Here is a 57671-nt window from a genome sequence, read left to right on the forward strand (position 1 = left end):
TGTGATGGCCTCAGCCTGTGTGTTTAATAATTACTTTGATCGGGAGCTCGATTTGAAGATGGAGCGAACACGTGAGCGCTCACTTCCTACGGGGCGGTTGAAGCCTGTCGTTGTATTGTGGTATGCGGTTATTTTAGGCATAGTCGGTCAAGCGGTGTTATTTATATTTTCGGGATTTCTGGCGGGTATCTTCGGTTTAATAGGTGTTTTTGTTTATGTTGTCATTTATACATTATGGCTTAAACGATCATCGACATGGAGTACATCTGTTGGTGCGATTTCAGGTGCGATGCCACCTGTTATTGGATATGTTGCGGTTACAGGAGAAGTAGATATGGGCGCATGGCTCTTATTTGCAATGTTATTTCTATGGCAACCTCCGCATTTCTGGGCATTGGGTATACGACGCGTAGAAGAATATCGTGCTGCAGGATATCCACTATTACCTGTAGTTAAGGGGATTAGAAGAACTAAGTTTCAAATGATTCCTTATCTTATTGTGTTACTACCTGTGCCTATCTTAATGTACGTATATGGATATGCAGGTATTTATTACATGATTATTTCCTTGGCGTTATCCATCTTATGGCTGTATCTTTCGTTAAAAGGATTTAAAGCGAAGGATGATGAGATTTGGGCTAAGAAGGTATTCTTATTCTCAATTAATTATTTAACTGTGAGTTTGATTGCATTGATTCTTAACACAACATTTTAAGATGAGGATAGGGGAAATGATGGAGACATTTAAGCGTTATAAATGGACGTGGGCCGTAGTAGGTATCATTGTCATTATTGCAACATATTTATTGGTTTCTTCATTAGATTTAGGTAAGAAGGAATGGCCAGTTATATCAACGGTTGACGATTTTTCATTTGAAAATGTAGATAATACGACAGTTACGCTTGAGGATACGAAAGGGAAGGTTCGGTTATTCTACTTCTTTTTTACGAGTTGTCCCGATGTCTGTCCAGTGACGACGTTCATGCTCACTCAAGTACAGAACAAGTTGAAGGAAGAAGGCGTATTTAACAAAGATATTGAGTTCGTCTCGATATCCTTTGATCCTGAAGTTGACTCTGTTGAGAAGATTAAGGAATTCGGTGATAAATTTAAAGTGGATTATAATGGCTGGTACTTCTTGCGGGGAGAGAAGCAGACCGTTTGGGATTTAGCGGAGAAGTCGTTCAAGATAATGATTCTAGGCGATAAAGAAGGTAACTATTCTCATGCTAACTTCATTGCTCTCGTAGACCGTGACAATCAAGTGCGTAATTTATATAATGCGAATGACCCCGATGATGTTTCTGTAGACATGTTAGTTGAGGACCTTAAGGATCTTGCCAAATAATAATGGGAGCTATTCCCTATACACAACTTCTTTCCTACCTAAATTATGACGGTAGGGAAGAAGTTTTTTTGAAATATAAGAAATTATAATGGATGGTCTGTCAATAAATAATATATTCATGAAGGGCGGCCTTTTCTAATTGAGATATCAAATATTCATCAGGTGTGCCCTCCACTCCAGCATATCCACGATGCGTATAAATATGTTCGGCATCGGGGAATGCATCGCGTAGTACACCACGAATTTTTTTACCCGAACTATCATTATCCATAAATAAAAAGACTTCATCATCTTTCACTTGATTACGGAGAGCTTCAAGCCTAGTAGTGTTTAATGTACCGTAGGTGCACAAAATATCGATTTCTGGTAAAAGTAGGCGTTGGAGCTTACGACGGTCATTCTTACCTTCGACAATAATATAGATAGACACTGGATTTGCACCTCATCATAAGAGGAGAGATCCCTCAGAATTCCCCGGGAAATGTTGAAATTTAACCTGTATGGGTCATTCTAGTGTATCTCCTTTTGTATGTTATATGCAAAAAAACGCTGGAGGATATGGAGGGCATAAGCCTCTCTTATTGAATGGTTGATATTAGTTTTGGTTGAACAGTAGGATAATGAGTTTGATTGTGATGGCTTGATTAACTGTCGCCACTTTTTCCCGTGTAGTTCATTGCCGCATTGTATCTTATGTGGAGGAAGGATAAAGGCTTGTGTGAAAGCCTAGTTCTGATTTGCCAAGAGATAGAAGGCTAAACCGAAGATTGAGTGCTTGTTGGATAAGATTCTGGCTACAGCATCCGCTAATTGTCCCCCAATATCACCGCTATACGTCTACTCTGGGATAGGGATGGGTTAGATGTATAATGTGTACTTAATTGGCAGTAAAGGTAGGGGGAGAGAGGAATAGCTGTAAAAACTGCAGTTAAAAGTGGCGATAACGATGAAAAGTGGGTTTTCCAGCAATCTAGAGGCAGTATTTACAACTAAAGTTAGTGTTAGAGGGATTTAGCCGAATTTAGATGTGCTTTATGCAACTGTTGGTGATGATTTGATTATTACACACCGTCTTTAAAGTCGTAAGTCGTGCTCTCCCTCTAAATATGATTCAAGGAACAGGATTTCACTTGTCCCATAATCTACATTAACTTGTTTACGAAAGAAGGACGCCTAACGGCGTCCTCTTTTGGCAACTGCCTATATAGCATCAGGACTGCTGTGTGGGTTACGCGTATATAAAGATGGATTTGTCTGACGAGATATAGGGATCATCATTAATCCAATCATCAATATAAGAAAGGCTATGAAATAGGGTGAGAAATGGTCGCGGAATTGCCCTGAAGTAACAGGTCCAAGGAATGATCCCAAGGACATGGCGATGGATTGAAATGCGAATACTCGCCCTAATCGACTTCCACCGCTAAGTTTGATAAATAAGGAGGCCATGGCTGGGAAGATAATCCCCTTGGATGAACCTAATACAAACAGGATTACAACTAAAGGGATTTCTGGCAATGCCGCTAAACTGAAAAAGCAACAAGTCATTAGTATAACTCCTAGGACAACTCGCTTAAAAGGAGAATATCGATTTAGGAAGAGCAGGCAAAGTGTTGAGAGTGCTCCTAGGCTAACAACCGAGAAGAGAATGCCGGTAGACATAATGCCAGACATATCCGTATTTCGTAAAGGGATTTCAAAAAAAAGAATACCTTGCGCGCAAGACACGACGAATGGAAGGGCGTAGTAACGTAAGGAAATCGATACTGTCTCCGGTCGTGTGAAAGGTCCGAATGGAATGGAGTTTTTAGATCTAATAGCTTCCTTCGATGCTCCAAACGACTTGGGTACACTGAAAATGGCCATGATGCCAGTTGCGATGAGTAGCCAACCAAGACTTTGGAATGTCATAGTATAACCAGCATTGGCAACAATGAAGGCGCCCGCAGCTGGGGAGACAACGGAAGCTAAGGTATGGATCACGCCATGCCCTGACATATACTTCCCTTGAGTGACAGGATCTTTAGATAAGGAAGCCAACAGAGCTAGGCAAGCTGGAGAAAGAAAGGCTAATACAAAACCACTTAGAGAACGTAGAACGAATAGTTGCCAGGGGAACTGGATATGAGCTTGTAGTAGGAGAATGGCTCCAGCGGATAAGAGACTGAAGATGATGTAAGGGCGGCTCCCGTGGCGGTCAATTACCTTTCCTGCAATAATATTTCCTGGAAGGTGTGTAAGTGCATAAATACCCACGACCCATCCAATGAAGACTGGAGTTGCTCCAAGAGATATTGCAAATGGAGTGAGTATTGGATACTGAGCATGCAGATCGAAAAAGGCTAAGAAAAGAAATAAATAGAGCCAAAAGGCCGTTTTCACATCATGACTCCTTTCTACATCAGAAATAATTGCTATCTATACTACTTGTACGTTGAAATAGGCTGAAACAGAACAGCTTATCCCCTTTTTTTTGTCCAAGTAGGGTTAGGCTGACAGAATATCTGGGAATAATGTATAATTAGGAAATGATCGGCTACTGATGGGGTGGTCGGAAGTGAGTTAAGTAGATGGGAGTGTTATGAAATAATGGACGTACAAGTATGGATTGATTTCTTGCAGCAAAATTGGCTGGTAATTGTTATTGCTCTCGTGGTGCTCTTTATTGTTCTCAATCTCGTTAAGACGATGGTTAAATGGGTGCTCGCGATTGTAATCGTAGCAGGGCTTCTTATTTATAGTGGCATCTCTATTGAGCAGATCGGTGAGGTCGTTACAACGGTAAAAGATGAAACCGTGGATACGCTCAAGAGTGAAGCTATGAACATGATGTTAAAGGAAGCGAAGGATGCGAAGTATACGAAGAGCAAGGATGGAGCGTATACGATTACAACACCTAATATGAGTTTGAAAGGTGAAACTGGATCTGAAACGGTGGAAGTGACCTTCAAAGGAGTATCCTTAGGAGAATGGAAAGTGAATGACACGATCATAACATTCATTGAGACTGCACAAAGTAATGGATCAACTACAACGAAGTAAATAGGAGATTAAAGGCGTGTTCTACACATGGTTTCAAAGTTTGCAGGATTTCAATATTGTTACACTGATCTTAGTGTGCATTGTAGCCCTATCGTTATTCCAAGGTTGGCGTAGAGGAGCTTCTAATTCAGCGGGTAGATTATTGATTCTTCTTCGTGATGTTGCTCTTACGCTACTTGGACTTGCGATTTCGGTTCCTTTTACGCTGTGGATGTCGCCTTGGGTACAAGGGTGGCTGGAAGTTTATAGTTCGAAGCTACCTAATCGGGATTTGAGTGGATGGGAACAGACGTATTATACGATTATTACTTCGATGGCAGATTTCCCACTGATGCGGTTCGCGGTGCTCTTTATTGTGATTTATTCTATTATTAGATTGTTGTTCAGTATACTTATCTTGTTGCTATTCGGTAGAGGGATCTCTTTATTCTCCGCAAGTAAAAGGAGATCTTCTGGCTTGATTGGTCGACTGATTGGTATGGGGATTGGCGGTTTGATGGGCGTAACGCGTTGCATTATCGTTGTCGCATTTCTATTTATATACGTTGCTTTATATCCAACAAGTGCCTTTAGCCGTCATATTGAGGCATCCCCCGTGTATCAGGATGGAGCTCGGATGATCATTGAGCCATTATCAGGAGATTTGGTTACAGAGAAGCTTCCGGTCTTTACCAAGGCGGTGGAACAAGAGTTGGGTGGTATTCTCCAACGTAAATATGACATCATTGATCGATCCATTCCGACTGATATAGAACAAGCTGCTGCGCAGATCGTTGCGAAAGCCAACAGTGAAGAAGAGAAGGCGCGGTTATTATATGATTGGGTAGGATCACGTGTATCCTATGATTATAGTAAAGTAGATGACTATGAACAAAAGGGAATATGGCATGAGCAGACACCACGTAATACCTTTGATACGAAGCTTGGGGTATGTATAGACTACGCGAGGCTATATGCTGTGATGGCAAGGTCCCAAGATCTCGAAGTCAAAGTAGTTACTGGACTCGGGTATAATGGACAAGGTGGCTATGGGCCTCATGCATGGAATGAAGTATATTTAAGCAACGAGAATATATGGATTCCACTTGACCCCACCTGGGCTCAAAGTGGAAATTGGTTCAACCCTCCGAAATTTGCGGAGACGCATGTGAAGGATAAGGTTCTGTAGCGATTCACTCAATTTTATGGTAATTATAATATCTTGAAGTACAAGGCGAATTTCCTATGAAAGGAAGTTCGTCTTTTTTTACATAGTATAAAAATAAGCATGAATGATTTGTAACTTTTCAACTTATCATACGTTCATAGGGTTGAGGGGAGATAATATGAAGCCCAACACGCTAGATAGAAAATATATGATATTAGCAGACACTTCAGCATTAGGTCCAGAAGCAGAGGTTCTGCGTAAGGAAACGATGGAAGAAGTTAGAGAATGGATTTCAGCCTTACCTGATCAACAGAAACAGGCACTCCTGTTATATGATATGAATCACCTTAGTTATCAGGAAGCTGCGAATATAATGGGCATTACTTTATCGCACTTTAAAATATTGTTGTTTCGGGCTAGACAAGGGTTGAGGCGTAAACGTGAAGGGAGCAATGAGCATGAGTGATGAATTTAAGAAAAAGATGAAGGAATATACAGAGGGTACGCTTTCAGAGGAGGAACGCATCGAGGTAGAGAAGGAACTGGAGAAGATGGAGCTCTACCAATCTTATATGGAAGACATGATGCAGGAGGGCGGCAAGGCTGAACTTGAAAATCCGCAATGGGATACAGAATCTCCTCGTTTAAATGAAGTGCGGATTTTACGAAAAGGAAAATGGAAAGGACGATTTGGCTCTGCCTTTATTGTGATAAGTATGTTCTTAGTCTTTACGGTTATAACTACAATCGGTACAATTTTGTTCTATACATGGGGTGAACCGGATCGTGGTGAACAATATAGGGATGTAGTTAGTTCCACGATAGCGCTAACCCAACCAAATAGCATGGTGAATTTAAGCAGTAATGGCGGTGCCTATTTTGGAATGAACCTTACGGGTGAGATTAAGAAGCAGGTGGGTGGAGCACGGCTTACCGTGGGGGAATTCTCAGGTTCACTTTTCTTCAATTTTTTACGCACATATGATTTTACGTGGAGTGAGCAAGGGCAATATAATAATGCGCTTTATCAGCTTCCTGATTCCGCAGGTTTCAATAGTGACGCTGATTGGAATCGCTTGACAATGCTACCTGAGGGAACGGTGGCCGAGGCGTATGTATCCTATCATAAATACTTCACAACGGATGAGTTATTAGCACAGTTCAAGGACAAGAATCTGGAGGCTGTCTGGTTTGCTGTGGATATCGGGGATAGCAATAAAACATATGATGACAACGGAGTCATCACCGAGCCACTTGGGTTTCCTAGTAATCCTATTTGGCATTCGGATGATATGACGGTTACGAATCGAACGGAGAGTAAGAAAGGGTGGGGGATGACGGTAACGATGGAGTCATCGAGTGCACCATCTGTCGACACTCACGGGGATGGTGACTTACGTGATGATAATTTCATAAAAACATTAAAGTTACTTCAACAATATCCATCAATCACGAAGAGATTGGCACCCTTTTACGATATAGAAGGATCTGTATCATATATTGAAGAACATGGCGTGAGATTATACGGTGCTGTCGTCACTGGACCTACGAAAGAATTGTTGAAGCTAAAGGATGATCCGCTCGTATCTAACATACGTATAGGTAACGTTACGCTATGGGATTGGAACGAACGATAAGTTTGAGAGTATAATCTTAACAAGTAGTTAAATTGAACACCATTTAATTCGGAGGTGACTAAAGTGAAGAACAAGAAGGTCATACTACTTATGGGGTTAGCGATACTTACTATAATGTCTTTGACAGGCTGTGTTCCTGGGGATGGGAAGGTAACGGTTGATGATCCCGCAGGATTCTTCTGGGGGGTGTGGCATGGATGGATTGCACCGTTCTCATTAATTATCGGATTCTTCAAGGATGATATTCGCATATACGAAATATACAATAGCGGCTGGTGGTACGATCTTGGATTCTACATTGCTATCATTAGTGGATTCGGTGGAGTATCATTATCTCGGCGTAAAAGAAGAAATAAGCGTTATTAGTAATTAAATGGATAAATATGCAAGGAGAGACCAACTATGACACTCAAAGAGAAAAGAGAACATCGGCAATATCCCGAACAGACGAAGCTAGATGCATCTCGAGCTACCTATGAACGGGATTATTCAAGGCTCATACATTCGCCCACGTTTCGGCGGCTTCAAGGGAAGTCCCAGGTGTTCGGAGCAGGAACAGGTGATTATTATCGGACACGTCTGACCCATTCACTTGAAGTGGCACAGATTGCCCGTGAAGCTTCGAAAAGTCTAGTACGCTCTTATCCGGAAGTGACGCTCGAAAGGGCAGATAATCCAGGACTTGTGATCGATCCTGAAGTGGTCGAATGCGCATCGATCGCTCATGACTTTGGGCATCCGCCATTTGGTCATAAGGGGGAGGAAGTACTGGATGGTATTCTTGAGCGTTTCATTGATGATAAGCTTAAGCTTGTAACGAAGGAAAGATACAACTCACCAGAACATCTTATGAAAGTCCGTAGTGGTCTCAGGACCAAGTATGAACATTTCGAGGGGAATGCGCATAATTTCAGGTTAATTATGTTCCTAGAGAAAAGGGAGAACATGGACGGGCTGAATTTATCGGATGCTGTATTACTAGGCATTAACAAATATCCATATCCAGGATCGATACTCAAGAAGGGGCTTTATAAGCATGAATGGGAGTATATTTCACAGATACGAAAAAGTTGGGGAATTCCAGATCATAAGATGACGCTGGAGGCTCAATTAATGGATTTATGCGACGACATTGCCTATTCAGCACATGATCTAGAGGACGGAATTAAGGCAGGAAAGATCGTAGTCCATGAGTACTTCTTATTTGACCCTTCCATAATTCGATTAATCGTAGAGAAGATTACGACACTTGAGGATGCCATCTGGGCTGGATGGAATAAGGAAGGAATTCAGCCGAAAGTGGAAGAGGTGCTAGCCTCCTTTTTACAAGTGTGGAAAGAGAAAATGGTCATCTGCGAGAATGATTATTCTCGTACAAGACGTGAAGTGAAAGCTTATTGGGTGAGTCTATTCGTGAGTAATCTCGGTGTGATCACGGATGGGGATTGGAAGAAGGTTACCTTCGTGAAAGACAACTCGGAGAATGAGGATATGCTGCGTACAGTTAGCGTGCTTAAGAGCTTTGCATGGGTAACGATGATTAAGGATTTACGGGTACAACGTCTGCAAAAAAGAAGCGAATGGATCATTAAACGTCTATGGGATGCCTTTTTAGATCCTGAAGTTTCCAAATCGATCATTCCATCTGATTGGCTAGAGCGCTACGAACGGGATCAGATGAAGGACCAACCAATTTGGACTTGGGAGCATATGGTGATTGATTATATCGCAGGGATGACGGATGCTTTTGCCGAGAAAATATACAATGAATTGTATGGACTTAAGGTCGGGTCGATCTATGATTTGGATTAATTCAACTAGGATACTAACATGTAATTCATATAGATAATATAGAAAATGAATATGAAAAAAGTGGACATTTCCCTGGAAAAGGACATTGTCCTTTTTGTCGTGTATATAAAAAGGTTATGGACATTTAAGGATAAATTAATTATAATAACATCCATATAGATGCTTTGTGGATGTTCAATGGATGTTCAATGGATGTCGAGACATAATATTCGGAAGGAGGGAAGTCATATTTCAGAATTGGAGAAGGTAACTATTAACTTAGGAGCAGTGGATTTAGGGCGAATTGATTTATTAGTGGAAGAAGGGTTTTACTCCAATCGTACCGATTTCATCCGCCAGTCAATACGGCAACAACTCATAGTTCACTCTGGAGAAATAAAGCAAGTGACAACGGATAAATATATCGCTTTAGGAGTTGTCGAATTTAATATGGATAGTTTAGAAGAAGTACTACAGGGAAATAGGAAAGTAGAAGTAAGGTTGATTGGTACGCTAATCATTGATGAGAATGTGCCCCTGAAGTTAGTACAAGAAACATTCAAGAGTGTTAAAGTATTCGGAATTATTAAAGCGCGACCAGAAATCAAGAGTTATTTGCAGACTTTGCGCAATCTTTCCTAAGAAAAGAGGGATTCGGTCATGAATCAAGGTAAGACGATGCAAGGGCTGTTCGTGTATATGAAAAGACAACGACTACTGTATGCTGGTTTGACATTCACGATGTTACTAGGTGTTACTTTAGATTTATGGGTGGCATGGTTTCTGTCGAATGTGACGAATGCTGCAACGGCAGGAAATATGGAGAAATGGCCATTCTTCATTATCATGGGGGCTGCTGTACTGATTCTGTTAGGATTGAATTCTTACTTGGATCATTATTGGAAAACGAAAGTCTCGGTGAATATTCGAAAGGATATGCGAAGCGATACGATGGAGCAATTACTTAAGGTGAGCGTCCCATATCGGGATGATAACCACTCTGGACAATTATTATCTCGTCTAACAACGGATAATCAGGCTGTTGGTGATGGATGTGGGCATACGCTGATGGCGTTAATTAAGAATCCTATTCTAATTATAGCTTCATTCGTATATCTGATTCTGATCCATTGGCAGTTAGCATTAATCTGTTTAGCCATCGGTCCTATGACAGTATTGATCGGTGGAGTATTTGGCAAATGGATGCGAAGTAATACAGGTCGGCTACAAGAAGTGTTGGGTCATGTTTCAGCGTTTCTACAGGATGTTCTTGGAGGGACGTCAGTCGTGAAGACGTTTGGGTTAGAGCGCAAATTGCTAAGTAAATTTAGCGGACAAAATTCTACACTGGTTGAATTGGAAACTAGCGGAGGTAAGATTCAAGGTGCGGCAACTTCCGTTTCGACTGTTTTTGGTAATCTCACCTTTCTGATTGCTATTTTAGTTGCAGCTTTCTGGGTTGCTAAAGGTTCCTTAGAGGTCGGAGCGATGCTGGCTTTTATTCAACTGATGAATTATTTAGTGGGACCGTTTATGCAGCTTCCAGGACAATGGGCTTCTTTTCAAGGCTCGTTAGGGAGTGCTGATCGTATATTTTCTTTATTGGATGCACCCACTGAGTTCGAAACGTTGCCCAAGGATGGAAGTGCAAATAAGGTATTCAGCAGTTTAACGATGAATGATGTCACCTTTCAATATTCGAGTAATGGAGATCATATTCTAGACTCTGTAAACCTGCATGCCGCTGGGGGAGAAATGATTGCCATCGTCGGGCCAAGTGGGGGAGGGAAATCTACATTATTCAGATTGTTACTAGGATTTTATCCGATAACCAAAGGTGAGATTTCTATTGATGGTAACAATATTGCGGATATGTCATTACATAAATTGAGAGGTTACTTCGCATATGTCCCTCAAGAGAATCATCTCTTCACAGGCACGATTCGAGATAATATTGCCGATGGTAAGGCAGATGCTTCGGAAGATGAAATTATAGCCGCAGCTCGGAGTGCGAACGCTTATGATTTCATTGTAGATATGGAGGAAGGGTTCAATACGGAAATTGGAGAGAGAGGAACTCGTCTGTCAGGTGGACAGAGGCAGAGAATATCCATTGCTCGTGCCATATTGCGTGACGCACCTGTGCTATTACTTGATGAGGCGACAGCTGCGCTGGATAATGAAAGTGAGCGCCTTGTACAGGATGCTCTATCCAAGTTGATGGCGGGGCGTACGACGTTAGTTATTGCACACAGGTTATCGACCATCACGCATGCAGATCGAATTGTTGTGATGGAGAATGGCGGCATCGTGGAAAGTGGTAATCATACAGATCTTATGCAATCCGGGGGAAGATATTACCAACTTTACACTACACAATTGCAACAAGGTTTAGATGAAGAAGAAATGACAATGAATGAGGGGATTCCCAAGATGTAGAATCGCATCATAAATAAACGACATACTAAGGGCTGAAGAGGGAATAGAGTTCCCTTCGGTCTTTTTTTTGCTAAATGCGATCTTAATAATTCAAAGAATAATCCACTAAATTTCGTGGCAATTCTTTATCATCTATATAAGCCTTTAGATTCTCTATAAAGATATCAATGACCCGTTCGTCGTAATGCTCAGTGTTTCCAGATATATGCGGTGTAATAATGACTTGATTCATTGTCCAGAGAGGATGTTCTGCTGGCAAAGGTTCCTCTTCAAATACATCGAGTGCTGCATAACCAATAATACCCTCTTCTAGTGCTCCCAACAGAGCCGCCGTATCGACCGTAGGGCCTCGTCCCACATTGATGAAGCAAGCACCACGTTTGCAGGCTGCAAAAGTCGCTGTATCAAAAGTATGCCGGGTCTCCTTGGTCAGGGGAAGAATGTTGATGATGTAATCACTTTGGTTTAGCGCTTCTTCCAAATTGACCATGATAAACATGGTATCTACGTGGGGGTTGGACTTACCGGAACGTCGTACGCCGAGCACATTCATTCCGAAAGCCTTTGCAATCTGTGCAGTCTTGCTTCCAATCTCGCCTACGCCGACGATAACGATGGTCTTATTACGTAATTCTGATAATGTTCCTGATCCACCGGATACTATTTTTGGATTCCATATATTATCTTGTTGGTTCTGAATCGACTGTTGGATACCGCGGGAGAAGGCTAGCATCATGGCGAAGATAGATTCGGAAATAGGAATAGCATGAACTCCACTGGCAGTTGTTAAGCGAATATCTTTATTAGCAAATTGGTCGAGAGGCATTTTGTCGACACCAGCAGACCAAGATTGAATCCACTTTAAGGAGCTGTTGTCATGTAGAACATGCTTTTCAATTTTGCTGGACCAGCCTAACAACACTTCAGCTTCTGGAAGAACTGCAGGATCTAATAGATCCCCTTTTCCTATCGTAACGGTATAATTTGGAGCAATATGATAGATTTGTTGTAGATGATCGGCTGATAACGGATACAGACTAACAATACGTTTCACGTTGATGTCCTCCTAAGTATAAATCGGATGGTCTTGATATTAATCATGATTGTATCGAAATTATCAATTCAACACAAATATTTTCTATATTTAAAAAAATAAAAAAGGTCTGATTTTACTCGAAATAAACGGCCAGGTCAGATGATGTATAAATACTCTCAAACCTTGACTACACTAGTCTTTTACAATGCACTCGATGAATTGACATCCAATGAAAGTAAGTGGAAAAAAGAGACTTATGATAGAGTTAGTCGAACTTGAAAACTTGAGGAATGGAACTGAAACGAGTATAATCACAAAGGTAGTGTGTAAATACCGGCCCCATATCACGTTGGCACGTAAATAGAAATGTACGCAAACATGTTTCGAAAATTGCTAGAATGGTTAATAAGACCTATATTTTCGGTTACATATTTAGGGGAATGCCGGAATTTTAGGAGGTTTATATGAATATTATTAGACATAATCGCTGGATTGCACTATTAATTGGTGTGATATTAGTGTGTTTTTCTGCGATAAATTTCTTGATGCAGGGTGAACAAGAGAAGAACCAGGGGAGAATATACAAGCAGGTTACAGTTAAGGAGACAGGGGAGTATAAATTTAAACCATTGTTAACTTACTCAATAGAACATAAGGAATCCTTCTATACATTGATTAATAACAAGCAACAGTCAGCGATTATTGAGCAAGATGTAAGGGATCAATCTTTCATAAATGATTCTGTGAATAAAAGTGAAATTACGGATAATCAGGAAATGGCAGAACAAGGCGAAAATGTAGCAGAAGTAATCGAAGTTAATCATCAGCTCATCCCCCCAAAGGTACTATTCTTTACTCGGACCCAGATGCTTAGTCAGGAAGAGAAAGAACAATCGACTTTGCAATACACTGTAACCGATGAAGAACTGCTAATGCTCCGTAAAATCGTGATGGCAGAAGCAGAAGGTGAACCGTACGAAGGCAAGGTAGCAGTTACTAATGTTGTCTTGAATCGGCTACGGTCAGCCAATTTCCCCAATACAATTTATAAGGTGATTTATCAGAAATACCAATTCAGTCCTGTGGCTAATGGTCGATTCGATCGAGTAAAGCCTTCTGAGGATACTATTTATGCTGTGAATGAAGCATTAAATGGACGTAAGGAAGTGAGTGACGATACTTATTATTTCTTATCGTTAAAGCTAGCTGAAGATTTGACAGTTCACCATACACGTTCATTCAGTAAAACAATTGGTAATCATTCCTTCTATAAATAGGACCCAGTTATTGAATATGCAGTTGTAGTTTGTGGTTGCTCATTAAAGAGGTCTAAGACCGTTTGTGCGCAATAATGAGGCTGGAGATAAGGTTCAATGTGCTTAACCTGCTGTCTGCGGGTGTTTATCTGTTCGTATTGATTGGTTATCAATTGAAACCACTTATTGACAACTTGAGGAGAATGAATCGTTTCAGCATACCCACGATTTACGAAAAATTGACTATTTTGCTCTTCTTGTCCTGGAATGGCTTGAAAAAAAAGCATAGGTATTCCTTTGGCGAGTCCTTCTGTACAAGTCATTCCGCCAGGTTTAGTAATCAATAGGTCGGATACATCCATCAGTTTGCCAATCTGACTTGTGTAACCCAAAATAATGATGTTAGGGTGATGGAATATCGGATTGGCCTTCATTTTCTCAACAAGCTTGACGTTGCTACCCAAGCAGAAAATAAGTTGAATACGGTCTGCCCATGAAATCAATTGTTGTAATAAGTCAGGTTTCAGTGTAAGACCCCATCCTCCGCCCATGATGAGCACAGTGGGCATTTTTTGTAGCTTCAATTCCTTACGTAATTGTTCCTTATTCCCTCTCTCCCAGAAATCAGGATGTACTGGAATGCCTGTTGTTTGAATTTTATAAGACTGTACGCCACGTTGAAGTAGCAGATTCTTGACTCTAGGTGAAGATGCTAAATAATGGTTCACTTCTGGGCTAATCCATGTTCCATGTACATCATAGTCTGTGATGAGGGTAACCAGAGGGATATCCATTCCCTGTTGTCTTAGTCTTGAGATGACACTATTAGGTATCGGATGGGTACATATAATGACATCAGGTTGTAGCTGAGATATGACTTGAGCGGCATGTGTATAAAATATACGATGAAGAGCAAGCTGCGTGAGTCTTGTTAATGACTTGTCATATCTATTTCGATAAAGTAAACCTATGATGGCTGGCGATGTACTAACCGTTTTACGGTAAGTGGATAATATTATTGGCCCGATTGTAGGATTTAGAAAATTACCAAGTTCGATTACCTTGCATTGCAGATTGGGATGAAGTTTCTTCATACCGCTAGCTAAGGCATGAGCAGCTTGTGTATGTCCTGCTCCGAATCCCTCTGATAATAGGAGTACTCTCTTCTTTTTCATGAATTCACCTATGTCCTTCTTAATTGAGTATGATGCTTATAACTCTGATGATTATAACTAATGATCTGTTTATTGTAAGTTAGATATCATTTTTTATTAATAGACCAAAGACGGTTTTTAATCCTAGACTTTAGTTGGGGCTGAGCAATGTAGTGCTCCACTGTTATTATGCCATAAGTGCCCTTCTTTTGGATACATACTGTATCACAAAATTTAAATTGAAATTTAAATAGCTACATGTTATAGTGATGTCTGACTAAGTGACTAGTTATATATTATAGTCATTTATCGATAATATCAACCCATTTTGAAAGGAGAGATGAAATGGCTGTGATGGATCGTCGTAAGCAAGTGCTTACTGCTGCGGCCCAATCCTTTGCAACTTTCGGGTACAAGGCAACCACGATGGAGCAGGTAGCTAAAATTGCTAATGTAGGAAAAGGAACGATATATAATTTCTTTACGAACAAGGAAGAACTATTTGATGAGATTCTATACGGAGTCATTATCGAAATGAGGAAGATCCCAGAGCGAGAGATTCGTCGGGAAAAGTCATTCTTGGATAATTTGTATCAAGTTCTCGATGGTTTACTAGAGTTTCGCAGAGAGCATGAGCTATTCATTAAATTATCGCATGAGTTAAGGGATTTCGGAACACCTCAAGTGTTAGAAGCCCTCGATAAAGTGGAGAATGTGATCTTGGAGTATTTGGAGCGTGAATTACAGGCGGCTATAGATAACGAAGAGATCAAACCTTGTGATCCTAAAATTGTGTCGATTGTCATAAAGAAGCTATATATTACACTAACCACAGAAATTAGTAAGCATCATGAGCCATTGAGTAAAGAACAGATTAAACATTATTTTCGATTGTTTCTTTCGGATGGATTGGCAGTACAATAATTGAATATATAGAAAAAGACTTCCTTTGGGAGCGATGTATTAGACAAAGACGTAAGCATCGCGATTTCGGAGAGAAGTTTTTATTGGTCAACATATGACCGGATGGGGAAGTCAGTCATAACGTATTTTAACTTAGGGGAGAGAAACTGTTTATGAAGTCATTAGCTGTATTTTTTAAAGATATGGGAACTGCTATTAGAAATCCTAAAGTACTGGTTACGATGATTGCGATTCTATTGGTTCCAGTGATGTATAGTGGAATGTTCCTGGGTGCTTTCTGGGACCCCTATAGTAAAATGGAAGATCTACCCGTAGCTGTAGTTAATACTGATATAGGGGCAAACTTTGAAAGTAAGTCACTTCACATAGGTGAAGAGTTAATTGAGGAATTGAAAGTGACAGATGGCTTCAAATGGGAGTTCGTTTCCAAGCAAGAAGCTGATGAAGGTATGATTAATAATATTTACTATATGACGATTGTCATTCCTGAAGACTTCTCTTCTAAAGCGACGACGTTACTAGATGATCAACCACAACCTGCGGAAATCATATTTATGCCCAATGAAGGATATAACTTTCTTGCAGGACAGATTGGCGGAACAGCAGTAGAGCAGATCAGAGCGAAAGTATCTGCGAAAGTAACGGAAGTGTACACCGAAACATTATTTGATCAGATCGAAACGGTATCCACTGGCTTCAAGGATGCGGGTGCTGGAGCTAGTGAAATAACAGATGGAGCTATTAAGCTGGACGATGGAGCTATCTTACTGAAAGATAATTTAGTCAAAATGGTTGACGGCACGATGAAGTTGCAAGAGGGGATTAGACCCCTTACGAAAGGTGTCGGTGATCTTGAGCAAGGGGCAACAGAACTGCAGGCTGGATCTTTATCGTTAGCAGATGGTCTTGTTCAGCTGACGGCAGCGCAGAAGCAGCTGGAGAGTGGAGCCATTCAAGCTCATACAGGGATCAGCCAATTACAAGCGGGTCTGAAATCCTCTGAAGAGGGAAGTGCACAAATCTTAGCAGGATTACAATCCTCAGCTGATGGAACATCGCAATTGGAAGTCGGGCTGCAAGCTACGGTTAAAGGATCGGCTCAATTACAAAGTGGACTTGAATCTTCCGTAGATGGGAGTGCTAAGCTATCGGAAGGGTTGAAAGATGCTGCTGATGGTAGTGAACAAGTGGCAACAGGTGCAACAAGTGTAGCTCAAGGGCTTAAACAACTGGCAGACTCTAATCCAGAGCTTGCTGAGAACACGGATGTACAGAAATTGATAGCAGCGAGTCAGGCCGTAGCACAAGGTAGTAATAAGGTACACAAAGGACAGCAACAATTAGCCGAAGGAGCAACTCAATTGCATGAAGGACAAGTACAGCTGGTGCAGGGAGCAACGCAACTGCACACAGGTGCAGTACAACTTCATGCAGGTGCTAATCAATTGGATCAAGGAACACAGCAGTTGCTTAAAGGCAGTACAGAGTTACATCAAGGACAGCAAAAGCTTGTACAAGGTGTTAATCAATTAGATGCAGGGCAGACTCAATTGGTTGAGGGCTTGAAATTAATTGGATCCAAGATGAGTGATGCTGTCTCAGGAAGCCAACAATTGGCAGGTGGGGCAGAGAAGATAGCTACTGGATCTGAGAAATTAGCTGGGGGTATGAGTCAATTAGGAGATGGCGTAGTTACCCTTACGGATGGATCCCAAAAGTTAAGTGACGGCGCTGGGGAATTGGAGAATGGACTGGTGCAACTAAAAGATGGTTCAGATGAACTTGCATCCAAATTGAATGATGCCGCAAATACTACCGGGGAAGTTAAGGGAACGGATGAAACATACAGTATGTTCGCTAAGCCCGTCACTGTGACAGAGGAAAAAGTGAACAAAGTACCTAACTACGGTACAGGCTTTGCTCCATACTTCCTATCACTAGGACTGTTTGTAGGTGCACTGATTACAACGATTGTTGTTCCAATTAGAACGTCTAATGTACCTAATACAACAGGTCTTAATCGATTTGTAAGCCGGACGCTTGCTTTTTGTAGCATTGGTTTAATTCAATCACTGTTAGCCTCAACGTTAGTTCTTTATGGTTTAGGACTGGAAGTACAAAGCGTACCTATGTTCTACTTATTTAGTTTAATTACAAGTTTATCGTTCATGTTCTTAGTGCAGGCATTTGTGACATGGTTGGATCAACCAGGACGTTTCGCAGTCATTGTCATTCTAATTCTACAGCTTACAACAAGTGCGGGTACGTTCCCAGTTGAACTTATCCCGGGATGGTTGAAAGTACTCAATCCATGGTTCCCAATGACATATAGTGTCCAAGGGTATAAAGCTATTATTTCTACGGGTGATGTTGGAATGATGTGGTCTCAAATCGGTATATTGAGTATATTCGGTGGAATATTCCTGATTGCAACATTCTTCTATTTCATGCGCAAACCGCATTCTTTTAATGTACAAGATAAACATACTTTAACAGCTTAATATAGACAATTTTACCAAGGCACTCAGATTCTAGGGTGTCTTTTTTACGGATTATAAGCACCTGTTTTTTTTCGACAAAAATAGAACCTAACAAAAGTAAAACTAATCCATAAGACGACAACAAATAATAAAGGGCTAATATATAATATGAAATATTGAATGTTAAATCCTATATATTAAGCGAGGTTATCATCAGTGGACGGAAATAAAGAAGTAGGAATCGGAGTAAGGTTCGAAGCAGAGGTGCCGAACAAAGTGAATGTGGACATTATGAAGATTATGGAACAGTGTAACATTGATCCCGAAAGATGGAAAGATTACATAAGAGCAGAACCAAACAGACTCTAAAGAACTAACTTTAGAGTCTGAGTAGAATCCATGCAGAAGCGAGTAAGTTACTTCATCGTTCGTTCCATACGAATAAAAGCGATAAATCGTTTAGCTTCATCCTCTGAAAGGCTGCGTCCATCGATGGTAAGATTAAACCGCTCCAATAGCTTATCATCGGAAAGTTCCAAATCATCTACAAAGTGACGCACGTCATCCTCCATAACTAGGTTATGATTACTAGTTCTCCCAATTAAATAATCAATGGAAACTTCGAATACATCAGCGAGTTTTGTTAATATTTCAAAATCAGGCTTCCGCCGACTTTTTTCATAATGAGAGAGAGAAGCCCTTGTAATACCAATCGAACGGGAGAGCTCATCTTGTGTCCAGCCTCGAGCCTCTCGTAATTCTGCTATACGATTCTCCTGATTCATGAATTACCCTCCTATGTTGCAATCTAAGTGTGTTAGTTGCGCTATTAAATGGTCAGTAAAGAGTAGAGATAAATTAAGTGCTTGACATGATACGGTTTGTATCGTAAATTGGATTTGTTAGATACGAATTGTATCTATGTCTATTTTACCCCAATTACTAATTTTAAATCATTATTACTACTCTTAAGTAAAAGGAATGAAGATATGCCCCCCAATATACATGATTGGGCCGAACTTTCTCTTAACGCGCATATGTACATCAGAGAAGTAAGGGGAAATAAGGTGAACAGTAAACGACGTCCAATATTTTTGATGGAATTAGGCGACAACACGATAAGTTTCTTAAGTGATTTGGATTTACCGATGTTATCTAATGTAATGTATGGATTTGATATAGAGAACATTAGTTCTAAGGTCACTCTGTTGGGGAAACTACAAGCTAAAGGCATGTATGAGAATCAATTTCAATATCGGGTTAAGCTAATCAATAGCGTTAAGGGATACCAATTGTATAATGCTAATATTTTGAAAAAAATGCTACTTCATTTAGATTATTTCATGGTCTCTAAACATAAACAAAGATTCAAGACGCATAGAAGTAATAGGAATGTGTTTATTTTACTATAAATCATGACGAAGTGCATTAAATTTAGAAGCCACTCATGCCCAGTCCAATCTGGATGGGTTAAGTTAAGTTAATTTACAAGATGTTCTCCATGAATTAAAAGTGAAACGTATAACACCAATTTTAGCACATCCAGAACGAAACAGTGAGGTTGTTAATTCCATCAAGGTTACGGATGAATTGTTAGAACAAGGTGTAAAAGTGGTGTTTCCATTTATGTAAGAAGAATCAGTTACATTTCATTTCATCAGATGTTCATGATGTCGTTCGAAGGAATTTTATGTTGCAGAAGTCATACGCTAGAATTGGCAACTTATTCGGTGATGATGTGGTGGAAAGGTTGAAACGTAATATATAGATATCATTAAATCATCAACAGTCATAGAGAGGGTGATTACGAATTATGCTGATCTGGGTATAACAGCGAATGAGTTGGCTAGTAAGATTAATTAGTTAAGAAGGCAAAAGCTAACGTAGAACATGTTCATTCTCGTTTTCTTGGAGTGGTCTTGAAAAGCGTCAATATGAGTAAAGGGAACCCGTACAACTATTACTATGGTGAGAAATAAATAGAACAGTGTTGTAATCTAGCTCTTGTTTATGATCAAAACCTGGCTTTTTGAACTTGAACTAAAGTATATCGAGGAAGGGGCACTATGCCCTCTAGAGGAGAGTATGCATGATTCCGACATCTCAAAGGAATGAAGTTGACGTATTTATTGATAAGCACTTATCCTACCCACACGGCATGCCCAACCATCATCGTTCGGACAAACAATATCTATTCATGAAGAGAGTAATGGATGTGATAGGGGCCATAATTGGTCTACTCCTGTTGTCGCCTGTATTTACAATTATAGCAATCCTCATTAAATTAGAAGATCCCAAGGGGCCTATATTCTTTCATCAAATTCGTGTCGGCAAGAATGAGAAAGAATTTCATATGTTTAAATTTCGTTCGATGGTCTCGAATGCTGAAGATTTACTTGATGATCTACTCCATCGCAATGAAGTGAGCGGTGCTATGTTTAAGATGAAGAATGATCCCCGTATTACAAGAATAGGGAAGTTCATTCGCAGAACGAGTATCGATGAATTCCCTCAACTATGGAATGTTCTACGCGGCGATATGAGTATGGTTGGTCCTAGACCACCACTCGTTAGAGAGGTCGCAGAATATTCCCCATATGACATGAAGAGACTTCATGTAACACCAGGTTGTACTGGTCTTTGGCAAGTGAGCGGAAGAAATAGTGTTGGATTTGAGAGAATGGTAGAGCTGGATATTCGATATATAGATAAGAGAAGTACTTTATATGATCTTGGGATTATTCTCAGAACTATAAAGATGCTATTTCGAGCTAAGGATGCTTTCTAAGTGATAGTGCCGTTATTAGGGGAAATTGTGTATAGATGAGGAGTGATTTAATGAAGATTGCAGTTATAGGTACAGGGTATGTTGGTTTAGTATCGGGAGTGTGCTTCTCGGAAATAGGGCATCAAGTAGTCTGTGTTGATAATGATCCAAGTAAAGTGGAGATGCTTCAGAAGGGAGAAGTTCCGATCTATGAACCTGGGCTCCAAGAGTTGATGAATAGTAATGTTGCTTCAGGTAAGCTATCCTTTACAAAAAATATTGGGGAAGCTGTAATGAATTCTGAACTGATTATTATCGCTGTTGGAACTCCTTCTATGCCTAATGGAGAAGCTAATCTAAGTTATATTGAGCAGGTTGCCATAGAAATAGGCACGGTGATGGATGGATATAAAATCGTGGTTACGAAGAGTACGGTCCCTGTCGGGACTAACTTTAAAGTGAAACAATGGATTAGTGAACGGACGGGTCAGCCATTCGATATCGTGTCGATACCCGAATTTCTTCGAGAAGGTACAGCGATCAAGGACACATTATTCCCCGATCGTGTAGTCATTGGAATAGATAATCCGAGAGTTATAGAACCTATGTTAGATCTTCATAAGTCATTAACTGAACATATCGTCATTACGGATATTCGCTCAAGCGAAATGATCAAATATGCTTCTAATGCTTTCCTCGCAACGAAGATTTCATTTATTAATGAAATTGCAAATATTTGCGAAAAGGTAGGGGCGGATGTGACGAAGGTAGCGGAAGGAATGGGATACGACAAGCGAATTGGACATTCCTTTCTTCAAGCTGGAATTGGGTATGGTGGTTCCTGCTTTCCAAAAGACACAGAAGCACTTATCCAAATAGCTGGGAATGTAGATTATGAATTTAAGCTACTGAAGTCAGTAGTAGAGGTGAATAAAGATCAGCGATTTAATGTCATTAATAAGCTGAAGGATGCGCTAGGAACATTAGAAGGCCGAACTATTGGGGTTTGGGGACTAGCCTTTAAACCTAACACAGATGACGTACGCGACGCACCCGCGATTGATATCATCAAGACGTTAATCAAAATGGGAGCTTATATTCAGGCATATGACCCCGTTGCGGTTGAGAACTTTAGAGGTGTACTTAATGCTCCTGAGATCGAATGGTCGAGGAGTGCTATGGAAGCGGCTAAGGATTGTGATGCGATTTGTATCCTAACGGAGTGGTCGGAGTTCGCAGAAATTGAACTTGTTGATCTTGCTTCTATTATGAAGCAACCTGTCATGATTGATGGTCGAAATGTATACGGTAAGATAGAAATCGCGAATTCCCCCTTTGCATATTATTCGGTGGGCCGTCCTAACATGAATACAATCGATGATGATAAACGGGTGGCATCTGTCTTTCATTAAGGTCATTATTCACGAACCGGATTACGAGTGGTTAAAACCATTGAATAGAAGGAATAAAGGGGTATCATTTAATGAAACGTTGGATCAAAATAACCTTGCTGGCTCTATCTATATTGGTTATCACTATATTTTGCTATGGAATCTATTTGTACGAGTCAGTGAAGTCGGCAGCTGATGCAATCTATGAACCTAGAGAACCGATTAAGACTGTAATTAAATCGAATCCGACTAGCGCAGAACAAAAAGGCGGCGGTCCCGTGAAGATGGATGAACAGGAGCCTTATACTGTGTTATTCATGGGAGTAGATCAGCGGGAGAACGACGTGGGTCGATCCGACACGATGATTGTTCTGAGCGTCAACCCATCTAAAGAATCGATTCTTATGTTCAATATTCCAAGGGATACACGAACTGAAATTATAGGGCATGGCACGACAGATAAAATTAATCACGCCTATGCCTTTGGTGGAGTAAACATGTCCATTCAGACGGTAGAGAAATTCTTAAGTATACCTATTAATTATTACATAAAGGTAAATATGGAGGGCTTCAGCCAGATTATAGACCTACTAGGTGGGGTGGAGGTTGAGAATCCATTTTCTTTTCAGTATGCAGGTTATGATTTCGCGGAAGGTCCCTTAGAATTAGACGGTGAAGAAGCACTTGCTTACTCACGAATGCGATTCGAAGACCCTCGTGGAGATATGGGACGTAACGCTAGACAAAGAGAAATACTGAAGCAGACGTTGAAGAATGCTCTACAAGTTACGAATATCGTTCGTATCCAATCGATGCTTGCGGAAGTTGGGAATAATGTGAAGACAGATATTACTTTTGCTGAGATGAAGAAATTTATAACAGATTATCGCTCTGACCTGAATAAGATTGAAACATTGGAGTTAAACGGTCAAGGGAAGAGAATAAACGGGATTTATTATTATATTATAGAAGCTGTCGAGAAGGAACGGGTTCATAGCATCATTGAGGAACATCTGCGTAGAGCGGAATAAGAATAAATTTTGCTGAATATATAGGTGTGAGTCTTTAAAGGGGTAGATTTTTGGGTGACGGAAGGATATCAATTTTTCTGTGTATATTGTGAACAGCTTGTACAAAGTAATGAGAGAAGCTCTATTTTTAAAACTGGATTTTACAAGCATGAGTTCCCAATGGGTTATTGTACGGTATGTGAGAAAAAGTATCGCCAATCGAGCATAGATTCCCATATTATAGATAAACCGTTAGAGTAATATGCTAAACTATATTTAGAGAGCAAGATAAGATCGCATATGCTCGTCAATCTAAAGGGGTGAATAGAATGCAGCAGGAACCGGTTATTCGATTGGAGGGTGTCTCGAAGGTTATCTCCTCAAAGGTAATCATTGATAATCTCAATCTGGAAATTGTACCAGGCCAAGTATTCGGATTTCTTGGTCCGAATGGAGCGGGAAAGACGACGACGATTCGCATGATGGTTGGCTTAATATCCATTAGTCAGGGAGACATCGTCATTTGTGGGCACAGCATTAAACACGAATTCGAAGCGGCAATAGCAAATGTGGGGGCAATTGTTGAGAACCCAGAGATGTATAAATATTTAAGTGGATATCAAAATTTACGCCATTTCGCTCGTATGATGCCTGGAGTCACGAAGGAACGAATACAAGAGGTCATCGCACTTGTTGGCTTGGATAAGCGAATTCACGACAAAGTTAAAACCTACTCACTCGGTATGAGACAAAGATTAGGTGTAGCTCAGGCTATTCTACATAACCCAAAGCTTCTTATCTTGGACGAGCCTACGAATGGACTGGATCCACAAGGTATCCGAGAATTACGTGACTATCTAAGGCATCTTTGTAGAGTTGAAGGAACTACGGTGTTCGTATCAAGTCATTTACTATCTGAGATGGAATTGATGTGTGATAGCGTAGCTATTATTCAGAATGGTCGATTAATTGATGTTCGTCAATTGAAGAATGAAGAAGGGGTAGCCGTGTCTGCTGCCGAGATTGCCTTTGATGTGGATCAACCTCAATTAGCTGCACAATTATTGGGAGTGAATCGATTGGAGAATAACCTACTCATATTGAAAATATCACGTGAAGAAATAGCTGATATTAATGCTCGTCTCGTTCAGGCTGGGCTCAAAGTATACGGCATTCGTGAGGTTACTCGCACGCTCGAGGATCAATTTTTGGAGATGACGGGAAGTGAACAAATTGACTAGTTTCTATAAATTAATATTAAACGAGAATATGAAAATATATTATCGCATTCGTACGTGGATTATGTTAAGTATTCTAGCTATATTCAGTATATTGATGCCATTCGTATTCTTCATGGCGCAAGGATCGGAACAACCTAATGTATGGGAAGTCACGATATTAACGATGACGATAACATTCTTTCTAAATATTATATTCGTTGTTGTTATTGCAGCGGATTCTGTAGCCAGTGAGTTTACTGGGGGAACGATTAAGTTGCTTCTGATCAGACCATGGAGTCGTTCGAAGATTCTATTATCCAAATATATATCCGTGATTTTATTTAGCTTATTAAGTAGCCTTGTACTGTTTGGAGTTGCCTTTCTATTTTCAAATATATGGTTCAACTATGAGGGCAATTCAGGGATGTTCTCGAGTACTTGGAGTGATATGTCGTATGCATTCATGAATCTTGGCAGCAGTTATGTTCAACTCTTCATGATCATGATGATAGCGTTTATGATATCTACCCTATTTCGCTCGAGTACCTTTGCGATAGCCTTGTCATTGTTCATCTTATTCACCAAGGATATCTTTTTGACTATTCTAAATCCTGACAGATATGAGTGGATGAAATATTTGATATTCACACATATGGATTTAAAAGGATATATCAATTCATCTGTTGGCCCAGCGGGATCAACGTTCACTTTTTCGTTACTTATACTAGCGGGTTACTATATTGTGTTCGTGTTGCTCTCATGGTTTGTGTTCAAGAAACGTGATGTAGCAACATAACATGGCGAATGAAATAGGAGATGCACCTTTGCAATTAAAAATGGGATTAGTGGAGTTCGGCTCAATTTAAGTGTACTTTTGGTGCTAATGCTAATTACATGTAGGTGATGGAAGATGATTGTGGTAGCAGTCCCCCTTGAAAGTAGAACAAAAGAAGGGAATGGGTATGAGGGAGGGAGCATACACTTCCTTCCCACCCACGATATCAACTTCCCAAGCAAAAACTTCTCAAATCAAACTATGTTTCCGCAAGGTGTATTCGTTAGATTACCCTACCTCGGTTTGTAAGGAACGCGAAGAGGTATCCTTTGACTTGTCAGAGACAGGATTAGACACTGGAAGGCTCATCGTACTCGTTCCACTTAAAGCCCCGCCTTCCATAATGATTAGGGAAGCGGAGGAGACATCCCCGAACATCTGCCCAGTTGGTGTAATCGTAAGCTTACCCGTTGTAGCAATATCTCCATATACCTTACCAGCAATAATGACTTCCTTAGCCTGAATGTTAGAACGTGCTTCCGCATATTCACCCACCGTGACATCTCCTTGACTCTCAATTTCACCATTAAACTGGCCTTCAATTCGCAAGTTGGCTTCACAGTTTAACTTTCCGGTGATCACTGAACCTTGTCCAATGAGTGTGTCCGTCGCTGCGAGTGCTTTCCCATTCCTTCTTGATCTTGCCATGATACAACCCCCTAAAAGTTTTTGAAGAGCATAACTTCCTGGTTAAACTTCGTTTCGAAAACTCACCTCGAAAGCATATGCTTAGTTTTTGAAGAGCATAACTTCCCACTATTTGATGTAGGAAAGTGGGTTAACGGTTTTGTTTTTCTTTTCCACTTGGAAATGGAGATGAGCTCCTGTACTACGACCAGTATTTCCTAGTTTCCCAATCACATCTCCTTTGGAGACATGATCCCCGACAGCGACCTCGATTTTACTCAAATGCATGTAAGAAGTCTGCAATCCATTTGGATGTTCAATCTGTATATAGAGACCTCGTGCGCCTAGTTGCTCAGCATGTAGCACCTTGCCTGCCCCTGCAGCATAGATAGGCTCTCCTGTTTTACCAGAAATATCGATACCCGCATGATAAGCTGCACCACCGTTAAACGGATCTTTCCTATAGCCGAAGCTAGAGGAAATGACGTGGGAGGAGGTTGGCCACATATTCGGAATGCCTTCCAACATATCTTGTGTCGCTTGAGCCTTTTCAAGCGTGCGAGGGATATTATTCTCCATGGAATGGATTAGTTTGCGAATTTCTTCAAAGTCATCCTTCGTCTCTTGAGAAAGGTTGATGATGTCGCTAGTGTGTACAGCAATAAATTCACCACCTACATGTGGAGGGAAATCATTAGTCAACTTCATAGAACGGCTCTTACTGCTAACGTCATCGGAAATCATACTGGTATCATTTTTCTGTATGAACTGTTGTAGATCCTCTTCTAGCTCAGTTACACGTTGCATTTTATCCTTCATATCATGAGCATCAGTAGATAACTGGATAATTTCATTCTGTAATCTACTGATAGCTTCTTCCCGATTACTAACCGTGATCTCCATTTGATGGTTGGCCATGTTCTGAAGCTCCATTTCCTGTTCCATCTTAGAGATTGCTTGGGAAGAATGAACTTGCATGGAAATAATAAGACCTGTAAGGGACAGAATAGCAACAGTAGGTACGATAATTAATAAGGGTTTTGAGATATGGATCTGCTTGACAGAATGCTGTGCATCTCGGAGAACAAGTAGCGTTAATTGCTGTTTCGTCTTAGTACTTTTCATAGGCAACTCCTTTCTAATTAATGGGTGGAGGAATGGAATAGATCGCTTATATTCTATTTATTCTTTGAAGTCTATAAACATGTCTAATTTGTTGAGAGAATCTTAGTAATTCTTGTTTTTAACGAGGTGGATTGAATAAATCCTCCAAGGGTTGGTCAATGCTGTACGATACGGTGGCGGTTACTATTACTTATGGAGGGGGGATAGCTTTATGATATGGCTACTTATTATATTGATTGTATTTATTGTCCAAATCGCGACGATTATTATCATTGAATTCCGAAATCCAACGAAAGCTCTCGCATGGATATTTATTTCGTTTTGCTGTCCAGTGATTGGATTTATAATCTATTATGTAATAGCTCGAGAATACAATAAACATAAGCAAGTTCGTTCAAGAGAATCGAGGCTATATCAGAAAAGTCATGTGCATCTCTGGCGCGAGACTGACATTGTTCAGATCGCGGAAGAGATGAAGAATAGTGAATTCATGCATCGAAAGCGGCTATTTCATTTATTGACCCACCTTCAGGGGAGTTCTATAACGCGATGTAATAAAAGTCGGGTTCTAACGGACGGGAAAATGGCTTATCATGCGATGCTTGAAGCAATGGAATCTGCTAAGGATCATATTCATGTGGAATTTTATATTTTTAGACCAGATATGATCGGTACTGAATTTCAGGATGTGATGATTCGGAAGGCTCAAGAAGGAGTCAAGGTTCGTGTCGTTTGTGATGGGATAGGGAGTTACCACCTAAAACGGTCCTTTATACAGCATTTCAAAGAAGAAGGTATTGAATTTCATTTCTTTCTTCCGCTAGTCCTTGCTATCATCAATCGTCGTATTAACTACCGTAATCATCGTAAGATTGTGATTGTGGATGGTAAAAGGGGATTTACAGGAGGACTAAATGTAGGTGATGACTATTTGGGATTATATTCTGAAATCGGATATTGGCGGGATACTCACTTGGAACTAGAAGGTGATGCTGTTTATTACCTACAGAATATATTTCTTAATGATTGGGAATTAGCTTCTAGTGAACGAATTGAGGATGCTTCTATGTTTCCTGCCCATGAATGTCGCGGAGATCAGCAAATTCAAATATTGAGTAGTGGTCCAGATCAGGTACGTGATGCATTACAGGAGATGTTCTTTGGAGCAATAACAGCTGCTAACGATAGGATATGGATTACATCCCCTTACTTTATCCCTGATGCAGGTATTCATGAGGGACTCAAAACAGCGGCAATTAGTGGTGTGGATGTACGTATCATTATTCCAGGTAAGCCGGATTCGAAATGGGTACATCTTGCTTCTCTGTCGTATGTAGAAGAATTGCTAGAGGCAGGCGTACGTTTCTATCAATACCGCAAAGGCTTCGTCCATGCCAAAACTATGATTGTGGATGACTTGTTAGCTACTATTGCGACCGCCAACATGGATATGCGGAGTTTCTTCTGTAATTTCGAGTTAGCTGCAGTATTATTTGATCAGAAATCTATACAACGAGTTGTAAAAGATTTCGAGGTTGATCTTCAGGTTTGCTCAGAAATCATCCTTAGTGAATTTATAGCAAGGCCTTATAAGCAAAAAGTAGGAGAGCGGTTATGTAGAATTTTATCTCCATTATTATAAAAGGGATCGAAACCTTTTTAATCATAGAAATGACTGTGATATAAATATATGGATAATATTAGGATGAGGTATAAGTTATGCTCTATACGGTACAGTCGTTTATTCGTATTTGATCATTTTTGTATATGATGAAATGCATGACAGTGCATAGTGCGGGGCATATTGAGAAGGATAAAGTACGAATCATCATGTGTTATATGAGTTAGGAAGGAATGAGAAATTGTGGATGAAGAAGAAGCTTATTTGCGAGATGTTGATCGGATGGTGAATGAGGGTTTAGGAGGTGGAGAAGTCACGATAGATAATGGGTATGTTGGTGATATCCCATTAGAAGAGTTATCTATGGAGCGAACGGAAGAGTTTATAGAGGACGAAGATACTAGTTATTAGACTATAAGTGCGTGTTCAAAAAGTCGAATTTTCAGCACCAAGAAGATTGGATGAAGCAAGGGAGTGAGGAGCGGAGCGTAGGCAGTACCTACGTGAGCACCGGAAGGACCGGCTGAATTCAATGTTCGATGTCGAATAAGCTTCTTGGCATACTTCGTGATCAAAAGATGGCTTTTTGAACAACCTCTATAATAATGAAAAGGAGTAATGATAATGGATGTAAGAAGAGCGCTTGATATTTATCAAGACAAAGATACCATTGCTGTTCAATTAGTTGGAGATCCTGTCTGGATTGAGCATGTGGATGAAGTTAATGGAATGGCTACAGTTCAGGTGGGATCGCGTCCGACCAACACACATACGGTGAGTGTGGATCGTCTTCGTGAGGAAGAGACATCATAACTGCTACTTGTTGAATAGATTGGGGATGCGGAAATAGCATTAGAACTTTAGGAAGGGCTCGAACTGCTTGAATTAGCGGTTTCGAGTCCTTTTATATTTCCGCTGAAACGGGTACTTTAAAGTGATACGAAGTATCGCTAGCATCGGAAGCATAAGCTTTTTGAAAAAAGATGGCATAGCCGTTTCTACTTGCATATCGACGCTTCTTGCGGGTCATAGCATTGACAGATATAATAAAGGACAAGTTATGTTGGAAATGGTCATAAAGTACGAGTTCAAAAAGTCGACTTTTTGAACAACCTCATAAAGGTGGGTTCATATTGGGAATGAGTCATTATAAGGGAACATATATCTATTCATCTCATCATTTGGAAGATACCGAAGCGCTTGCGGCTTGGTTGGCTAAAGTAGTGATTCCGGGTACGGTGATTGGACTTGATGGAGATTTAGGAGCGGGAAAAACAGCATTTTCACAACTATTTGCTAAGCATCTTGGAGTTAAAGGGATCGTTAATAGTCCAACATTTACAATTATTAAAGAATATGAAGGTAGAGTGCCTTTTTATCATATGGATGTTTATCGCCTTTCGATAGAAGAAGCGGATGAGCTTGGGCTGGATGAGTATTTCTATGGTAAGGGAGTATGTCTGGTGGAGTGGTCCCAAATTATTAGTGATTTATTACCTGAAAATCATCTGCATTTATCGATAGAGACTATTGGGCCTGAACAACGTGAAATTACGATTCGTGGGTTAGGAGAACCTTATGAAGAATGGTGCCGTAACCTGAATAAGAATGGAGTCTTTAAGTTATGAGTAAACCGCAAAATCCAGGTTCGCAACAACGGATACTGGCATTGGACACATCTACAACATCACTGGCTGCAGCGGTGATGGATAAGGGTAAGGTTGTACATGAGATTAGCGAATTGGGTGAACGAAATCATTCCATTCGAGTTCTATCGATTGTGGACGAAGTTCTGAAAGCATCTGGAACGATAACTTCAGAGCTGAAGGGTATCGCTGTTGGAATAGGACCGGGATCTTATACGGGCACACGAATAGCTGTTACCGCAGCAAAGACGTTAGCATGGGCTTGGAGCATACCAGTGGTGGGTATATCGAGTCTTTACTCATTGGCTTATGGCGGCTATTCCCATGGGGTAAATACTCATGAGATTAAGGTAGGAATAGATGACGTCCATTGGATTATTCCGTTGATGGATGCGAGACGCGGTCAGGTATATACAGCACTATTCAGTTCATCAGATGGGAATGTACCGAACCGCCTAGAGCCGGATGCTATTCGTCTAATGGATCAGTGGGTAGAAGAGCTAGTGAATCGGTTGGAAGCTATATCTGAACAGGAGAAGCCATATCATGTCTGGTTCGTGGGGGATGTGAATCTCCATAAGGAAGCAGCTGAACGTCTAAGAGTACATCTTGGAGATGCACTTCATATCGTTTCATATGATTTGGAGGCACGTTTCGTAGGAATGTTAGGGGAACAGAGGCTTAACCAAGGTGAAATGGATGATATGCATTCACTGATTCCGAATTATACCCAACTTACTGAAGCGGAAACGAATCTCCTTCGTAAGATGTGAAGGGAGTTAGGTAATTGATGGAGCAGAATAACAAGGTGGCAGACGACGATGGAATCTCTTTTCGAATCATGAAGCTCGAGGATATACCTAATATTATGGTTATTGAACATGATGCATTTACACTTCCATGGACAGAGACTGCATTTCGTAATGAATTGACGAACAATCTATTTGCTCGTTATATCGTGATGGAGAGTCATGGAAATCCCATAGGTTACGCTGGAATGTGGACGATTGTAGATGAGGCACATATCACGAACATTGCTATTCTGGAAGCATATCGCGGTCGTAGATTAGGTGCGCGTTTGCTAGATGAATTAATGAAGACTGCTGTTCAATTGGGAATGGATCGAATGACACTGGAAGTTAGGGTGTCCAATTGTATCGCCCAGCATTTGTATGAAAAAAAGGGATTTGAATCAGTAGGACTTCGTAAAGGCTATTATTCAGACAATCATGAGGATGCAATGATTATGTGGGTAGATTTACCCCAATATAAGGAGTACGGTAGTAGGGAAGGAAGCGTATAGATTCATGAGTATAGATAACAATAAATATAGCCCATGTTATATATTAGCTATTGAGACAAGCTGTGACGAAACGGCTGTAGCTGTTGTGAAGGATGGGCATGAGGTATTGTCGAATATGATATCAAGCCAGATTGAGACGCATAAGGCTTTTGGTGGTGTTGTACCCGAAGTTGCATCTCGCAAGCATGTTGAGAGTATTACACTTATGCTAGAAGAAGCAGTAACTGCTTCAGGAATCAAGATGAAAGATTTGTCTGCAATTGCTGTGACACAAGGACCTGGACTTGTGGGTGCATTATTAGTAGGGGTAGTGGCTGCAAAGAGTCTTTCAGTAGCGTTGTCCAAACCACTAATTGGAACACACCATATTGCAGGACATATATATGCCAATCGCTTGGTGGGAGATATTCATTATCCTTGTATGACGTTAGTTGTATCCGGTGGACATACGGAACTTGTCTATATGAAAGAAGAAGGTCACTTTGAAGTGATCGGTCGAACTAGGGATGATGCGGTTGGAGAGGCCTACGATAAAGTAGCGCGCTCACTTGGATATCCTTATCCTGGTGGCCCACATGTGGATCGCATGGCTATGGAATCGGAGGAATCAATAACACTTCCACGTGCATGGTTGGAACCGGGATCATATGATTTCAGTTTCAGTGGTTTGAAATCTGCCGTATTAAATGTGATCAATCAACGTAAGATGCGTGGAGATCCACCAATCACGGCTGCCATTGCACGAGGATTTCAAGAGTCGGTTGTAGAGGTACTTGTAACCAAAGCAATTCTTGCCGTGAAAGCCTATGATGTGAAGCAGTTGCTACTATGTGGTGGTGTAGCTGCTAACCGTGGTCTTCGGGCGGAGCTTAGCCGTAGATGTGCGGAGGAAGGAATAGATCTATCCATTCCTCCATTTGAATATTGTACAGACAATGCTGCTATGATTGGCGCTGCAGCTTATCTTAAATGGCGCGAACAATATTTCACACCGCTTGAAATGAAGGCAGATCCGCAGCTTTCTTTGGAAGCATGGGGCACTAATAGCGTAGATTAAGTCAAGAATAAGAAAAATGTCTATTGACAGAGTTCCTTCAAATCGGTATGATAATAAAAATTTCAAATTGTGATAAACGCGATGAACAAGAGTAGTAGGGGAAATCCGGGAATAATCAGAGAACTGCGGGTTGGTGCAACGCAGTCGAAGGGGCCTGAACTCGCTTGGGAGCGGAACGGTGGAACACGACGAGGAAGATTCGTCGTAGTCTCGGTAGTGCACGCCGGGGAAGTACATCGTTACGTTGGCCTCCGTAAGAGGGTAAGCTTAGCAGTCCATTACTTTATGATTCGTTATGGCTGTAAGGCGTTTGAGGGGTTCTTCCGATAATCCTATGTTACATGTGGGGGAAGGACAACAAGAGTGGTACCGCGAAGGGTGAATAACAGCCTGTCGTCTCTTGATATAGAGATGACGGGCTTTTTTGTATATATTTTCAGTGTAAGTTCAAAAAGTCAGATTTTCAGCACTAAAGTATATGCTTACGATGCTACGTTTCTTCGAAACGTCTCAGAAGATTGAATGAAGATAGGGAGTGAGGAGCGGAGCGTAGGCAGTACCTACGTGAGCACCGGAAGGACCTGCTGAATTCAATATTCGATGTCGAATACGCTTCTTGTTATACTTCGTGATCAAAAGATGACTTTTTGAACAACCCTATAAATTATGGCTATGAACGGGAGTAGTAAAAGGATTATGCCTTCAGAGAGCTGTGGAATTGGTGTGACACAGTGACAGAACCCTTTGAATCTCGCCCGGGAGCTAAGTCTGTGGAACTTCGAGAAGAAGCGTACACGGATTCGGTTATCCACCGTTAAAGGGATCTCTTTATGTAAGGTCATACAACCGAGCATAAAGAACAAAGTGGGGTGCTTAGACGATGATGTCGATGGCGCCAACAAGAGTGGTACCGCGGAAGGTGAAAACCTGTCGTCTCTTATATTCATAAGAGATGGCAGGTTTTTTCTGTCTTCTCAACATTGCTCCACAAAAACTAGGCTTATGCTTACGATGCGATTTGTTGGAACGAAGATTGATCAGGGGAGCCTAGCTCTCCAATAAATTTCAGGAGGTTATTAAAATGACAACAGCACCAAGGATTATTATATTTGATACAACGCTACGTGACGGAGAACAGGCACCAGGTGCAAGTTTACAGCCAGATCAGAAAATACAGCTTGCTGGCAAGCTTGTGGAGCTTGGTGTAGATGTGTTGGAGCCGGGGTTCCCGATCTCTAGCCCAGGGGAGTTTGCTGCGGTAGAAGCCATATCGCGACAGTATCAACAAGTAGAGATATGTGGGTTCGCTAGAGCGGTAAAGGGAGATATTGATGCAGCAGTTCGAGCTACAAGGGATGCTGCGCATCGTCGGATCCATCTCTTTCTGTCATCATCAGATATTCACCTACAGCACCAATTACGTATAAGTCGGAAGGAAGCTGTAGCTAAAGCCCGGCAAATGACCGCTTATGCTAAACAATTCAGTGACCAAGTTGAATTCACGGCGATGGATGCTGCCCGCACAGGAATAGATGATCTCATTGAGATGATCGAAGCTGTGATCGAAGAAGGAGCAACGATGATTAATCTGCCAGACACGGTAGGATATGCACTTCCGCAGGAGTATGGGGATATGTTCCGGAAAGTTCGCGAAGGAGCAAGAGGTGGAGCGGGCGTCTTATATAGCGCTCACTGCCATAACGACTTAGGGCTTGCGGTAGCCAATAGCCTTGCTGCCATTCAGAATGGTGCAACTCAGATTGAAGTCACAGTTAACGGAGTGGGAGAGAGAACTGGGAATTGTGCACTAGAGGAACTGGTTATGGCTTTAGAAGTAAGAAAAGATTCACTAAACTACTCAACGGGCATTTCGATGGAGAAGATATACGGAGTATCAAGAGCGGTTAGTAGTGCTATGCATTTTCCAGTGGCATATAACAAACCTATTGTGGGTCGTAATGCATTTCAGCATGAGTCAGGTATTCATCAAGATGGACTACTGAAGGATCTAAGTACTTATGAGATTATGAACCCTGAATCACTAGGCATTTCACGGGATATGATCATATTAGGTAAACATTCGGGTCGTCATGCGCTGAAGGACCGTGTAGCAAGATACGGGATACAGATGAAGGATACGGAGATGGAAGTGCTTTATGATGTCTTTAAGGAAACAGCAGATCGCTTGAAAGTTGTCACTGATGACATACTGTTGAAGATGGTGAGTCATACGACAGGGAAAAGAATACAGAACTTTGAACTTGGAGAAGTACAGGTGCAATCGGGTAGTGCAGAGGAGCGTATCGCAACTGTTACATTACGTCACCTACATGAGGATCGGGAATCTACGCATATCGCTATCGGAAAGGGACCGCTGGAAGCTTTAATTTCAGCGATTGGTCAAGGGATCGAAGCAGATATTACTTTCGGTGACCTGGAACTGCACTCGCTCAGTACAGGGGAAGAGGCACATGCTGAAGCTGCCGTAACGGTGGAGTGGGAAGGTAAGACCTATCGCGGCACAGCCATTCATCAAGATATCGTGATGGCTGCTGGACTTGCTTATGTGGCCGCTTGTAATAGTGCCCTTTCAGTATATCTTTCAGCTTAATTAGATTGAATTATGAAACTTTTGATAAATAGACTTTCAATATAATTGAAAGTCTATTTATCATATTTCCACTGAAATGGGTGCTGAATTAGTTTGTCAAGATGTGGACAAAGTTATCCACATATCCAAGTAGGATTGTGTGTAAACGAGATCAATAAGGAATATATATAGGTTTGAGTGGACTTTGAAACAGTGGATATTTTTTTCATTAAAATTGTGGATAATGTGCATAACTTAGTGGATAAGAGTAAGATGTTCGCTAAAAACTCTATAAAACCTAAAAAAATAGCCCTCAGGGCTATTTTAAAGAGTGAGTTATGCAGGATTTCAGGGGATAACTCTGTGCATAACTTTAAACGTATCATAAAAGTTTTTTTGTTGTTAAATTTTATATTGCCTAATCCCACTTAATCTACGGCAAGTTGCTCCCATTCGTTATAAACATCCTCAAGGGATTTCTTCTTTATTTCGACCATTTGCTGATGCTCTTGTAGAGCTATATAATCTTGAAATATGTCAGGGAGAGCCATCTTAGCTTCAAGAACCTTTATATCTTCTTCTAAAACGTGAATTTCTTCTTCCAAAGTAGCCAATCTACGTTGACGATTACGTTCTTCACGCTTGGCCATTTTATCGGCTTCAAATGAAGATGCGCCTGGTTTATCAATAGGATCTAATGCCGAATCCGATTTGGCTGATGTTTTGGCTGCAAGTTCCAGCGCTTCCTGCTGTATTTCTGCGAGTTCCTGTTTCTTCTCGGTATAGTCATCATAATTGCCAAGGAAATGTTCTGTCCCATTAGAAGAAAGCTCTACAATACGCTCAGCCATCTTATTTAGGAAATAACGGTCATGAGAAATAAATAGAAGGGTACCCTCGAAATCGATCAAAGCAGATTCAAGTACTTCTCGACTGAATAAGTCCAAATGGTTGGTAGGTTCATCTAGAATAAGCATATTAGCTTCGAGGAGCATGAGCTTGGCAAGCGCTACGCGAGCCTTCTCTCCACCACTGAGTGCAGAAACCTTCTTCAGGACATCCTCACCACTAAATAGAAAGTTACCGAGCACAGTGCGAATCCGCGCTTCTTCCATATGGGGGTATTCACTCCAGAGTTCTTCTAAGACGGTATTTTTAAAATTTAAATTGGTCTGTTCTTGATCATAATAGCCAATCTTTACTTTCGTTCCCCAATGAATCTGACCTGTAGCAGGCGTGAGAGTGTCGAGCATACATTTGAATAAGGTTGACTTCCCAATACCGTTAGGACCGATTAGAGCAGCTGTCTCCCCACGACGCATATCAAAGGATACATTCTGAAATAAGGGGGATAACGGATCGAATGCGACAGATAAATCACGTACCTGTAGGACTTCTTTTCCAGACGAATATTCTATTTCAAAAGAAAAAGACGCTTTCTTAAGTTCACCTTGTGGTCGATCAAGTCGATCCATCTTCTCGAGAGATTTACGACGGCTCTGTGCTCGCTTCGTTGTGGAAGCACGTACTAAGTTGCGTTGGACAAACTCTTCCATTTTGGCAATTTCGCCTTGTTGTTTGTCGTATTGCTTCAATTCGGCTTCATATTCAGCAGCCTTGAGCTCAATGTAGCGACTATAGTTACCTGTGTAACGCTTAGATTGGTGTCTCTCAATTTCCACAATAGTGGTCACTAGGCGATCTAAGAAATAACGGTCATGAGATACGACTAATATAGATCCAGAATAGGAACGTAAGTAATCTTCTAACCATGTTAGCGTAGCAATATCCAAGTGGTTCGTAGGTTCATCGAGCATGAGCAGATCAGGAGCTAACAACAGGATACGTGCTAATGCCAGTCGAGTCTTCTGCCCACCACTGAGTGTACTAATTGAAGTATCTGGTGCGAAATCTCCAAAGCCCATACCATGCAGAACGCTGCGAATTTTCGTCTCCATTTCATAGCCACCATTATCTTTGAACCAATCGGAGCGAAAAGCATATCGTTCTAATAAATCTTGATATTTCTTCGGGTTCTCCATCGACACGGGATCTGCTATCTGCTTCTCCATAGATCTCAGTTCTTGTTCAGCATCAATTAATGGTGTAAATACGCTGAGCATTTCCTCCCACAGGGTCCCATCCGATTGAAGGCCGCTATTCTGAGCGAGGTACCCAATGGTTGTTTCCTTTGCTTTGAAGATTTGTCCCCCATCATAGGATATTTCACCTGCTAGAATCTGTAGAAATGTGGACTTTCCGGCACCGTTAACACCTACAAGTCCGACGCGTTCCTTCTCAAGAATTTGCAGATTAATTCCATCAAGAACGGGCTGGACACCGTACAATTTCTTTATTCCAGTAGCTTGAAGCAACATGCAGTAGAAACCTCCATCTTTGTCCTTATATAATAGCTATTTTACATTAAAACAATCCAATAGGCGACTTGTTAGCAGGAGTTCTGCTTAATCTTGGCGAAAAGAAAGTAACAATGGTACACTATATAAAAAATATATGTGACAGATTGTCAAGTTATATGGGTCAGAACCTGACTTTTTGAACAACCTCATTGAAGAAGGCAGTTGCATACGAATGAATGGAAATAAATCTCCATTATCTATCGATAAAACAACGATGCGTTTAAAGTTGACAGAGGCGCGAAATGAACTATCCGAGAAAGAGCGCGAACAGTGGTCTAACGAGGCCGTTGGGTATATTATAGAAGAATTCGAAACTTTGGAAATTAGGAACTTTCTAGTGTACATACCTTTTCGCTCAGAACTGAATACGAGACTTTTAATTGAATGGGGCTGGAACAAGGGAGTGGAAGTGCTCGTTCCAAGATGTGATCCCAGTGATTACTCTATGGAGATGTATCGCCTTCGAAATTGGAATGAGCTTGCTCCAGGTGCCTATGGTATAGAGGAACCCGACCCCATACGTACTACTGCTGTAGGATATCAATTTGTCCCGGAGGCTATTGTCCTTCCAGGTCTTGCATTTGATAGGGTTGGAGGAAGATTAGGTTACGGGAGCGGATACTATGACCGACTCTATGAGCGGTTACAACTATCGATTGAGGCTGCTAAGCCTCCCATCTTGATTGGGCTTGGCTACAACATGCAGGTCGTGGACAAGGTGCCAATGGATGAACATGATGTAGCGCTCAACATGCTCGTCACTGAGAAAGGTATTGTGGATTGTAAATAAATAGAAGTAATTTATTTCAATGGACAGGTGGGGTGATCATATGGTGTGGAAAACTGCGATCTTAACAGCCAGCGACAAGGGAGCTAGAGGAGAACGCGAAGATACAAGTGCCCAGGTCATCCGGGAGTTGGTAGAAGAGGAATTGGGTGGGGAGATTGTGGAATACCGAATTGTGCCCGATGAACAAGATGAAATCATGGCATCACTCATTGAACTAACGGATTATTTCAAGGCAGATTTGATTCTGACAACGGGTGGGACGGAGCTAGCTATTCGAGATGTAACTCCAGAGGCGACGAGTCTGGTTATTGAGCGCGAAGTACCTGGAATGTCGGAAGCGATGCGTAGTGCTTGGATGGAACGGAATCGGGCAGCTATGCTATTTCGAGGGATTTGTGGCATAAGGGGTCGAACATTGATTGTTAATCTACCAGGTACCCCTAGAGGTGTACATGAATGTTTAGCAGCACTAATGGATCAGCTCCCTGAAGCGCTACTGATGGTAACAGGTCAATATCGTCAATAAGTCTATCTAATTCCTATAGATTGTGCTCCAAAATCATTGTGTTTATGTGATTTATGTTATGGTATAATAATTTCACTAGGCACTATGTTGGAATGTTGAATGACATCAGTTCTATTAGATTACCATTGGAGTTAAATGGTTTACAATAAGGAGGTATATGTTATGGGAATTGGAACACCAGGAATTGTTCTGCTTGTCATATTAGCGCTGTTGCTGTTCGGACCTCATAAATTACCGGAACTAGGTCGTGCTGTTGGTCGGACATTCCGTGAGTTTAAAGCAGGAGCACGTGACATTATGGAAGATCCGATCAAGTCGAATAGCGATGTCCAACAAACGGATGCAACACGTAATGATCAGGACAATAAGCGTCTTCCAGAATAGGTTTTCAAAGGATATTCGTAAGCCTTGAATCCCTTCCTCGTGGGGAGGGATTTTGTTCTGTCCAAAATTGCTTAGGGATCAGAGGTGGTAACATGTCAGAAGTGCGTGATGAAATGTCTATATTCGAACATTTAGGTGAGCTACGTAAGCGGATTATTTACGTATTGATCATTTTTATTGCTGGTCTTATTATTGGCTTATTTCTCGCTGGTCCGATCTATCAATACTTAGTGAATGCAGATCATGCTAAGGATTATGTGCTTAATGCGTTCTCCTTCTGGGACGGTATTGGTATTTATATGAAAATAGCAATGGCTGTTTCATTGGTTCTATCCATCCCCATGATTGTGTATCAATTATGGTCCTTTGTTAGTCCAGGTTTAAGGGAAGTGGAACGGAAGGCATCGCTGAGATATGTACCGTATGTATTCATTCTATTCTTAGTGGGTCTAACGTTCGCGTATTGTATTGTATTTCCGATGGCTTTATCTTTTAGTAGAGCAGTTACTGCAAGTATGGGACTTACGGAAACGTACGGAATTACACAATACTTTAGTTTTATGTTTGCACTCGTCATTCCTTTGGCACTATTATTTGAGTTACCTGTTCTGATCATGTTCCTTACCAAGATTAGAATTTTAAATCCTCTTCGTTTACGAAAAATGCGCAAGATTGCTTACTTTGTACTCGTATTCGTTGCCGTTGTTATTACTCCTCCAGATTTCATCTCTGATTTTCTTGTGGCAATTCCACTCGTTGCACTATATGAGTGCAGTGTGTTTCTGTCGTCTCTTATATACCGTAAACAATTAGCATCGGATGCGGCAATAGAGGCGAGTTACTCACAATCGACCGATAAAATATAATGACGATACACCTAATTAAGGCATAATTAGGGGATGAATGGATAGAATGAAAGAGATCACACAACTTTTTTTGAGAAAATGAGCAAAGGGACTTGAAAAAAGTGCCCAAGTTGAGTATCATAAAAATTGGTTGTTAGCACTGATGCTTGTCGAGTGCTAATACATATTTCGACAGATGTTACTGCATAACAACATACTATATTATTTTAAGGAGGCTATTTTTCATGATCAAACCATTAGGTGACCGCGTATTGGTAGAACCAATTGAGCAAGAAGAAACAACGGCATTTGGGATTGTCCTTCCAGACTCCTCTAAAGAAAAGCCGCAAGAAGGCAAGGTTATCGCTGTAGGAAAAGGTGCGGTAAAAGATGGAGTGCATGTTGCTCTTGAAGTAAAAGAAGGCGACAAGGTACTTTTCTCTAAATACGCTGGAACAGAAATCAAATATGAAGGTAAAGAATATTTGATTATGAAAGAAAGCGACATCCATGCAATATTAGGCTAATTTAGCTAAAACATACGAAGTGAAAAACAGTAATTTATAATTTAAAGGGAGGTTTATATCACGATGGCAAAAGATATTAAATTCAGTGAAGACGCTCGTCGTTCCATGCTCCGCGGTGTGGATGCTTTGGCAAATGCAGTAAAAGTTACATTGGGACCAAAAGGACGTAACGTAGTTCTTGAGAAGAAATTCGGTAGCCCGCTTATTACCAATGATGGTGTAACGATTGCTAAAGAAATCGAACTAGAAGACGCTTTCGAGAACATGGGTGCTCAACTTGTTAAGGAAGTAGCTACGAAGACGAATGATGTAGCCGGTGACGGAACAACTACAGCAACTGTTCTTGCTCAAGCTATGATCCGCGAAGGTCTTAAGAACGTAACTGCTGGTGCTAATCCAATGGTTATTCGTAAAGGGATCGAGAAAGCAGTTAAAGCTGCTGTTATCGAATTGAAGAACATTGCTAAACCAATCGAAGGCAAACAATCTATTGCACAAGTTGCATCGATTTCTGCTGGTGATGATGAAGTTGGCGAATTGATCGCTGAAGCAATGGAAAAAGTGGGTAATGACGGTGTTATTACTGTTGAAGAATCCCGCGGATTCGCAACTGAAATGGAAGTCGTGGAAGGTATGCAATTCGACCGCGGTTACATTTCTCCATACATGATTACAGATACGGATAAAATGGAAGCTATTCTTGAAAATCCATACATCCTAATTACAGATAAGAAAATTACGAACACACAAGAAATCTTGCCATTGCTTGAGAAAATCGTGCAACAAGCTAGACCACTTGTATTGATTACTGAAGATATCGAAGGCGAAGCACTAGCTATGCTGGTAGTTAACAAATTGCGTGGTACATTCAACGCAGTTGCTGTTAAAGCACCAGGATTCGGTGACCGTCGTAAAGCTATGCTTCAAGATATTGCTGCATTGACTGGCGGACAAGTGATTACAGAAGAACTTGGTCTTGATCTGAAAACGGCAACGATTGAACAATTAGGTACTGCACGTCAAGTGCGTGTTACGAAAGAAAACACAATCGTCGTAGATGGTGCTGGTAACAAAGCTGATATCGATGCTCGTGTGAACCAAATTAGAGCTCAATTGGAAGATACAACTTCCGAGTTCGACAAAGAGAAATTGCAAGAGCGTCTGGCTAAATTGTCCGGTGGCGTAGCAGTTATCAAAGTCGGAGCTGCAACTGAAACAGAACTTAAAGAACGCAAACTACGCATCGAAGATGCCCTGAATGCAACTCGCGCTGCGGTTGAAGAAGGTATCGTATCTGGTGGTGGTACTGCACTCGTTAACGTATATAATGCAGTAAATGCTATTGATGTAGAAGGTGACGAAAGAACTGGCGTGAACATTGTATTGCGCGCTCTTGAGGAACCAATCCGCACAATCGCAGCAAATGCTGGTCAAGAGGGTTCCGTTATCGTGGATCGCTTGAAGAAAGAAGCTATCGGCATTGGCTACAACGCTGCTACCGATGAGTGGGTGAACATGTTCGAAGCTGGGATCGTTGACCCTGCTAAAGTAACTCGTTCCGCTCTTCAAAACGCTGCATCCGTAGCTGCAATGTTCTTGACTACTGAAGCGGTAATCGCTGATAAGCCAGAACCAGAAAAACCAGCTATGCCTGATATGGGCGGCATGGGTGGAATGGGCGGCATGATGTAATAAGAGCTGCAAAGCCTTGTGGGGCAAGGGTTTCTCCTCGGGGCAACACTGATTGCCCACATTGTGTAAAATGAAGACACTTTAGAGTGATGGAAATTGCTCTAAGGTGTCTTTTGTTTTTAAGAAAAGGAGGAGACACTGATTTGGATATTGTTGGACGGCAGGAGATGCTTCATTGTAGAAATATAAATACTGTCCTAAACTTCCTAGGACAGTATTTATATTAAACACCTTTCATCAGATCACTGAACTTTTGTGATGCTTCTTTCTTCATTGATTTTGTTATGTGGAGATACATACGCTTTGTGATTTCTTCGTTCTGGTGCCCTAATCTTTCCATTATTTCATGAATGCCGACTCCGGCCTCAGCAAGCAACGAAGTATGCGTATGACGTAGACTATGAGGAGAATTAGTGTCTCATTCAATCCAGCGAGCCTTAGAAGTCTTCTCATGCGGTTTTGGCTCGTTTTAATGAAATCAGAATAGCCCATATCCTTCTCTGTTTTGGCAAATACGAAATCTTGATCGTAATACACATCTCGATGGAGCATCTTAAGCTCGTTTTGATGAGCTTTTAGCTTTTCTAGCTCTTTAACTACCAGTGGGTCTAGCTCGATGGTTCGTTTCGATGTGCTTGTCTTAGGTGTCAGCAAATGATACTCAGTTGCTCGATTAGTTGGATTATAATAAGTTTTCGTTACTGACAACGCATGTTCCTTTAATTCTAAATCTTTCTTTTTTATTGCGCAGAGGTATTTTACTTTATTTTCTTCCGCTTCAATTTCCTCAACTGTTTTCTGGGGGCGAGGCAACTTTGCATATTGTGTTGGTTCGTTTTTGATAATTTCTAACTCTATTGCCTTGGTAAATAGCATTTGTCCTGTGGAATGAACGCCGGCAATCGTATTTAACGCAAAGCCGCGCTCATACAAGTCTAGCAGGCCTTTTGATAAGCTTTCCGGGTAATGCTCTTCACCTGATGATTTTGAAAATAATCGAGCAATCGAGATGCTTCATGCTTTCGAACACGTACGGTACTAATTTTGACAGTGGCTTCACAGAGCTTCAGCCATTCTTCAACTAAAGTGGAGAATAACATCTCCTTTTCTGCTATGTAGGTTTCCTCCGCAAGCTCCGTATGCATCACCTCGCATGCAGCTTGAGCCTCCTTCTTAGTCTTAAACCCGCCCAATTGTCTTTGGATTCGTTTACCCGTGAGTGGATCTCGACCGATATCAAGGGTGAATGACCAGGTCGCATCACACTATTGTAAATCACATATTAATAAACTTTGAAAATAGCATTTTATCCAAACCTCACGCGATAAAAAAGCCAAGCACAGCGCACCTTCTGAACTAGGCTGGAAATCATTCGGCGACTACAGAAGAAACGGATATTGGTTTGACGCTGGGGCAGCTTGAGGATGTTCAATAGCATTTGCCCTGAGGGAGAACAAGGCGGCGAAGTCGTCAAATTGGCGCAAACTTGTTTAGGTGCCCCATACAGTCAGCCGATGCTAACCGAAGACACAGCGATTTATTACCGTCGATGCTCGAATAAAACTAAAACGTCTTTATCACAATAGGATGAATATCAGGAGACGAGCCTGTAGGCTCGCATCCTGAATGAGATTATGATGCTCGTGGGTGGAGCGTCTTATTTGATATTGACTCCAGCGCTTGCGTAGCCTTGTATCGTAGTGGCGACGTCAAGTCCGGCAGTTACGGTATCTGTGTACACGAGCAGAAGTCGTGCGTTGGCTGCAACGGGTATGTTTAATCCGGTAGTTATTCCATGGGATTGAGTACCCATTGCCAATATTTTGTGCGAATGCAATTGACATCTGCGATGAAGTCAAGTCGCAAGGTTACACGGGCAGAAAAGCGAATGGATCAACTGACAAAAAGTAGATCATCTTGTTTGCCCTACTCAACGACAATGAACTGACCAGAGAAGAATGGAAAATTCAAAATGCGATTTGTTTTGATATAAATAAAGGGTAATGTAATCTGAATTACAAAATTCCACTTCGTTTTGATATATAATAAAAGAAATCACAAGCAAGATTGCTTGCACACCAAAAACCAACAGCAAGAACTTCCTTCGACGGCGACACATCAGGCGCTAGAAAGCTTGGAAAACGCAGATAAGTCTAAGGCAGAAGGCAATACATGGGCAGTGACCGTGTCAACACGTCCAATATATGCAGATACTGCTAATACTACGATGAATGCGGCAGCTATTGGAACTACGGGTGCCAGTCAAGCTTACAACAACATGCAGCCATATATTGCTGTTTCATTTTGTATTGCGCTGCAAGGAATTTAACCGTCAAGAAATTAGGAGGTGTAGTCATGGATCCATATGTAGGAGAAAATTATTTGCTGGAAATTATGCACCGGTAGTCTGGGCACTATGCAATGGGCAAATAAAGAATATTCAACAAATGCTGCTTTATACAGTGTTATAGGCAATAGTTATGGTGGAGAATTATTGCAATTGGAAGGTGTATTTCCGCCGAAGCAGTAGTTTCTGAAAACTGCCTTGTAGTTTTACTTTCAAGGAAATTTTCATGTTGTAATCCTATTAAATGGTTAGGTGGTAAAAATGCATGAAGAATAAAATTGGTATTCATATTTTTCTATCGATCGTTTTAATTTTTTCTTTATTTCTAGTTTTCCCATCTCGTATGGAGGCAGCCTCAGATGTGTTGAATCCGACAGATTTTGATCCTAGACTTGAAATTAATTATGCAGCGTCAGTGAACACTGCGCCTAATTTGCAGACGATAGGCAACGAGTACGTGAACGAAGGAGATCTCCTAACGTTTAAAGCAACAGCATCAGATGCGGAGGGAGATACATTAACGTACAGTTTGGGTAACGCTCCGACAGGAGCAAGTATTAACTCTACGACGGGTGTATTCAGATGGACGCCAACGGAAGAGCAGGGACCAGATAGCTTTATAATTAAAGTAATCGTAAGTGATGGAGCATTAACAGATGAAGAGGAAATCATAGTTACGGTCAATGAGGTAAATGAGGCACCAGTACTTGGTGCAATAGGAAACAAAACAGTAGATGAAGAAACACTACTTACCTTTACAGCAACAGCAACAGATGCAGATCTGCCAGCGAATACGTTGACGTACAGCCTAGTAGGAGCGCCGTCAGGAGCGAGCATTAATCCAATAACAGGTGTGTTTACATGGACACCAACGGAAGCACAGGGTCCGGGAAGCTACACCCTTGAAGTCATTGTTAGCGATGGAGTGCTTAGCGACAGCGAGGAAATTACCATTACGGTTAACGAGACTAATGCAGCCCCAATACTTGGTGCCATCGGTAATAAGACGGTGAACGAAGGAAGTGAGCTAGCCTTTACGGCAAAAGCGACAGATGCAGATTCGGCTATCTTGACGACGTACAGCTTAGTTGACGCTCCGATAGGAGCAAGCATCAATGCTACGACGGGTGTATTCACATGGATACCAAGTGAAGCGCAAGGTCCGTCTAGCTATACGTTTACGGTTCACGTAAGTGATGGAACTTTAACAGATGAAGAAGAAATTACGATTACGGTGAATGAAGTGAATATAGCACCAGTGTTAGTTCCAATAGGCAACAAGTCGGTTAATGAAGACAGTCCGTTAACGTTTACAGCAACGGCAACAGATACAGACCTGCCAGCGAATACGCTGACGTATAGCCTGGTTGATGCGCCAACAGGAGCAGGCATCAACGCTACGACAGGTGTGTTCACATGGACCCCAACGGAAGCGCAAGGTCCCGGAAGCTTTGTACTTAAAGTTGTCGTAAGTGATGGCGCGCTAAGTGATGAAGAGGAAATCACGGTTACGGTCAACGAGGTCAACACTGCACCCGTACTTGCAGCGATTGGAGACAAAACGGTAGATGAAGAAACGCTGCTTACGTTTACAGCAACGGCAACGGATGTTGACATGCCAGCGAATACGCTGACGTATAGCCTAGTTGATGCACCAACAGGAGCCAGCATTAACGCTATAACAGGTGTGTTCACATGGACACCAACGGAAGCCCAAGGTCCCGGAAAATATACGTTTATGATTTCCGTAACTGATGGAGCATTAACAGATGAAGAGGAAATGACGATTACGGTAAATGAAGTGAACGCAGCGCCAGTGCTTGCAGCAATTGGCGACAAGATGATAGATGAAGGAAGTCAGCTAACCTTTACGGCAACAGCTACAGACCCGGACTCGGTTATCTTGACGTACAGCTTAATAGACACACCGACGGGAGCAAGTATAAACTCAGCGACTGGAGTATTCACATGGACGCCATCGGAAGCCCAAGGCCCGTCTAGCCATACGTTTACAGTTCATGTAAGTGATGGAGCATTAACAGATGAAGAGGAAATTACGGTTACAGTAAATGAAGTGAATGTAGCTCCAATGCTTGCGTCAATCGGCAACAAAACGATAGATGAAGGAAGTCAGTTAACGTTTACGGCAGTGGGAACAGATGCAGATCTGCCAGCGAATACGCTGACGTACAGACTGGTTGATGCGCCGACAGGAGCAAGCATTAACGCTACGACTGGTGTGTTTACATGGACGCCAACGGAAGCACAAAGTCCCGGCATCTTCACATTTAAAGTAGTCGTGAGTGATGGTTTGCTAAGTGATGAAGAGGAAATTACGGTTACGGTTAACGAAGTGAACACAGCACCAGTACTAGCTGCAATCGGAGACAAAACGGTAGATGAAGAAACGCTGCTTACCTTTACGGCAACGGCAACAGATACAGACCTGCCAGCGAATACACTAACGTACAGTTTAGTTAATGCACCGACAGGAGCTAGTATTAATTCAGCGACAGGCGTATTTACATGGACACCAACGGAAGCACAAGGTCCCGGAAGCTACACCTTTGAAGTTGTTGTTAGCGATGGAGTGCTTAGTGACAGCGAGGAAATTACGGTTACCGTTAACGAAGTGAATGCGGCACCTGTAAAAGCAGTGTATACTGATGTCGGTCTACCTGAGCCCTCAGGAAATGCAGTTCATGTATTAGTTAACGGGAAGGTTGTGGACGCAGGTACTGCAACGATTTCTGAAATAAATGGACAAAAAGTGATTACAGTTGCAGTACATGATCAAAAGTTGATGCAACGGTTAGAAGAGGAAGGTAAGCAAGCAGTCATTACGATTCCTGTTACAACAGATAGTAATGTCGTTATTGGTGAGATTAATGGGCGTATAATTAAAAACATGGAAAAGCAGCAAGCGATTATTGTACTACAAACGAATAATGCTTCATACACGATATCAGCAGAACAAATTGATATTACAGCAATTTCTTCTCAGCTTGGAGCAAATGTGGCATTAGAGGATATGAAATTATTAATCGAAATTGCTGAACCGCTCAAGGACATGTTGAAAATTGTCGAAGCTGCAGTTAATCGTGAAGGGTTAACACAAGTTGCTCCACCGCTTAACTTCAAGGTTAGCGTGGAGTATGACGGGCGTACAGTAGAGATATTGCGATTCAACGCCTATGTTGAGCGTACGATAGCTATTCCAGAAGGGACCGATCCGAACCAAATAACAACGGGTATAGTTGTAGAACCAGATGGCTCAGTTAGACATATACCGACTCAAATTACTAAAGTCGGTGACAGATATTATGCGGTCATTCAAAGCTTGACCAATAGTACTTACTCTGTTGTCTGGAATCCGTTATCATTTATTGATGTCGAGAATCATTGGGCGAAGGCAGCAGTCAATAATATGGGATCTAGGATGGTTGTAAACGGAACAGGAAATGGGATGTATCATCCTGATCAGGATATTACTAGAGCCGAGTTCGCTGCTATTATTGTTCGTGGGCTAGGACTGAGTTTATCACAAGAAAATAGTTTATTCACAGACGTAGGTACAACAGCTTGGTACCGCAGTGCAGTTCAGACTGCATATGAATATGATCTAATTAATGGATTTGAAGATGGAACTTTCCGTCCGAATGATAAAATTACGCGTGAGCAAGCAATGTTAATTGTGTCTAAAGCGATGATAATTACAGGGCTAAAAGAAAGTGCAACAAATCAATCCAATCTCGATGTAATTCGTTCATTTTCTGATGCTAGCACTGTATCTGAATGGGCGCTGGATGGCGTTGCAGACAGCGTGAGCTCAGGTATCATTTCAGGCAGAAATAATAACTTGTTAGTACCTAAAGCTAACATTACTAGAGCAGAAGTAGCAATGATTATACAAAGGCAACTTCAAATTTCCGATCTGATTAAAAAATAAAGTAAACAACAGCATCTGTTGCGGCTATGTTCTTGACAACTGAAGCGGTAATCGCTGATAAGCCAGAAAAAGATAAGCCAGGCATGCCTGATATGGGCGGCATGGGTGGAATGGGTGGAATGATGTGATGAAATCATTATCGAAGTAATTCGATGATGAGCGACCGCGCTTAAGCGGTAGATTTCATCGTCGATGGAGCAGAAAAACGCTCCGTGCGTAATCAGGCTGAGAAGCCTGTAATGCAAAAATGAGAGACCTTTCATGAGTTCATTGAACTTTTGGGAGGTCTCTCATTATTTTTGATGTAGTCGTATTGATTTCGCAAACATTTCGACGTAAAATCTAAATTCACGGAGCTGGCGGGAAAGTGATGCGCCGCATTGGACGCTCCAAACCAAAACGGATCGTCTATGTATCATGCAATCCTGACACACTCGCAACGGACATAACTGAATTGCTGCCATTCGGCTACACGCTTCAATCCGTGCAACCTGTCGACCTGTTCCCGCATACTGTGCATGTGAACTGTGAGATCAAACAACAGAAAAGCGATACTTATTTATAAAGCATCGCCTCTCTGATCAAAAAACTTTGTCGTACATGGAGTTGTATGCTAACAATTGCTAACGCGATCAAGTTAAAATCGTTAACTAATGTGCAAGATGTTACAGATTGAAATTTGAAAAAAGCTGATATATCGCACATTTAGGACACACCGTTAACGATGTTACAGCTTTTCATCTTATGGGCGGCATGATGTAATAAGGGAAGCCCCTTAATACATCAATGCTTTTCGACTAACCAATGCAATTTCCTTGTTGTGAATAAAGTAAGCCTCTCGTCAGTGTTTGTACTGATGAGGGGCTTTTTATTTGGTGATTTTTAATGACAATCAATAGATCTTGATAAAATCTTGAAATCTTTTTGCTAATATCGATTCCAGAGAAGGAGTGAGGCAAAATGAATCAAGATTTTTTAGTAATGACAAAGGATCTAACGAGATTGTTTAAGAAAGAAAAAGCGGTGAATCAGCTATCTTTGCAAGTACGTAAAAATAGCATCTATGGCCTGCTTGGCCCTAATGGAGCGGGAAAAACAACGACGTTGAAAATGCTGACTGGCTTGATTAAGCCAACGTCAGGTGAAATTATGTTTGGAGGCCACCTTTGGAGCCGTAAGGATTTGAACCAAATCGGTTCATTGATTGAGCAAGCCCCGCTGTACGGAAATTTGACGGCTAGAGAAAATTTGCAGGTACACACGACTTTGTTAGGCTTGCCTAGACGAAGGATCGATGAAGTATTGGAAATCGTTGATTTAACACAGACAGGTAGCAAAAGGGTGGGGCATTTCTCTATGGGAATGAAGCAGCGGCTTGGGATTGCGATCGCCTTATTGAATCATCCGAAGTTGCTTATTCTTGATGAACCAACGAATGGTCTTGATCCAATTGGGATTCAAGAATTGCGTGAACTGATCAAGTCCTTTCCAAATCAGGGCATTACGGTCATTTTATCGAGCCATATGCTATCCGAGGTTCAGCATGTTGCTGATGATATTGGTATCGTAAGTCACGGTATTTTGGGTTATCAAGGTAAGGTCTCTCATGAGGAGGATCTGGAGGGACTGTTCATGAGCGTTGTCTCTGAGAATCAGCAGAAGGTGAGGCAGAATTCATGAAGCGATACTTATTATCCGAACATTTGAAGACAAGACGAACGACGCTGCGGAAAATGATGATTTTCATCCCGATTCTGTGTACTTTGGTTGCATACGGCTTCAGCTCTATGGGAGGTCCGCAAGTTATAAAATGGACGCTGTTGACGATGATGAATCACTGGGCACTGATGTGGATGCCAGCCTTAATTGCTTTACTGGTTGGGCTGAATCATAATCTTGAGCAAAGATCGACGGAATATAAGACGATTTTTAGTTTTGCGATCGACCTGAAAATAAGCTGGTTTTCTAAAAATGCACTGCTCGCAATCTATAGTTTATTTTCAACTTTACTGCTTGGATGTTTCCTTTTTCTGCTCGGCTTAACAGGAGTATTTAATGCGGAGTTAGCCACGATTATGAATATTGTCGCGGCACTATTTCTCTGTTGGCTGTTGACGTTGTGGCAGATCCCTTTTTATCTGTGGCTGGTTAGAAAAGTGAACTTCTTTATTCTGATGATTGTTAACTGCATGCTTGGTGTCGGTCTAGGAGCTATCTCAGCTCCAGAAAAATGGTGGTGGGCCAACCCATGGGGGTGGTCATTGCGGCTGGAGGCCTGTCTATTGAAGCTTCATCCTAATGGAATTCCTCTCCCAGAAAGCAGTCCTCTGCTTGACAGATCTGTTCTCCCGGTTGGAATTATACTAAGCCTGATGTTGTTAGGTATTATATTGTATTTAACTAGTCAGAGCTTTAAGCGTGGGGAGGTACTGTAAATGAACAAATTCTGGTGTAGTTATAAAGCTGAATTTATAAAGCAAAAGCATAGCTTGTTTTTCTGGCTGCATGTGGGGATACCGATCATACTGGTGATCATGCTTGATTTATTGTATGTTGGCAGAATAGGCGCTCTTGAGGCTAGCTACTTGTTTAGAGTTTTATTTGAATTGGTGGGGTTTTCCTATCCTTTAGTCATCGCCGTTATATGCGGTCTTATAACCAATCAGGAGGAGCAGGCTGGACAGTTTCAGATCATGTTGGGGAAGGGTTCTAGTAAGGTTGCTAGTTATTTGGGTCAGTTGGGTATGCTGCTTACGATGGGATTATTCTCGCTTGTACTCGCTGTAGTCGGTTTTGCAGCATCCGCGAGATGGATGCTTGGAGTACAGGGGATAGACTATAGCTCTGTTCTTCGTACAAGTGGGCTTATGTTCATTAGCGTTATATTTATGTACTGCTTGTCCTTAGTGCTCGGTTATTTATTCGGGATCGGGATTTGTAGCCTGGTTGGATTTCTAGGCATGATCGTGGCCGCTTTGGCAGAAACCAATTTGGGTGATATGGTCTGGATCTATCTGCCATGGGCTTGGGCGATCCGAATCGGAAATGGAGCAGCGATTCAGAGCGGTTTGATCTGGATGGGAACGATGACCTTCTGTATACTTGTGATTAGTATGCTCTGGTTTCGTAATTGGGAAGGACGACGTTTGACAGGATAATTGAGGTGAATAGATGGCCAGAATATTGGCGATAGATGACAATTTGAGCATTCTGAAGATTATCAAAAGTGCATTGCAATTGAAGGCCCATGAGGTAACAGTGCTGGAATCAGTCAGGGGTGTAGCGATTGAGGATTTCTGTGGGTATGATTTAATTTTACTCGATGTCATGATGCCAGAAGTAGATGGCTTTGAGCTATGCCGGAAAATTCGGGATAGCGTTGATTGCCCTATCCTATTTCTGACGGCGAAAACGGAGGAAGCAGCTATCGTGCAGGGGTTGATGTCGGGCGGCGATGATTATATCACCAAGCCGTTTGGCATTATGGAGCTGAATGCCCGGATCGAGGCTCATTTGCGTAGGGAAAACCGGGACAAACACACGCATAAGGCGGCCTCAGGTGATATTTTATTTGATTTTGATAAGAAGGAAGTTCGAGTGAAGGGCGAATTGCTGGATTTCACCAAAAACGAATATTTGATCAGTGAGTATCTGATGACTCATCGCGGCAAGGTATATACGAAAGAGGAGATTTTCGAAGCGGTGTATGATTATGATAGTGATACGCAAATTAAGGTTATCTCCGAGTTTATTCGCGTTATCCGTAAGAAATTTAAAGTATACGATTGTTATCCGATCGAGACGGTCTGGGGCGTGGGCTATATATGGAAGTAAAGACATCTTCATTCCAGACGTATCTATTCAAATTCACCCTTAAAATATCAGTGACATTAGTGGCTATCGGTTTGATTACGGTTCTTGTTCCTACTATTGGATTAATGTTGGGAGTTTTGCATCCGGCTAACTACTCAGAGCGATTAGTTACACAAGCGAAAGAGACGATTCAACTGGCAAAGAGTGTGACACCTGAGATGATTCCCACAGGGTTGCATTATGTCGTTCTCAGTAAGGAGCATCTGGACGTTGTTAGCGGCAATATGAGTCAAACCGAAATCAAGAAGGCCAGAAAGGCAACCGATGGCAATTACATTAGCGGACTAGGCAATGCGGTCTACACTCCGATTGAAAGCTCCGATGAGTACGTCGTGATCCGTTACCGTTTGGCTGTTCAATTTGCAAATCCTATTTTGCGTAAGTTGATCCCTACGCCAGCAGTTGTCTATACTGTTCTGGCTATTGCCTGTTTTTTCGGAGTGTTGTTCGGAAATATTCGTCGGTTCGCCAAATTGATGAGAATCGAGTTCTCCAAGCTCAATACGATTACAGAGCAAATCAAGGTAGAGGAATTGGATTTTGTGGTAGGGACCTCTTCGATTACGGAGTTTCAACAGGTGATGGAATCTTTGGATAGTTTGCGAACTGCATTACAGAAGTCAATACAAGCCCAGCTTGTGCAAGAAAGAAGCAAGCAGGAGCAAATTAGCGCTCTAGCTCATGATATTAAAATCCCGATTACGATCATTAGAGGCAATGCCGAATTGCTGAGCTTGAGCTCACAGGAAGAAGCGCAAGAAGAGTTCACAAAGGAGATTATCGCTGCATCGCAGCAGGTAGAGCATTATATCAAGCTGCTCGTACAAATGTCACAGAGCGATGAGACGTTTAGTAAGCAGGTTCAGCGGGAACCAATTCAGGATTTTGTACTGGCGATTCAGAAGGATACAGAGGCTATCGCTTTGAACAGAGGGGTATCCTTTATATTGGATAATCGTATTCCTATTCAAGCGACTTGGGAAGTTGATGTCCATTTAATGCAGCGGGCGTTGATGAACGTTTTGATGAATGGTTTAGACTTTACACCTGCAGGTCTGTCATTAATTTTAACGGCTTATCTTGAAGGGAATATGGTCAGTTTAGAGATTGTGGATGAAGGTCCGGGATTTACAGAAGAAGCGCTCCAAAGAGGAAAGGAGATGTTCTACTCGGGCGATAAGAGCAGAAGCAATACAGGGCATTATGGCATTGGACTCGCTTTTGCTAATAAAGTGATACAAATTCATAAGGGTACGCTTCAGTTGCACAATGACTTGAATACAGGCGGAAGTCATGTGAAAATTTCTGTTCCTTGTCGAACGTGAATGGATTTTTAAAATGAAAAAATGAGATTTCCCAGTATAATCAAAATGAGTGATCGGAACTGGAGTTCTATATGCGACGTTTTGTACTGGGCATCCCAACACATGTGAAAATCGTTATATCGATGAATACAAAACGTCAGAATATAGATTAGAATCAGATTTCAAAGAAGATGAGCAAAGAAAAACGGATTATCATGGTAGGGAGTTGCTTGAGTTGTTGCAGAACGTAGATGATGCATTGATGTCCTACTAGAATAAAATAATAATATTTTCACAGTAGCCAATAAGGGGACAGTTTTGGTTATCCTTCTCAATACTTTACGACGCTATATCATTAATAAGAGGAATGTATGATGGATTCTATCCTTATTTCTTTCTAAATCCGAATAGTCACATACCTGATGGAGTTGGCAGCTATGCAAATGTGGCTTTAGTTATTGTAGGTTTCACTTTTGTGTATTGCATGCTTGGTTTTCTGCTAATAGCAATAAATAGAGTTATTCCGAGAATTAAAAATGCAAAGTACTTTCAAAAGAATAAAAAGGTTATGTGATATGAATTATAAAATAGTATCACCTTATTTAACAATACTAGCTAATATGAGTTTGTTGTTATTCCACAATCGGGCGCGGTAATCGAATAAGATCGTGTCCTCCTTACGAAATTGATAGTGGTTTTGCCGTTCCTGCACTGTATGTGTTAAGGTGAATTGTTTTTTACCCAATCCTTTTGTTTAAATTGACAGTGAATTAAAGTTACATAAATTTACTTAAATAATTAATCTTTTTAATTGAGAATTGTTATCACTTGTTATATACTAGATAATAACGCTACATATAATTGAGTAAGGAGAATATATAATGCAAATACACTGGACTAAAATAAATAAGATTATTGAAGAAACGCCTGAGGTTAAAACATACTTGCTCGACTGTCCGGAAGGCTTTACATGGGAAGAAGGTTCCCACACCCACTTTGCACTGGAAGGTTTTAATGCCGGAGATAAACCAAACCGTAGCCTAATTCGTCACATGTCAATCTCTACTTTACCGCATGAAAATTCAATAGGGATCACAACTCGCATCAGAGAGCAGTGCTCTGAGTTTAAAACGATTTTAAGAGATCTTGAAGTCGGCAATGAAGTTGCAATATTTAAAACTCATTCGAATATACCGCTTAAAAGAGAAGACAAAAATGTTTACCTGCTGTCATCAGGTGTCGGCCTGGCAACTTTGAGACCGCTTGTACTTGATTATTTCGAACGTGCTGACAACGTCAATCAAATTCATTCCTTGAACATCGATTCATCAAAAGATTTCTTATTCACTAATATTTTTGAATCCGCACCTGACAAGAAGTTCACATCACAGTTTGTCGATAACCGTAAAGACTACTATGAAGAAGTGAAAAGTCTTGCTGCGGACAAGGATGGACTCTTTTATGTTGTCGGCAGCGACGAGTTCCTCGTGCAGAACATTGAAGTACTGCGTGAGCAGGGCATCAAGCCGGAACAGATTATGCTCGACAAGCATGAACAAAAACTGCTTGAGTTTTTATCATATGATATATCAGTGGATGTATAACTTTATAGATGTGTATATAGGCTGAGAAGTCTGTAGCATCAAGAGTTTCCTTATGAGGAAACTCCGTTTGATCACATAGTGCAAAAATGAGAGACCTTTCATGAGTTCATTGAACTTGTGGGAGGTCTCTCATTGTTTTAATCATGCACAGGTGGGTATGCTTCAATCTAATTCTTGATCTAAAATAGGTATTGGTGAAAATGCCGCGGCCAATCATGACTCCATCAACGCCGTATTGTTCTACTAATTGTAATCCTGTTGCGCGGTCAGGAATGTCTCCATTAATGGTTAACAACGTATTTGGAGAATTTTCATCGCGTAATTTTTTCATTTCAGGGATTAGTTCCCAGTGTGCATCTACTTTACTCATCTCTTTTTTTGTACGAAGGTGAATGGAAAGATTCGCAATATCTTGTTTCAATATATGTCCTAACCAATCGCGGCACTCGTCAATATCATGGTAACCCAATCTTGTCTTAACACTAACTGGTAATCCGCCTACTTTTGCTGCTTGAATAATTTCTGCTGCAACTTCAGGATGTTGTATTAATCCAGCACCCTTTCCATTGGATGCGACGTTTTGTACTGGGCATCCCATGTTTAAATCGATACCACGAAAACCAAGTTTTTTCAGATCAATACTCATCTGTTCAAAATATGTAGGTTTATTGCTCCATATATGAGCGACAATCGGTTGCTCATATTAACTCCTCCTTTGCCATCATACATAGTGTCATTTTTTTTCGTTTGATGCACAGAATCAATTGTGAACGACAGACACATTTTGGTGTCTGTCATCCATCACACTTCATGTTGTTGAATATGTAAGATGATCAATTAGTTGTGACGAAGCTTGACCGTTTCGCCCGCTCCACTATTGACGCCTTAACGACGGTAGAGGAACTATTCAAACGCGGCGTAAAGATATACGTCATGAATATGGGGACGATTGAAGACACGCCCAATGGAAACCTTATTCTTACGATCTTTTCTGCCTTCGCCAAGTTCGAACGCGATCTAATTGTTTCACGGACGCAAGAAGGCAAGGCGATCGCCAAACAACGCGACGACTTCCGCGAAGGTCGTCCGAATAAGTTCAACCGCAAACAAGTCGAACATGCCCTTTCGCTTCTGGTAACACATTCGTATACGCAAGTCGAATCCATGACGGGAATCAGTAAATCGACGTTAGTACGTGCAAAGCAAAAGAAAGATGCAGGGGCTTCGGAAATCGGCGTTACAAACGATTAGTACCATACATATACGTACAAGGAAGCGGCTCCGTAGCCATCGGCTTTCCCGCATTCTGGCGTCTTTAATTGTTAATTTCTTCCATCCAATATATAATTAAGTTAGTGTACAATAGTATGGAAATGTGAACTACATATTATTTATTTTTTGGACGGCAATGGTCAGAAGGAGATGATTATAATGATATCAAGTATAGAACATCCCAGCGAAATGATAATGCGAGAATTGATTAAAGATGCATGGGATGACAAAGGAATAGTTGCAGCAGTTATCGACTCACTAGGTAATATAATTGCCAAAGGCGAAACAACAATTTGGAAAGACCACGACCCAACTGCACATGCTGAAATAAATGCTATAAGAAGCGCATGTATGGAACTAAAAACGGATAAACTGTCAGGCTACTGGCTATATTCAACATTTGAACCCTGCCCACTATGCGCTTCAGCAATAATTTGGGCAGGGTTTGAAGGTGTGGTATATGCCAATAACCCTGATTTTAAAGGCAGACAGGAAAATTGGTCATTTATAAAATGCAGGGATGTTATAAAGGCAGGCAGCTATATAAGCGAGGTTAAGGTTATTGAGGATTTTTTGCTCGATGAAATAAAGGATTATTTTTTGGTAAAATAAGCGTTACTCCACAAAATAAGCATGATTGACGGTCAAAGAATGATGATTACTTCCGCTAAATCAGCCCAGATGTTTAAAT

57 protein-coding genes, 3 pseudogenes and 1 other annotated feature (1 of these 61 only partly in view) are annotated in these 57671 nt (G+C 41.3%); of the genes and pseudogenes, 47 read left to right on the forward strand and 13 right to left on the reverse strand.

Annotated elements, in window-relative coordinates; all coding sequences use genetic code 11:
* Nucleotides 1-715, forward strand: partial view of a heme o synthase gene (cyoE, locus tag AC1TO9_RS18535; RefSeq protein ID WP_482060118.1) — the 3' portion only. The gene continues 221 nt to the left of window position 1, outside the view; 715 of the gene's 936 nt are visible here — the last part of the coding sequence; its start codon lies off the left edge, out of view; the stop codon is at nt 713-715.
* A gap of 16 nt (nt 716-731) precedes the next feature.
* Complete coding sequence (locus tag AC1TO9_RS18540) at nt 732-1349, forward strand: SCO family protein (protein WP_482060119.1); 618 nt, start codon at nt 732-734, stop codon at nt 1347-1349.
* 100 nt (nt 1350-1449) lie between these two features.
* Here AC1TO9_RS18540 and AC1TO9_RS18545 read toward each other — a convergent pair whose 3' ends face one another.
* Nucleotides 1450-1779 (reverse strand): toprim domain-containing protein, encoded by a 330-nt coding sequence (locus AC1TO9_RS18545; protein ID WP_482060120.1) that lies wholly within the window; start codon nt 1777-1779, stop codon nt 1450-1452.
* 770 nt (nt 1780-2549) lie between these two features.
* Nucleotides 2550-3731 carry an MFS transporter gene (locus AC1TO9_RS18550; protein ID WP_482056174.1) on the reverse strand — a complete coding sequence of 394 codons (1182 nt, stop codon included), beginning with the start codon at nt 3729-3731 and terminating at the stop codon, nt 2550-2552.
* Between the two features lie 207 nt (nt 3732-3938).
* Between AC1TO9_RS18550 and AC1TO9_RS18555 the strand changes: the two genes are divergently transcribed.
* The 8 genes from AC1TO9_RS18555 (at nt 3939) to AC1TO9_RS18590 (ending at nt 11405) form a co-directional block, all read left to right on the forward strand.
* Nucleotides 3939-4391: a hypothetical protein gene (locus AC1TO9_RS18555; RefSeq protein ID WP_482056175.1), complete on the forward strand. Its 453-nt coding sequence runs from the start codon at nt 3939-3941 to the stop codon at nt 4389-4391.
* Nucleotides 4392-4407: 16 nt separating this feature from the next.
* A complete protein-coding gene (locus AC1TO9_RS18560; RefSeq protein WP_482060121.1) occupies nt 4408-5559 on the forward strand; it encodes a transglutaminase domain-containing protein in 1152 nt (383 codons plus the stop codon).
* 157 nt (nt 5560-5716) lie between these two features.
* Nucleotides 5717-6004 carry an RNA polymerase sigma factor gene (locus AC1TO9_RS18565; protein WP_482060122.1) on the forward strand — a complete coding sequence of 96 codons (288 nt, stop codon included), beginning with the start codon at nt 5717-5719 and terminating at the stop codon, nt 6002-6004.
* Nucleotides 5997-7175 carry an anti-sigma factor gene (locus AC1TO9_RS18570; RefSeq protein ID WP_482060123.1) on the forward strand — a complete coding sequence of 393 codons (1179 nt, stop codon included), beginning with the start codon at nt 5997-5999 and terminating at the stop codon, nt 7173-7175. The genes AC1TO9_RS18565 and AC1TO9_RS18570 overlap by 8 nt, the downstream gene beginning before the upstream one ends.
* A gap of 63 nt (nt 7176-7238) precedes the next feature.
* Nucleotides 7239-7541: a hypothetical protein gene (locus AC1TO9_RS18575; protein ID WP_482056179.1), complete on the forward strand. Its 303-nt coding sequence runs from the start codon at nt 7239-7241 to the stop codon at nt 7539-7541.
* 36 nt (nt 7542-7577) lie between these two features.
* On the forward strand, nt 7578-8987 hold the full coding sequence (locus tag AC1TO9_RS18580) for a deoxyguanosinetriphosphate triphosphohydrolase family protein (RefSeq protein WP_482060124.1): 1410 nt from the start codon (nt 7578-7580) through the stop codon (nt 8985-8987).
* A 192-nt stretch (nt 8988-9179) separates the two neighbouring features.
* Nucleotides 9180-9608 (forward strand): CopG family transcriptional regulator, encoded by a 429-nt coding sequence (locus tag AC1TO9_RS18585; protein ID WP_482060125.1) that lies wholly within the window; start codon nt 9180-9182, stop codon nt 9606-9608.
* Between the two features lie 18 nt (nt 9609-9626).
* Nucleotides 9627-11405: an ABC transporter ATP-binding protein gene (locus tag AC1TO9_RS18590; protein ID WP_482060126.1), complete on the forward strand. Its 1779-nt coding sequence runs from the start codon at nt 9627-9629 to the stop codon at nt 11403-11405.
* An 82-nt stretch (nt 11406-11487) separates the two neighbouring features.
* Here the strand turns inward: AC1TO9_RS18590 and AC1TO9_RS18595 are convergent, their stop codons facing one another.
* Nucleotides 11488-12459, reverse strand: coding sequence for a D-2-hydroxyacid dehydrogenase (locus AC1TO9_RS18595; protein WP_482060127.1), 972 nt, complete (start codon nt 12457-12459; stop codon nt 11488-11490).
* A 446-nt stretch (nt 12460-12905) separates the two neighbouring features.
* Between AC1TO9_RS18595 and AC1TO9_RS18600 the strand changes: the two genes are divergently transcribed.
* Nucleotides 12906-13718 (forward strand): cell wall hydrolase, encoded by an 813-nt coding sequence (locus AC1TO9_RS18600; RefSeq protein WP_482056182.1) that lies wholly within the window; start codon nt 12906-12908, stop codon nt 13716-13718.
* Here AC1TO9_RS18600 and AC1TO9_RS18605 read toward each other — a convergent pair.
* Entirely contained in the window at nt 13709-14872 is a 1164-nt protein-coding gene (locus AC1TO9_RS18605) for an MGDG synthase family glycosyltransferase (protein WP_482056183.1), read from the reverse strand. The two genes, AC1TO9_RS18600 and AC1TO9_RS18605, sit on opposite strands and share 10 nt — an antisense overlap.
* Before the next feature lie 324 nt (nt 14873-15196).
* Here AC1TO9_RS18605 and AC1TO9_RS18610 point away from each other — a divergent pair, with 324 nt between their 5' ends.
* The 3 genes from AC1TO9_RS18610 (at nt 15197) to AC1TO9_RS18620 (ending at nt 18624) form a co-directional block, all read left to right on the forward strand.
* Nucleotides 15197-15775 carry a TetR/AcrR family transcriptional regulator gene (locus tag AC1TO9_RS18610; RefSeq protein ID WP_482060128.1) on the forward strand — a complete coding sequence of 193 codons (579 nt, stop codon included), beginning with the start codon at nt 15197-15199 and terminating at the stop codon, nt 15773-15775.
* Nucleotides 15776-15927: 152 nt separating this feature from the next.
* Nucleotides 15928-18276, forward strand: coding sequence for a YhgE/Pip family protein (locus AC1TO9_RS18615; protein ID WP_482060129.1), 2349 nt, complete (start codon nt 15928-15930; stop codon nt 18274-18276).
* Between the two features lie 195 nt (nt 18277-18471).
* The gene (locus AC1TO9_RS18620; RefSeq protein WP_482056186.1) at nt 18472-18624 is read left to right on the forward strand and encodes a hypothetical protein; all 153 of its coding nucleotides are present in this window, start codon (nt 18472-18474) and stop codon (nt 18622-18624) included.
* Between the two features lie 47 nt (nt 18625-18671).
* Here AC1TO9_RS18620 and AC1TO9_RS18625 read toward each other — a convergent pair whose 3' ends face one another.
* A complete protein-coding gene (locus AC1TO9_RS18625; protein WP_482056187.1) occupies nt 18672-19040 on the reverse strand; it encodes a helix-turn-helix domain-containing protein in 369 nt (122 codons plus the stop codon).
* A 309-nt stretch (nt 19041-19349) separates the two neighbouring features.
* Between AC1TO9_RS18625 and AC1TO9_RS18630 the strand changes: the two genes are divergently transcribed.
* The 6 genes from AC1TO9_RS18630 (at nt 19350) to AC1TO9_RS18655 (ending at nt 25439) form a co-directional block, all read left to right on the forward strand.
* Nucleotides 19350-19667 carry a hypothetical protein gene (locus AC1TO9_RS18630; RefSeq protein ID WP_482060130.1) on the forward strand — a complete coding sequence of 106 codons (318 nt, stop codon included), beginning with the start codon at nt 19350-19352 and terminating at the stop codon, nt 19665-19667.
* A 746-nt stretch (nt 19668-20413) separates the two neighbouring features.
* Nucleotides 20414-21043, forward strand: a complete 630-nt coding sequence (locus tag AC1TO9_RS18635; protein ID WP_482056261.1) for a sugar transferase — start codon at nt 20414-20416, stop codon at nt 21041-21043.
* A 50-nt stretch (nt 21044-21093) separates the two neighbouring features.
* Nucleotides 21094-22434: a UDP-glucose dehydrogenase family protein gene (locus AC1TO9_RS18640; RefSeq protein WP_482056189.1), complete on the forward strand. Its 1341-nt coding sequence runs from the start codon at nt 21094-21096 to the stop codon at nt 22432-22434.
* A gap of 71 nt (nt 22435-22505) precedes the next feature.
* Nucleotides 22506-23444 (forward strand): LCP family glycopolymer transferase, encoded by a 939-nt coding sequence (locus AC1TO9_RS18645; RefSeq protein WP_482056190.1) that lies wholly within the window; start codon nt 22506-22508, stop codon nt 23442-23444.
* Between the two features lie 308 nt (nt 23445-23752).
* Nucleotides 23753-24664, forward strand: coding sequence for an ABC transporter ATP-binding protein (locus AC1TO9_RS18650; protein ID WP_482056191.1), 912 nt, complete (start codon nt 23753-23755; stop codon nt 24662-24664).
* Complete coding sequence (locus AC1TO9_RS18655; protein ID WP_482056192.1) at nt 24648-25439, forward strand: ABC transporter permease; 792 nt, start codon at nt 24648-24650, stop codon at nt 25437-25439. The genes AC1TO9_RS18650 and AC1TO9_RS18655 overlap by 17 nt, the downstream gene beginning before the upstream one ends.
* 267 nt (nt 25440-25706) lie before the next feature.
* On the opposite strand, the gene AC1TO9_RS18660 is transcribed toward AC1TO9_RS18655, so the two are convergent.
* Together AC1TO9_RS18660 and AC1TO9_RS18665 are read right to left on the reverse strand one after the other, a co-directional pair.
* Nucleotides 25707-26126: a bactofilin family protein gene (locus AC1TO9_RS18660; protein ID WP_482056193.1), complete on the reverse strand. Its 420-nt coding sequence runs from the start codon at nt 26124-26126 to the stop codon at nt 25707-25709.
* A 108-nt stretch (nt 26127-26234) separates the two neighbouring features.
* The gene (locus AC1TO9_RS18665) at nt 26235-27230 is read right to left on the reverse strand and encodes a M23 family metallopeptidase (RefSeq protein WP_482056194.1); all 996 of its coding nucleotides are present in this window, start codon (nt 27228-27230) and stop codon (nt 26235-26237) included.
* Between the two features lie 211 nt (nt 27231-27441).
* On the opposite strand from AC1TO9_RS18665, the gene cls reads away from it, so the two are divergent.
* The 8 genes from cls to AC1TO9_RS18705 all read left to right on the forward strand — a co-directional run bounded on the left by cls (nt 27442) and on the right by AC1TO9_RS18705 (nt 35468).
* Complete coding sequence (gene cls / locus AC1TO9_RS18670; protein ID WP_482056195.1) at nt 27442-28872, forward strand: cardiolipin synthase; 1431 nt, start codon at nt 27442-27444, stop codon at nt 28870-28872.
* Nucleotides 28873-29094: 222 nt separating this feature from the next.
* On the forward strand, nt 29095-29262 hold the full coding sequence (locus tag AC1TO9_RS18675; RefSeq protein ID WP_482060131.1) for a hypothetical protein: 168 nt from the start codon (nt 29095-29097) through the stop codon (nt 29260-29262).
* A gap of 213 nt (nt 29263-29475) precedes the next feature.
* Nucleotides 29476-29664, forward strand: coding sequence for an H-type small acid-soluble spore protein (locus AC1TO9_RS18680; protein WP_482060132.1), 189 nt, complete (start codon nt 29476-29478; stop codon nt 29662-29664).
* 326 nt (nt 29665-29990) lie between these two features.
* The gene (gene tsaE / locus AC1TO9_RS18685) at nt 29991-30479 is read left to right on the forward strand and encodes a tRNA (adenosine(37)-N6)-threonylcarbamoyltransferase complex ATPase subunit type 1 TsaE (protein WP_482060133.1); all 489 of its coding nucleotides are present in this window, start codon (nt 29991-29993) and stop codon (nt 30477-30479) included.
* Nucleotides 30476-31270, forward strand: a complete 795-nt coding sequence (gene tsaB, locus AC1TO9_RS18690) for a tRNA (adenosine(37)-N6)-threonylcarbamoyltransferase complex dimerization subunit type 1 TsaB (RefSeq protein ID WP_482060134.1) — start codon at nt 30476-30478, stop codon at nt 31268-31270. The genes tsaE and tsaB overlap by 4 nt, the downstream gene beginning before the upstream one ends.
* A 17-nt stretch (nt 31271-31287) precedes the next feature.
* The gene (gene rimI, locus AC1TO9_RS18695; protein ID WP_482056200.1) at nt 31288-31800 is read left to right on the forward strand and encodes a ribosomal protein S18-alanine N-acetyltransferase; all 513 of its coding nucleotides are present in this window, start codon (nt 31288-31290) and stop codon (nt 31798-31800) included.
* 4 nt (nt 31801-31804) lie between these two features.
* Nucleotides 31805-32857 carry a tRNA (adenosine(37)-N6)-threonylcarbamoyltransferase complex transferase subunit TsaD gene (gene tsaD / locus AC1TO9_RS18700; RefSeq protein ID WP_482060135.1) on the forward strand — a complete coding sequence of 351 codons (1053 nt, stop codon included), beginning with the start codon at nt 31805-31807 and terminating at the stop codon, nt 32855-32857.
* 663 nt (nt 32858-33520) lie between these two features.
* Nucleotides 33521-33798 (forward strand) — a binding site (T-box leader).
* Nucleotides 33799-33938: 140 nt separating this feature from the next.
* On the forward strand, nt 33939-35468 hold the full coding sequence (locus tag AC1TO9_RS18705; RefSeq protein WP_482060136.1) for a 2-isopropylmalate synthase: 1530 nt from the start codon (nt 33939-33941) through the stop codon (nt 35466-35468).
* Between the two features lie 407 nt (nt 35469-35875).
* Here the strand turns inward: AC1TO9_RS18705 and AC1TO9_RS18710 are convergent, their stop codons facing one another.
* Nucleotides 35876-37825 carry an ABC-F family ATP-binding cassette domain-containing protein gene (locus tag AC1TO9_RS18710; RefSeq protein ID WP_482056203.1) on the reverse strand — a complete coding sequence of 650 codons (1950 nt, stop codon included), beginning with the start codon at nt 37823-37825 and terminating at the stop codon, nt 35876-35878.
* Nucleotides 37826-38039: 214 nt separating this feature from the next.
* Here AC1TO9_RS18710 and AC1TO9_RS18715 point away from each other — a divergent pair, with 214 nt between their 5' ends.
* The 6 genes from AC1TO9_RS18715 to groL all read left to right on the forward strand — a co-directional run bounded on the left by AC1TO9_RS18715 (nt 38040) and on the right by groL (nt 42631).
* A complete protein-coding gene (locus AC1TO9_RS18715) occupies nt 38040-38657 on the forward strand; it encodes a 5-formyltetrahydrofolate cyclo-ligase (protein ID WP_482056204.1) in 618 nt (205 codons plus the stop codon).
* Nucleotides 38658-38697: 40 nt separating this feature from the next.
* Nucleotides 38698-39183, forward strand: a complete 486-nt coding sequence (locus AC1TO9_RS18720; protein WP_482056205.1) for a MogA/MoaB family molybdenum cofactor biosynthesis protein — start codon at nt 38698-38700, stop codon at nt 39181-39183.
* A 162-nt stretch (nt 39184-39345) separates the two neighbouring features.
* Entirely contained in the window at nt 39346-39567 is a 222-nt protein-coding gene (locus tag AC1TO9_RS18725) for a twin-arginine translocase TatA/TatE family subunit (protein ID WP_482056206.1), read from the forward strand.
* 92 nt (nt 39568-39659) lie between these two features.
* Nucleotides 39660-40433, forward strand: coding sequence for a twin-arginine translocase subunit TatC (tatC, locus tag AC1TO9_RS18730; RefSeq protein WP_482060137.1), 774 nt, complete (start codon nt 39660-39662; stop codon nt 40431-40433).
* Nucleotides 40434-40657: 224 nt separating this feature from the next.
* Nucleotides 40658-40939, forward strand: a complete 282-nt coding sequence (gene groES / locus AC1TO9_RS18735; protein ID WP_482056208.1) for a co-chaperone GroES — start codon at nt 40658-40660, stop codon at nt 40937-40939.
* Between the two features lie 63 nt (nt 40940-41002).
* Nucleotides 41003-42631 carry a chaperonin GroEL gene (gene groL / locus AC1TO9_RS18740; protein WP_482060138.1) on the forward strand — a complete coding sequence of 543 codons (1629 nt, stop codon included), beginning with the start codon at nt 41003-41005 and terminating at the stop codon, nt 42629-42631.
* 223 nt (nt 42632-42854) lie between these two features.
* On the opposite strand, the gene AC1TO9_RS18745 is transcribed toward groL, so the two are convergent.
* From AC1TO9_RS18745 to AC1TO9_RS18760, 4 genes are all read right to left on the reverse strand, one after another.
* The gene (locus AC1TO9_RS18745; protein WP_482056210.1) at nt 42855-43007 is read right to left on the reverse strand and encodes a hypothetical protein; all 153 of its coding nucleotides are present in this window, start codon (nt 43005-43007) and stop codon (nt 42855-42857) included.
* Nucleotides 42971-43564 (reverse strand): hypothetical protein, encoded by a 594-nt coding sequence (locus AC1TO9_RS18750; RefSeq protein ID WP_482056211.1) that lies wholly within the window; start codon nt 43562-43564, stop codon nt 42971-42973. The genes AC1TO9_RS18745 and AC1TO9_RS18750 overlap by 37 nt, the downstream gene beginning before the upstream one ends.
* 2 nt (nt 43565-43566) lie before the next feature.
* Nucleotides 43567-43866 (reverse strand): Arm DNA-binding domain-containing protein, encoded by a 300-nt coding sequence (locus tag AC1TO9_RS18755; protein WP_482056262.1) that lies wholly within the window; start codon nt 43864-43866, stop codon nt 43567-43569.
* Between the two features lie 422 nt (nt 43867-44288).
* A complete protein-coding gene (locus AC1TO9_RS18760) occupies nt 44289-44468 on the reverse strand; it encodes a hypothetical protein (RefSeq protein ID WP_482060139.1) in 180 nt (59 codons plus the stop codon).
* Between the two features lie 198 nt (nt 44469-44666).
* Between AC1TO9_RS18760 and AC1TO9_RS18765 the strand changes: the two genes are divergently transcribed.
* The 11 genes and pseudogenes from AC1TO9_RS18765 to AC1TO9_RS18815 all read left to right on the forward strand — a co-directional run bounded on the left by AC1TO9_RS18765 (nt 44667) and on the right by AC1TO9_RS18815 (nt 55708).
* Nucleotides 44667-44960 carry a phage tail protein gene (locus tag AC1TO9_RS18765; RefSeq protein WP_482056267.1) on the forward strand — a complete coding sequence of 98 codons (294 nt, stop codon included), beginning with the start codon at nt 44667-44669 and terminating at the stop codon, nt 44958-44960.
* A complete protein-coding gene (locus AC1TO9_RS18770) occupies nt 44863-45102 on the forward strand; it encodes a tail fiber protein (protein WP_482060140.1) in 240 nt (79 codons plus the stop codon). Before AC1TO9_RS18765 ends, AC1TO9_RS18770 begins: the two co-directional genes overlap by 98 nt.
* A gap of 141 nt (nt 45103-45243) precedes the next feature.
* A complete protein-coding gene (locus AC1TO9_RS18775) occupies nt 45244-48927 on the forward strand; it encodes an S-layer homology domain-containing protein (RefSeq protein WP_482060141.1) in 3684 nt (1227 codons plus the stop codon).
* A 352-nt stretch (nt 48928-49279) separates the two neighbouring features.
* Nucleotides 49280-49492, forward strand: a pseudogene (locus AC1TO9_RS18780) (hypothetical protein); the annotation flags it as partial.
* A 395-nt stretch (nt 49493-49887) separates the two neighbouring features.
* A complete protein-coding gene (locus AC1TO9_RS18785) occupies nt 49888-50607 on the forward strand; it encodes a lantibiotic protection ABC transporter ATP-binding protein (RefSeq protein WP_482060142.1) in 720 nt (239 codons plus the stop codon).
* On the forward strand, nt 50604-51362 hold the full coding sequence (locus AC1TO9_RS18790) for a lantibiotic immunity ABC transporter MutE/EpiE family permease subunit (RefSeq protein ID WP_482060143.1): 759 nt from the start codon (nt 50604-50606) through the stop codon (nt 51360-51362). The genes AC1TO9_RS18785 and AC1TO9_RS18790 overlap by 4 nt, the downstream gene beginning before the upstream one ends.
* The gene (locus AC1TO9_RS18795; protein ID WP_482060144.1) at nt 51363-52085 is read left to right on the forward strand and encodes a lantibiotic immunity ABC transporter MutG family permease subunit; all 723 of its coding nucleotides are present in this window, start codon (nt 51363-51365) and stop codon (nt 52083-52085) included. It begins immediately after the preceding gene.
* A gap of 13 nt (nt 52086-52098) precedes the next feature.
* Nucleotides 52099-52761 carry a response regulator transcription factor gene (locus AC1TO9_RS18800; protein WP_482056217.1) on the forward strand — a complete coding sequence of 221 codons (663 nt, stop codon included), beginning with the start codon at nt 52099-52101 and terminating at the stop codon, nt 52759-52761.
* Complete coding sequence (locus tag AC1TO9_RS18805) at nt 52752-54125, forward strand: sensor histidine kinase (RefSeq protein WP_482060145.1); 1374 nt, start codon at nt 52752-52754, stop codon at nt 54123-54125. The genes AC1TO9_RS18800 and AC1TO9_RS18805 overlap by 10 nt, the downstream gene beginning before the upstream one ends.
* Before the next feature lie 49 nt (nt 54126-54174).
* Complete coding sequence (locus tag AC1TO9_RS18810; protein ID WP_482056219.1) at nt 54175-54378, forward strand: hypothetical protein; 204 nt, start codon at nt 54175-54177, stop codon at nt 54376-54378.
* Between the two features lie 607 nt (nt 54379-54985).
* Complete coding sequence (locus AC1TO9_RS18815; RefSeq protein ID WP_482060146.1) at nt 54986-55708, forward strand: dihydropteridine reductase; 723 nt, start codon at nt 54986-54988, stop codon at nt 55706-55708.
* A 186-nt stretch (nt 55709-55894) separates the two neighbouring features.
* Here the strand turns inward: AC1TO9_RS18815 and AC1TO9_RS18820 are convergent.
* A pseudogene (locus AC1TO9_RS18820) lies at nt 55895-56408 on the reverse strand (tRNA dihydrouridine synthase); the annotation flags it as partial.
* A gap of 131 nt (nt 56409-56539) precedes the next feature.
* On the opposite strand from AC1TO9_RS18820, the pseudogene AC1TO9_RS18825 reads away from it, so the two are divergent.
* Both AC1TO9_RS18825 and AC1TO9_RS18830 read left to right on the forward strand, forming a co-directional pair.
* Nucleotides 56540-56959: pseudogene (locus AC1TO9_RS18825) on the forward strand (recombinase family protein); the annotation flags it as partial.
* Nucleotides 56960-57139: 180 nt separating this feature from the next.
* Nucleotides 57140-57592: a nucleoside deaminase gene (locus tag AC1TO9_RS18830; RefSeq protein ID WP_482056221.1), complete on the forward strand. Its 453-nt coding sequence runs from the start codon at nt 57140-57142 to the stop codon at nt 57590-57592.
* Nucleotides 57593-57671 lie beyond the last annotated feature (79 nt).

The organism is Paenibacillus sp. Y916 (genome assembly GCF_056786435.1).

What these genes read in the sequence shown, in the direction of transcription:
- AC1TO9_RS18540 (WP_482060119.1), top strand. Translation starts at nt 732, where the DNA reads ATGATGGAGACATTTAAGCGTTATAAATGGACGTGGGCCGTAGTAGGT.
- AC1TO9_RS18555 (WP_482056175.1), top strand. Translation starts at nt 3,939, where the DNA reads ATGGACGTACAAGTATGGATTGATTTCTTGCAGCAAAATTGGCTGGTA.
- AC1TO9_RS18565 (WP_482060122.1), top strand. Translation starts at nt 5,717, where the DNA reads ATGAAGCCCAACACGCTAGATAGAAAATATATGATATTAGCAGACACT.
- AC1TO9_RS18570 (WP_482060123.1), top strand. Translation starts at nt 5,997, where the DNA reads ATGAGTGATGAATTTAAGAAAAAGATGAAGGAATATACAGAGGGTACG.
- AC1TO9_RS18580 (WP_482060124.1), top strand. Translation starts at nt 7,578, where the DNA reads ATGACACTCAAAGAGAAAAGAGAACATCGGCAATATCCCGAACAGACG.
- AC1TO9_RS18585 (WP_482060125.1), top strand. Translation starts at nt 9,180, where the DNA reads ATGTCGAGACATAATATTCGGAAGGAGGGAAGTCATATTTCAGAATTG.
- AC1TO9_RS18590 (WP_482060126.1), top strand. Translation starts at nt 9,627, where the DNA reads ATGAATCAAGGTAAGACGATGCAAGGGCTGTTCGTGTATATGAAAAGA.
- AC1TO9_RS18600 (WP_482056182.1), top strand. Translation starts at nt 12,906, where the DNA reads ATGAATATTATTAGACATAATCGCTGGATTGCACTATTAATTGGTGTG.
- AC1TO9_RS18605 (WP_482056183.1), bottom strand. Translation starts at nt 14,872, where the DNA reads ATGAAAAAGAAGAGAGTACTCCTATTATCAGAGGGATTCGGAGCAGGA.
- AC1TO9_RS18610 (WP_482060128.1), top strand. Translation starts at nt 15,197, where the DNA reads ATGGCTGTGATGGATCGTCGTAAGCAAGTGCTTACTGCTGCGGCCCAA.
- AC1TO9_RS18615 (WP_482060129.1), top strand. Translation starts at nt 15,928, where the DNA reads ATGAAGTCATTAGCTGTATTTTTTAAAGATATGGGAACTGCTATTAGA.
- AC1TO9_RS18625 (WP_482056187.1), bottom strand. Translation starts at nt 19,040, where the DNA reads ATGAATCAGGAGAATCGTATAGCAGAATTACGAGAGGCTCGAGGCTGG.
- AC1TO9_RS18635 (WP_482056261.1), top strand. Translation starts at nt 20,414, where the DNA reads ATGCCCAACCATCATCGTTCGGACAAACAATATCTATTCATGAAGAGA.
- AC1TO9_RS18640 (WP_482056189.1), top strand. Translation starts at nt 21,094, where the DNA reads ATGAAGATTGCAGTTATAGGTACAGGGTATGTTGGTTTAGTATCGGGA.
- AC1TO9_RS18645 (WP_482056190.1), top strand. Translation starts at nt 22,506, where the DNA reads ATGAAACGTTGGATCAAAATAACCTTGCTGGCTCTATCTATATTGGTT.
- AC1TO9_RS18650 (WP_482056191.1), top strand. Translation starts at nt 23,753, where the DNA reads ATGCAGCAGGAACCGGTTATTCGATTGGAGGGTGTCTCGAAGGTTATC.
- AC1TO9_RS18660 (WP_482056193.1), bottom strand. Translation starts at nt 26,126, where the DNA reads ATGGCAAGATCAAGAAGGAATGGGAAAGCACTCGCAGCGACGGACACA.
- AC1TO9_RS18665 (WP_482056194.1), bottom strand. Translation starts at nt 27,230, where the DNA reads ATGAAAAGTACTAAGACGAAACAGCAATTAACGCTACTTGTTCTCCGA.
- cls (WP_482056195.1), top strand. Translation starts at nt 27,442, where the DNA reads ATGATATGGCTACTTATTATATTGATTGTATTTATTGTCCAAATCGCG.
- AC1TO9_RS18680 (WP_482060132.1), top strand. Translation starts at nt 29,476, where the DNA reads ATGGATGTAAGAAGAGCGCTTGATATTTATCAAGACAAAGATACCATT.
- tsaE (WP_482060133.1), top strand. Translation starts at nt 29,991, where the DNA reads ATGAGTCATTATAAGGGAACATATATCTATTCATCTCATCATTTGGAA.
- tsaB (WP_482060134.1), top strand. Translation starts at nt 30,476, where the DNA reads ATGAGTAAACCGCAAAATCCAGGTTCGCAACAACGGATACTGGCATTG.
- rimI (WP_482056200.1), top strand. Translation starts at nt 31,288, where the DNA reads ATGGAGCAGAATAACAAGGTGGCAGACGACGATGGAATCTCTTTTCGA.
- tsaD (WP_482060135.1), top strand. Translation starts at nt 31,805, where the DNA reads ATGAGTATAGATAACAATAAATATAGCCCATGTTATATATTAGCTATT.
- AC1TO9_RS18705 (WP_482060136.1), top strand. Translation starts at nt 33,939, where the DNA reads ATGACAACAGCACCAAGGATTATTATATTTGATACAACGCTACGTGAC.
- AC1TO9_RS18710 (WP_482056203.1), bottom strand. Translation starts at nt 37,825, where the DNA reads ATGTTGCTTCAAGCTACTGGAATAAAGAAATTGTACGGTGTCCAGCCC.
- AC1TO9_RS18715 (WP_482056204.1), top strand. Translation starts at nt 38,040, where the DNA reads ATGAATGGAAATAAATCTCCATTATCTATCGATAAAACAACGATGCGT.
- AC1TO9_RS18720 (WP_482056205.1), top strand. Translation starts at nt 38,698, where the DNA reads ATGGTGTGGAAAACTGCGATCTTAACAGCCAGCGACAAGGGAGCTAGA.
- AC1TO9_RS18725 (WP_482056206.1), top strand. Translation starts at nt 39,346, where the DNA reads ATGGGAATTGGAACACCAGGAATTGTTCTGCTTGTCATATTAGCGCTG.
- tatC (WP_482060137.1), top strand. Translation starts at nt 39,660, where the DNA reads ATGTCAGAAGTGCGTGATGAAATGTCTATATTCGAACATTTAGGTGAG.
- groES (WP_482056208.1), top strand. Translation starts at nt 40,658, where the DNA reads ATGATCAAACCATTAGGTGACCGCGTATTGGTAGAACCAATTGAGCAA.
- groL (WP_482060138.1), top strand. Translation starts at nt 41,003, where the DNA reads ATGGCAAAAGATATTAAATTCAGTGAAGACGCTCGTCGTTCCATGCTC.
- AC1TO9_RS18770 (WP_482060140.1), top strand. Translation starts at nt 44,863, where the DNA reads ATGCGGCAGCTATTGGAACTACGGGTGCCAGTCAAGCTTACAACAACA.
- AC1TO9_RS18775 (WP_482060141.1), top strand. Translation starts at nt 45,244, where the DNA reads ATGAAGAATAAAATTGGTATTCATATTTTTCTATCGATCGTTTTAATT.
- AC1TO9_RS18785 (WP_482060142.1), top strand. Translation starts at nt 49,888, where the DNA reads ATGAATCAAGATTTTTTAGTAATGACAAAGGATCTAACGAGATTGTTT.
- AC1TO9_RS18790 (WP_482060143.1), top strand. Translation starts at nt 50,604, where the DNA reads ATGAAGCGATACTTATTATCCGAACATTTGAAGACAAGACGAACGACG.
- AC1TO9_RS18795 (WP_482060144.1), top strand. Translation starts at nt 51,363, where the DNA reads ATGAACAAATTCTGGTGTAGTTATAAAGCTGAATTTATAAAGCAAAAG.
- AC1TO9_RS18800 (WP_482056217.1), top strand. Translation starts at nt 52,099, where the DNA reads ATGGCCAGAATATTGGCGATAGATGACAATTTGAGCATTCTGAAGATT.
- AC1TO9_RS18805 (WP_482060145.1), top strand. Translation starts at nt 52,752, where the DNA reads ATGGAAGTAAAGACATCTTCATTCCAGACGTATCTATTCAAATTCACC.
- AC1TO9_RS18815 (WP_482060146.1), top strand. Translation starts at nt 54,986, where the DNA reads ATGCAAATACACTGGACTAAAATAAATAAGATTATTGAAGAAACGCCT.
- AC1TO9_RS18830 (WP_482056221.1), top strand. Translation starts at nt 57,140, where the DNA reads ATGATATCAAGTATAGAACATCCCAGCGAAATGATAATGCGAGAATTG.